This is a genomic window from Xanthomonas sp. NCPPB 3569, from assembly GCF_041475645.2.
Classification (GTDB): Bacteria; Pseudomonadota; Gammaproteobacteria; order Xanthomonadales; family Xanthomonadaceae; genus Xanthomonas; species Xanthomonas phaseoli.
This window is the reverse complement of sequence record NZ_JCAQOA010000002.1, coordinates 1-43,933: the sequence shown is the minus strand read 5'-3', so window position 1 is coordinate 43,933 and position 43,933 is coordinate 1. Positions and strand designations below refer to the sequence as shown.

The window sequence follows — 43,933 nt, the reverse complement described above, 5'->3', positions numbered from 1 at the left end:
GGGGATGTAAGCCGGAACCCCAGAAAATTCCGTCACCCCTCACCCCAATTCCAACCCCGCCACGAGCGCATCCAGATCGATCAAGTTGCCGTTACTTTGGAAGGTGTAGTGCCCGTTCAGCTGGATGTGTCGCCACGCCGCCGCTCGCGCCGAGGTATTCGACTACATCGAGATGTTCTACACCCTCAACTGCCGCCACGGTTCAACTGGCGACCTGTCCCATGTAGAGTTGAACGGCGCTACGCGCAACGAGGGTCTTGAGTGTCTCCGGAACCCTGGGCGTATCACCTTTCGCGCTCCCAAACATGACTTCGGTGAACCAACGACATTCAGAGAGCTCTTTGCAAGACTTGATTCTGAGGTCACTGTCGGAGATCAAAAATGGGTCTATGCGTTTCAAAGCCGAGCGTGGCAGGTTCACCCGACCACTATGCAAGTCACGCCACAGAGCAGACCACGCCCTCTACGCCTTCATCCTCCGAGGCGCCCATCTCACCCAGCCTGCATGGCTTGGTGGCACTCGGCTCTTCGGGAACGAGGCGGGGGCGCTTCCGGCAGCCAACACTACAACCGCACGAAGTTCAGCAGGCGGCCTACCAGCTTGGTATGCGACTCAACGGCAGACCCATCGAAGACGCGAGCGACCGTCAACGCCTTGCCGATGCTACAGAGACGGTGCACGAGACACGACTCGCCTTGCACCGTGGGCGAGGCAATGTCGATAGCGATCTGCGGCTCAGCAACGGACGGAGCGCCACTTATAGCTCCCTGTCTTACTGTCTCGGTGAAAATGACGAAAGTTTACTGGCAGGCAGTGCGCTGGCTGCGGGGGCAGGCAACTGTGATCACAATGCAGCGATTAACGCACGTCGGCATGCAGTCCGCATGGAGAATGGCGGGCAGATGATGACCGTACGCGACTACGACCAGACCCACCTCTACGCGCTCTACCGGCCCCCAGGCTCGGCAGAGGCGGAAGAATCCACTGTAGTCCTCGACTCGTGGGCCGACGGTCCGGCCGTTCTACCAAGGGATTCGCACTGGGCCGAAACGTACGGAACATCCACCAATGTAGTTGAACGCTTCGACAAGCCTGATGCAATCGACGCGCTGGCCAGGACAAACGCATTCAGAGCCGAGATCGAGGACCCGCAAACTGAACTCCATGCAAATGCGCGCGACCTAGAGACAGCTTTTCTAGCCAACCCCGCACCTGGCGATATCTGTTCCTCGATGCCGGTCATCGCCCCCGATCTGGCCCGAAACACGCGTCAAAGGTTGCAAGAGCACTCACCGCGGACGCGTGAGGCTCTAGCCGCCGATGCTGCGCGGCAAGCCTATGCACTGGATGACGCACAGCCAATTTCGCCGCGCACAACTGCTGCGATCCTTGAAGATGCAGAACGCCTGGATGCCTTGGGTCGCCCGCCATTGAGTTGGTGAACTTTCATCTGGTACCAACTGGGCTTGGATGTAGCCTGTCTGGCGTCGATGTCAAATAGCCAGTTCCCGGCTGGGCGCAAACGACCGCTGTAGAGCAGGTGATGCCTCCTGCCTGTTCAACGCAACAGTGGGCAAACGGGGGGAGAAATGACCGCCCCACTCAGGCGAACAGCTGCTTGATCGGTTTCAACTACACACCGTTATCGGCCTGATGGCCTAGTGGCGTCAAGGTGCCGGCATGTCGCAAAACATGTGTTTGGCGACAGGGTCCGGCCCTTGCAATAATGAACTCAAATAAATAAAATGCATGCATCGAATGCATTTTCGAAAAGGCGAATGCTATGGCAATGCTGACAGTACGTAATCTGCCGGATGATGTGCACCGCGCATTGCGCATGCGGGCCGCTCAACATGGGCACAGCACCGAGGCCGAGGTCCGCGAGATTCTGGCGACCGCAGTCAAGCCAGAGACGCGCGTTCGCCTAGGCGAAGCCTTGGCGGCTTTGGGTCGCAAGATTGGCCTGACGAATGAGGACTTCGAGGTCTTCGATCGGGTAAGAGACAAGACGCCGGCCGTCCCGCCGAGGCTTGAATGATCGTTCTCGATACCAACGTCGTTTCCGAGGCGATGAAGCCCGAGCCGCACCCATCCGTGCGGACCTGGTTGAACGATCAAGCCGCTGAAACACTGTACCTGTCCAGCGTGACGCTGGCCGAACTGCTATTTGGCATCGCTGCGCTTCCTGCCGGTAAGCGCAAGGACATGCTGGAACAGGCCCTTGATGGCCTCATGGGCCTGTTTAGGGATCGGGTGTTGCCATTCGACATCGATGCAGCGCGGCGTTATGCCGAATTGGCCGTGACGGCAAAGATCGGAGGGCGAGGATTTCCGACACCCGACGGCTACATCGCAGCGATTGCTGCCTCGCGGGGTTTCATTGTGGCGTCACGCGACACGGCCCCTTACGAAGCGGCCGGCGTAACCGTCATCAATCCGTGGGAAGGGTGAGGAATCCATGACGATGCGCAACCCTACACCCGTGTGGCGTCTCAAGGTCGAACTGCTTGGCGTAGCGCCGGCCGTGTGGCGTCGTTTCGATACCCATTCGGATGCGAAACTCGCGCAATTGCACTACTTCATCCAAGGCGCTATGGGCTGGGAGTTGATGCACCTGTTCTCGTACCAGGATGGGCGCGGGTACGGCGGCGCGATCAACAGCGAACTGCGATTGTGCGATGTCTGCCGCATCGGTGATGCCCTGACGTACACCTACGATTTTGGCGACAACTGGCAGCACAGAGTGACGGTCGAGAAGGCGATGGCACGACCGACAGGTACCTATCCATGCATGGTCGCCGGCAAGTACGCCTGTCCACCGGAAGATTGTGGCGGGTCGTGGGGGTATGCAGACTTGCTCCGTGTTCTTGCTGGTCACCGCAACGCCCGTCGGCGCGAACTCATCGAGTGGCTGGGCGGGCCGTTCGATCCCAAGGTGTTTGACATGGATGAAGCCCAGAAGCGCCTAGCTGAGTACGTCGAGGTGTCGATGCCGAAAAATCATCAACCCACTGCTTGAACTTACCGAGTTGGTCACTCATAGCCGGGACTGGAGCTTGGAGTAACGGAATTTTCGGCGGTTCCGGCTTACCCCCCCACCTTGATCGAAACGCTGGAGCGAGAGGGTTGGCGTGGAACGGGCAGAACGGCCGATGAGCAACAAGAATAAGCTGCTCACCGTCCTCTCGGACGCCGAGCAGGAAGCGCTTTATGGCCTGCCGGACTTCGACGATGCGCAGCGGCTGGAATACTTGGCGTTGTCCGAGGCGGAGTTGACGTTCGCGGCCAGTCGCCCCGGCCTCCATGCGCGGGCCTATTGCGTCTTGCAGATCGGCTACTTCAAGGCCAAGCACGCCTTTTTCCGCTTCAACTGGAGCGAAGTCGAGGATGATTGCGCCTTTGTGCTGAGTCGCTACTTCCACGGCGAGGACTTCGAACGCAAGACGATCACCAAACATGAGCACTACACCCAGCGCGAGCGCATCGCCGAATGGTTCGGCTATCGGCTCTGGGCAGCCGATTTTCTGCCACAACTCGCGCAGCAGGCCGCCCAGATCGCACGCCGCGACGTGACGCCTAGCTTCGTCGCCGCCGAGCTGATCGTCTGGCTCAACGAACGCAAGATCATCCGGCCCGGCTACACGACTGTGCAAGAACTGGTGAGCGCCACGCTGTCGGCCGAACGTCGGCGCTTAGGTGGCCTGCTGGCCGAAGTGCTGGATGATTCGGCCAAAGCCGCGCTATCCCAGCTTTTGGTACGAGACAACACGCTGTCCGAATTGGCGGTGCTCCGGCAAGACGCCAAAGATTTCGGCTGGCGTCAGATGGCCCGTGAACGCGAGAAGCGCACCATTTTGGAGCCGCTGCACGGGATCGCCAAGACGCTGTTGCCCAAGCTGGGCATCTCGCAACAGAACGTGCGTTACTACGCGAGCCTGGCGAACTTCTATACCGTCCACGACCTGCGAAACCTCAAGCCGGACCAGACCCATCTCTACCTGCTGTGCTACGCCTGGCTGCGCTATCGGCAACTCACCGACAACCTGGTCGATGCCATGGCCTATCACATGAAGCGACTAGAGGATGAAAGTCGTGCCGGCGCCAAGCAATCCTTCGTCGCCGAGCAGGTACGGCGTCAGCAGGAAACGCCACGAGTCGGACGCCTGCTGTTGCTCTATGTCGACGATACGGTGGCCGACACCACACCGTTCGGCAACGTGCGGCAGCGGGCGTACAAGATCATACCGAAAGACGCGCTTCAGCTCGTCGGCCATCGTATGAGCATCAAACCAGCGAGCAAGCTGGCCCTGCATTGGCAGGCGGTGGACGGGCTGGCCGAACGCATGCGCCGTCATCTGCGACCGCTGTATGTCGCGCTCGACCTTGCCGGCACCGACCCCAGCAACCCGTGGCTGGCAGCACTGATCTGGGCCAAAAGTGTGTTCGCCAAACAGCAGCGCCTGTCGCAACGTCCGCTCGTCGAATGTCCAACAGCGACGTTGCCGAAACGGTTGCGACCGTACTTGCTGACCTTCGACGCCGACAGCAAGCCGACCGGCCTGCACGCAGACCGCTACGAGTTCTGGCTGTACCGCCAGGTCAGGAAGCGCTTCCAGTCGGGCGAACTCTATCTCGACGACAGCTTGCAACATCGGCACCTCTCTGACGAGTTGGTGTCGCTCGATGATAACGCCGATGTACTGGCTCCGATGGACATCCCGTTCCTGCGCGAACCGATCGAGGCCCAACTCATTGCACTGACGGCAGAACTGCGAACGCAGTGGTTGGCGTTCAACCGTGAGCTGAAGCAGGGCAAGCTGAAGCACCTCGACTACGGCAAGGCCACGCAGACGCTGACGTGGCGCAAGCCCAAGAGCGAGAACCACAAGGCGCATGAGCAGGCACTCTACGAGCAACTGCCATTTTGCGACGTGGCCGACGTGTTCCGCTATGTCAACGGTCAGTGTCAATTCTTGTCGGCGCTCACTCCGTTGCAACCACGCTATGCCAAGAAGGTGGCCGACGCTGACAGCCTGATGGCAGTCATCATTGCCCAGGCAATGAACCACGGCAATCTGGTCATGGCGCGTACCAGCGACATCCCGTACCACGTGCTGGAGAGCACCTACCAGGGGGGGTAAGCCGGAACCGCCGAAAATTCCGTTACTCCAAGCTCCAGTCCCGGCTATGAGTGACCAACTCGGTAAGTTCAAGCAGTGGGTTGATGATTTTTCGGCATCGACACCTCGACGTACTCAGCTAGGCGCTTCTGGGCTTCATCCATGTCAAACACCTTGGGATCGAACGGCCCGCCCAGCCACTCGATGAGTTCGCGCCGACGGGCGTTGCGGTGACCAGCAAGAACACGGAGCAAGTCTGCATACCCCCACGACCCGCCACAATCTTCCGGTGGACAGGCGTACTTGCCGGCGACCATGCATGGATAGGTACCTGTCGGTCGTGCCATCGCCTTCTCGACCGTCACTCTGTGCTGCCAGTTGTCGCCAAAATCGTAGGTGTACGTCAGGGCATCACCGATGCGGCAGACATCGCACAATCGCAGTTCGCTGTTGATCGCGCCGCCGTACCCGCGCCCATCCTGGTACGAGAACAGGTGCATCAACTCCCAGCCCATAGCGCCTTGGATGAAGTAGTGCAATTGCGCGAGTTTCGCATCCGAATGGGTATCGAAACGACGCCACACGGCCGGCGCTACGCCAAGCAGTTCGACCTTGAGACGCCACACGGGTGTAGGGTTGCGCATCGTCATGGATTCCTCACCCTTCCCACGGATTGATGACGGTTACGCCGGCCGCTTCGTAAGGGGCCGTGTCGCGTGACGCCACAATGAAACCCCGCGAGGCAGCAATCGCTGCGATGTAGCCGTCGGGTGTCGGAAATCCTCGCCCTCCGATCTTTGCCGTCACGGCCAATTCGGCATAACGCCGCGCTGCATCGATGTCGAATGGCAACACCCGATCCCTAAACAGGCCCATGAGGCCATCAAGGGCCTGTTCCAGCATGTCCTTGCGCTTACCGGCAGGAAGCGCAGCGATGCCAAATAGCAGTTCGGCCAGCGTCACGCTGGACAGGTACAGTGTTTCAGCGGCTTGATCGTTCAACCAGGTCCGCACGGATGGGTGCGGCTCGGGCTTCATCGCCTCGGAAACGACGTTGGTATCGAGAACGATCATTCAAGCCTCGGCGGGACGGCCGGCGTCTTGTCTCTTACCCGATCGAAGACCTCGAAGTCCTCATTCGTCAGGCCAATCTTGCGACCCAAAGCCGCCAAGGCTTCGCCTAGGCGAACGCGCGTCTCTGGCTTGACTGCGGTCGCCAGAATCTCGCGGACCTCGGCCTCGGTGCTGTGCCCATGTTGAGCGGCCCGCATGCGCAATGCGCGGTGCACATCATCCGGCAGATTACGTACTGTCAGCATTGCCATAGCATTCGCCTTTTCGAAAATGCATTCGATGCATGCATTTTATTTATTTGAGTTCATTATTGCAAGGGCCGGACCCTGTCGCCAAACACATGTTTTGCGACATGCCGGCACCTTGACGCCACTAGGCCATCAGGCCGATAACGGTGTGTAGTTGAAACCGATCAAGCAGCTGTTCGCCTGAGTGGGGCGGTCATTTCTCCCCCCGTTTGCCCACTGTTGCGTTGAACAGGCAGGAGGCATCACCTGCTCTACAGCGGTCGTTTGCGCCCAGCCGGGAACTGGCTATTTGACATCGACGCCAGACAGGCTACATCCAAGCCCAGTTGGTACCAGATGAAAGTTCACCAACTCAATGGCGGGCGACCCAAGGCATCCAGGCGTTCTGCATCTTCAAGGATCGCAGCAGTTGTGCGCGGCGAAATTGGCTGTGCGTCATCCAGTGCATAGGCTTGCCGCGCAGCATCGGCGGCTAGAGCCTCACGCGTCCGCGGTGAGTGCTCTTGCAACCTTTGACGCGTGTTTCGGGCCAGATCGGGGGCGATGACCGGCATCGAGGAACAGATATCGCCAGGTGCGGGGTTGGCTAGAAAAGCTGTCTCTAGGTCGCGCGCATTTGCATGGAGTTCAGTTTGCGGGTCCTCGATCTCGGCTCTGAATGCGTTTGTCCTGGCCAGCGCGTCGATTGCATCAGGCTTGTCGAAGCGTTCAACTACATTGGTGGATGTTCCGTACGTTTCGGCCCAGTGCGAATCCCTTGGTAGAACGGCCGGACCGTCGGCCCACGAGTCGAGGACTACAGTGGATTCTTCCGCCTCTGCCGAGCCTGGGGGCCGGTAGAGCGCGTAGAGGTGGGTCTGGTCGTAGTCGCGTACGGTCATCATCTGCCCGCCATTCTCCATGCGGACTGCATGCCGACGTGCGTTAATCGCTGCATTGTGATCACAGTTGCCTGCCCCCGCAGCCAGCGCACTGCCTGCCAGTAAACTTTCGTCATTTTCACCGAGACAGTAAGACAGGGAGCTATAAGTGGCGCTCCGTCCGTTGCTGAGCCGCAGATCGCTATCGACATTGCCTCGCCCACGGTGCAAGGCGAGTCGTGTCTCGTGCACCGTCTCTGTAGCATCGGCAAGGCGTTGACGGTCGCTCGCGTCTTCGATGGGTCTGCCGTTGAGTCGCATACCAAGCTGGTAGGCCGCCTGCTGAACTTCGTGCGGTTGTAGTGTTGGCTGCCGGAAGCGCCCCCGCCTCGTTCCCGAAGAGCCGAGTGCCACCAAGCCATGCAGGCTGGGTGAGATGGGCGCCTCGGAGGATGAAGGCGTAGAGGGCGTGGTCTGCTCTGTGGCGTGACTTGCATAGTGGTCGGGTGAACCTGCCACGCTCGGCTTTGAAACGCATAGACCCATTTTTGATCTCCGACAGTGACCTCAGAATCAAGTCTTGCAAAGAGCTCTCTGAATGTCGTTGGTTCACCGAAGTCATGTTTGGGAGCGCGAAAGGTGATACGCCCAGGGTTCCGGAGACACTCAAGACCCTCGTTGCGCGTAGCGCCGTTCAACTCTACATGGGACAGGTCGCCAGTTGAACCGTGGCGGCAGTTGAGGGTGTAGAACATCTCGATGTAGTCGAATACCTCGGCGCGAGCGGCGGCGTGGCGACACATCCAGCTGAACGGGCACTACACCTTCCAAAGTAACGGCAACTTGATCGATCTGGATGCGCTCGTGGCGGGGTTGGAATTGGGGTGAGGGGTGACGGAATTTTCTGGGGTTCCGGCTTACATCCCCAATACCGCGATGCCTTCGTCCAGCACCAGGCGGCCGCCCTTGCTCTCCTTGAACGGGAAATAGGCGCCCACTCGCGTGAGCTTGGATTCCTCTACCACATCCTTCGTGTATTTCGAGGCCTTGCAGGCCACCAGGTAACTGCTCACGGGCGTGTTCTCCTGTCGTCGTTTTGGCGCGGATCCGCGCCGCATCAGATTATCACTTTTGAAGAAGTGATGCCGACCCGCGGGGCTTGCCGGATTGAATGCCCTGGGACCAGGTGCAAGCCTGCCGCCTCGCGCAAAGGAAGAACATTGGGATATCTACGAGGCCGCCTGCCCTTAGCGCACTACGCCTCGCCGGCGAGTTTGGATGGATCGTCGTCCGGCACCAGGAGGTCGGGCCACACCTGCCAGCGCAATTCAGGCTTTGCTTGCCAGGGTTCATCGCATTTCGCCACTACGACCATGCCGGCGGTAATAGCCGCAATATCAAGCCTGACAAGCCCACCTTGGCCACCTTCTTCCCGCCAGAGTCCTGGAAGTACACCCGGCACTGGCTCCGGTGAATTCATGTTGCGTTCTCCCTGATTGGACTCGCCCCGGTAGCTCGACTACGGAGCCACGGGTGCGTCAAAGCCATACCGCGCAAAGACCGCCGTCAAACCCTCGAAAAACACCTCTTGGCCGGTCTTACCCTCGGTCATCCGAAGCTCGACCAGACGCGCCCAGTCCTCTCGGCGCAGGCGCACGGTCATAGTGACGACGCCGCTTTCGTTGGTACCACGGCGGCGCTTGCCCTGGACCTTTCCGCCTTCTGCTGGCTGGCTTGGGACCGCCCGAACCGCTGGCCTGGTCGCTGCCACCATCGGCTCATCGAAGCCAGCCGGCATCGCTTCGGCGGCCTGGCTATTGCGGGCGGCACGCTGGCCCAGCTTGCCCAACGGACTCTTGCTGTTCATGGTTTACCTCGTTACGTAATTGCGTGGATACGTCTTTAGCTTGTTAGCCTATTAGGCTGCTACTGGCGTGGCTGTCGGTAGCGCCGCGATTGCCGCGTCTATGTCCTTGCGCAGCTTTTTGATTTCAAACGCCCCCCTGCCCTTGGGGTCGAACTCAACCACGGACAGACCGTTGCCGATGGATCGCCGAAATGGCATCAAGTGGTGTACGACGGTCTCAAGCACCGGCAACCCGCCTTCCTCGATGGCCTGACGCATGGGTTCAACCTCGGCTGCCCGTAGCGGTGCGGCATTGATGACGGCCACGGCCGGCGTGCCGGCGGCGTCCAACATCCGGCGCACGGTTTCCAGCGTGCCGAGGTCCAGGGGTGACGGCTGGAACGGCACAACCGCGAGCGTGGCCAGGCGCAGGACCGGCACCAAGGCCGCCGAGGCATGCGGCGGCGTATCCACCAGCACCACGTCGTAACCATCACTCTCCGCATCTCGGAGGGCCGCGGCGATTTCCGCGCCGGGCACCCCGACCACGGTTATGTCCTGCGCGTCCCGCAGCCCCCCCCACATTTCGGCCGACCGCTGCGGATCCGTGTCGATCAGCGCGACTGACTTGCCAGCGCGTTGGTATTCCACGGCCAGGTGCAGGGCCAGGGTCGTTTTGCCCGCCCCTCCCTTCTGCGCCGCAATCACGATTGTTTGCATGATTGACCTCGTTAGTTAATTACGGAATTAGCCTGTAGCGTCGTTACGTAACGAATACTAGCATGACTTCATTACGTAATGAACGGATGGCGTAAGCACGTTTTTACTTCTTCCCTGCCGGCTCCAATCGCGCCAACAACGCCGCGTTTTGGGCCTCGGCAGCTTCCAAGCGCCCCACCAGACCTGCAGCCTTTTCCCTGGCCGCAGCAGCTTCGCTTCGCGCTCCAGCGACTTCCTGTCGAGCATCTTCCGCATTACGCTCGATTTCCCCAGCCCGCGCCTCTGCAACCGCCAGCCGCTGGCGAAGGTCCGCCGCTTCCGTCCGCGCGGCTTCCTCTGCGGCCTCAAGCGCCGCCACCCTGCCCTTGGCCTTGTCCAGCTCGACCGTGAGTTGATCCGCCAGTTCAGCCGCTTCCTGCCGGGACGCCTCCGTTTCCGATCGGGCCAGTTCCAGCGCCTCGCGCTCCGATGCCAGGCGGACGTTGGCCAGCTCCAAGGCCGCCGCCCAAACCTCCCCGCCCAGCTCGGCCAGACGATCAAGGATTGCTTGCGGCGCAGGCTCCCGCAGCGGGGATTCCTTGGCCGCCCGGCGCGCCTTCCACTCGGCCATGGCGTCCTGGATGGTGGAGAAGCTACCCCCGCCAACCACCTTTCTTACGGCCACCAAGGTCGGGTTCTGTCCGGCGGCATCCAAGTTATCTGCCGCCGCCCAAATCTGCTCGCGCGTAATAGCCATTCGACCCTCCTCGTGTAGTAGTTTGTGTTTTACAACACACTACTACAACATACAACAAATATTTGCGTATCTGCGTAATGACGTAAACACGCAGTCACGCAGCGAAATGCTTGTCCAGCTTCGCGGCGATTTCCCGCGCTACCGCCTGCCAGGCGGTAGCCGACACAGGCCCGCCCTCCATGCTGGCTAGCGTCGCCGGATCCGCGTCAGCCACGGCACGCGAGTGCTTGGCCAGGGCGGCCATCACGAACGCCTGGGCCAGCGCCCCGTACTGGGAGAACTCCATCAGTTCGGTCACAACTTCAACGTTGGTCATCCTGCGCATACTAACTTCCTTACGTTGTTGCCTATTAAATTAATAACGTAAAAACGCAATGAAAGAAGCTTTCGGCCGTGCTTCGTAGCGCGGCGCGCCGAAAAACGTCATCGCGCAATCGAATAACGACGCTATAACGCCATAGCGTCATAGCGTTGTTACGTCACTCCTCGCCGGGTTGCATGATCGTGATTACCGGCTCGCCGGCGTCACCAGGTCCGATGTGCAGCTGCAGTTCGACCAGGCGAGGGCGGATCCCCCGCCCTTCGCGCGGAACGCGATAGACAGGGAACACCGCCCGGCAACCCTTGGCGTTGCGTGCCCCGTACACGCGGGCCATGTAAACCACATCCCAAAGCCTGCCAGCCTCGTCCTGGCAGGCATGCTTGCGGGCGTTGTCGGCCGCAGACCATTCCACGCAATCGGCCCAGACCGACCGGGTAAGCGCGACCGGAACTGTGAACCCAGCTTCCCGGCCGACTTCGGTCACATCGATCAACTCGCCATCCTCCAGCATGTCGGCGCGGGTGTAAGCGTGGATGAGGTCGGGACTGGTGGACATAGGGGCTTCTCCTCTTAACGTATGAAAATAATAACGTCGTTACGTCATTACGTAAACAAACATTGATGGAACAAAGCAATATCACTTTTGCAGTAACGATCCTGCGCCATTTCTTGCGCATCGTCTCCGAACGACGGGCGCGCCCTGCTCCTGGTCGGCGCAGCCGGCGGTGGCTGCCGCGGTGGATCCGCGCAGCGATCGCCGGCGCGGCCGGCATCGAGCTGGCCAGCGCCACGCCTGCAGGCGACGTGCGCGGCCTGGCTGTGGCGGTGGTCGTGGCCAGCAACTGGTCGGCGTCGCCAGCAGCGGCTGCAGCGGTGGATCCGCAGCGACCGCCGGCGCGGCCGACATCGAGCTGGCCAGCGCCAGCGCTGCCCGCTGACCCAGCGCCACGCCTGCAACGAGGTGCGCGGCCTGGCCGCGGCTACACCCGTGCGTCCTGCACCTGGTCGGCGCCGCCGCGGCGGCGGTCGCGCGGATCCGCGCGGCAGTGGGCGCCGGCGTCGAGTTGGCCAGGCGTACCGGCGGCACCAGCGCCACGCCGCAGGCGATGTGCACGGCCAGACCTGCCGATTAGGCAGGCTCCACGTGGAGCAACCGCCTTTGAAGGCTATGGCGCATGGATGCGCCGCTCTTGATTCCCAGCGGTGGAACCGCGCTCGGTAGCCATCCGAGTTCGATAACGCCATGACCTGGCCAACGCCGACCCCCAGCCCTGAAAACCCGCTTTTAGCGGGAGGGAGCCGCCGCGCCAGCTGTATCGGCGCGGTGGGAGGGGCGCAGCCCCTCCGGGAGGTCGAAGTTGCGACCGGAGCGCCGTAGGCGCGGAGAGAGGACAGGGGGGCCGCAGGCCCCCGCAACTGGACAAGGCTTCAAACGCTGTCGGTGGCGCGTAGCGCCGGCGACACCTTACTGGCTCTTAAATCTTCTGGTGATTGTGATTTCAACCAGAGGTTGATTGGATGGAAGCCCAATTAAATGGGACAAATAGCGTTACTTCTCCACAACAACTCCACCGCCATATCCACAGACCTGTGGATAACTGAGGCGCGGGGGTCAGAAACAGGGGGCGGGGGAGGGGAGGGCGATGCGCTGGATGCGAGAAAAAGGGCGAAAAGCGCCGTTTGCCAGTGCTTTTCAAGGCTACGGGCACGGGGTGCCCTGCCATACGGCTATTTCAGTAGGGAGAGGATGTCGGCGATGTGCTGCGTGCCGTTCTTGCTGGCCACCGGTGGGTCGCCAGTGGCCGGCGGCGCTGCGCGCGCGGCTTTGCCAACGCTTCGGCCGCGGCTCGCTTCCTCGCGCCGTTGCTGAGCGTCTACGAACGAGGCAGTCCCCTGGCCACGTGCCTGGTCCGCGTGCATGCGATCGCGCTTAAGTAGCCAGCTCGTCCCGGTCATGTCGCACAACCGTTGCAAATTCAGGCGGCGAACGGCCGCTTCGCTGCGCCATAGATTCCGGCCTTCCACGTCCGTGGAGTGCCGGCGTACCTGCTTGGTCGGGTAGGCCCAGCCCAAGCTCACCATCATGTCGAGCGCACGCCTGGCGCGGCGTAGATCGGCCTCGCCCTGAGCGCCGTAGGCAAGCTGGGCCAGGTCGGCTAGCGTGTACCGCTTCCAGGGGCCGCCGCCTAGGCGCGGCTTGCCAACGAAGCCGGTCCGAACGTCGGCCAGGTAGAGCAGGGCGACCGCCAGCGCAAGCAGTGATTCGGCGCCATCTGCGCGCAGTGCTCGGACGCGCTGCAGGGCACGGTCGATCGGATAGCCGGCCACGATCACGGCATGGCGGATCCGCGTCCAGATTGATCCCTGGCGCTGTTCCAGGCCACGCACTAGCTCGGCACGGGTCGCATCCAGCACACCCGGCCGCCGCTTGCCGCCGCTCGGCCGACGCCACCGGACACGCTTATGCGTCCTGCCGTGGCCGGCTGGCTCGGATTCGTCGTGGCCGATCGAGTCGGCCTTTAGGTCTGCCATGCCCCGCGCCTACTGGCGGCGGGGCAGGGTGTCGGGCGTGTTCGCCTTTTCATCCTTTCCCTCTTGCACGGCGTAGCCGGCGGAGGTAGGATTCGAGTCAGCTAGATCCGAATCTGCTGGTGATTCCGCCAGCACCTGTTGTGAAAAAACCGCCTCGCCAAAGGCGGTTTTTTCGTGTTCGGCCTCCTGAAAGCCTTGGCTTTCGCCTGTTCAGGCGGCACACGCTGTCAAATCACCTCAAGTATCAGTCTTCTTTGAAACCTCGCATATCGTAAATTTCACTAGGCCGCGGCGCTGTCCAATTCACTCGCCGCTGGGCGGCAGCAGTGTCCCTCGGTTAGGGGGTGCCTTGAACGCCAGTTCCAGCACCGTTTCAACGCGGACCAGGCGTTCACGTGTTTCAATGCTTTCTGACGCGAGTTTGTCTACCAAACTGGCGAGCGTGGTGACGCGTTCGTTCATCACGATGACTTCGCGCAGCGCCTTCATCACGTCGGTCAAGGTGGTCATGGTGCGTTCGCCCGCTTGGCGCGGGCACGTGCTGCAGCCTCCGCGACGCTCAGGTCATTGGCGTGCGTATGCAGCCGCGAAAACACGCTATCGAGCGCACGATTGGCCTGCGCGGTGGACGCGCGCAGCTGCTCTAGCAGTGGTCCGAGATCCTCGCTCTCCAGCGCCTGGCGACGGATGTAGTCGCTGATGGTCAGCCCTGCGTGACGGGCGCGCTGTTGGAGCGTGCGCTTTTGAGCCGGGGTCATCACGACGGTGATGCGCTCGGTGCCGTTGGCTTCGCGGGAGAGTGGGGCGGGCATGGTGGGCCTCCTGTGTGGCGCATTCTTATCATAATAAGTGGGCAAACGTAAATGGGCCGCCTACGGTGACCCGCTTGGACCCCAATATGTGGGGTCGCACCAAGATTCAGCCACTAACTGCCGTAGAAAAACAACGCGTCGTCAATCATGTCGCGCAGCTGCTCTGCCCGTGCCACCACCTCGGCGTCCTGGGCGATGGCGCACAACTGTTCCATGAAGGTCATCGCCTCGGCCAGGGTATGAAGGACTGGCATTGGGATCCTGTCGCAGGCCGTTGCCGGGATGCGCTCGTCGTGCTCCAGGTCACGATTCTTCGGGAAAGGTGGCGGCTTCCGGGGCCGCGCCTCCTTCGGCTTCTTCGCGGGCCTTCTTCGTGGTCAGGACGATGGTCCCGGACACAGCGAGGCCCGGACGGATGACAAGGTTGAACCCTTCGCCCGATTTGTGCGGGAAGGCGATGCCCACCTCTGTCCAGTGGGATTGCTCGGATCCATCGCGGCCGGTGTAACGGTCAACCACGTTGGCGATCAGCGGAGTCTTGTTGCTCATGGTCCTCTCCTTGCTCGATGAAAGTTAGGCGTAGCTGCTGACGTGCTGAGGGCGGCCGTCCCACGGGGTGGCACGACGGCTACCGTCGATCTTCACAGTGTTGGAAGCACCCACTCTCCGGCGGATCGGTTCGCCCGTGAAACCGGCCGACATGAGGCGTCTTCTTCCCACTCATGAAACCTGCCTCGGTGTAGCTGGCGGCAATCTCACGCAGCGTGGCCATCGCGCCAGTGACGGCAACCACTTGGAAGAATTCGACGTTCGTTTGTTCGTAACCCCAGCTGGTGTTCAACACGTCGCCGACCTGGAGCGTATGTGGGCGTGTTGCGGCCTGGCGGCGTAGCAGATGGGCGGCATGATGGCTGGCCCGCGACTGCTTGAACTGCTCGATGGCGACGTTCCGGCTCTCGGCGCTCCGGTAGTAGCCAGATACGCGACGGCACGCACGGCCTTGCCAGCGAAAGCCTGCAGGTAGAAGAGGGTCGGCAGGGATTCGTGTAAAAAACAGCCAAAAGTGAGCTAACTCATTGAGTGATGAGTGAGAGGTTTATTACACCCATCCCTGGCAACGCTCAGGTAATCCCGACTGAGCCTCACTGAGGAAATAGCTCCATCAACCATGCCATCTCCTCTTCGTTGAATGCCGGGAAATCATCCGCTGCCCCTGCGAAGGGGTCCGCATCTTGTTCCCACATCACGGTGCTGGACGCTGCCAGGTCGGCGTCCATGGGTGTACCAGGATCCGGGAGGCCGCCCCCGATCCTGGTACGCGGGCGTTTTACACCCCAGCTGAGGGGGGGTAAATGCAGCGCATCGCGCTGTTCGGGAACGCGCACCTCGACAGCTTGCTGTGCGAAGGAGCCGGTGACAGAACTCTCCGATCGGGACCGTTTACGGCTGCTGCTTGCCAGCGCCTGGCCCGCCCGGTCTATTGGGCTGGGCGCATCCAGCTCACGCTCCAGCGCATCGGCGAATGTATGCAAAGACGCCTGGTCCGGCGTTTGAGCCGAAGCACCGGACGGTTCGGCCCTTTTCATCCCTAATGCCTGGAGGATACGGTGCCAACGCTGCGGGGCTGGGGGGAGCGTTCCACTGCGGGCCTCCAGTTCGGTGACGCCCACTCTGCGAAATAGCTGTAACAACCCGTGCCTGCTCATCCCGAACTGCGTCATGGCTTCATCAAATGCTTGCGCTGGGTGGGAGTGGCACTGGAAAAAACCCAGCACGCGAGCCACTTGCGCGTGGTCGGCAACGCGATGGGACGTGCGTTCGGGAAGACGGCGATTGGTTCTTTTGATCAAGGTCGGCGCGTGCGGCAATCCCTTTTTCACTGCCTCCAGCGCAGGACGCCCGCCGAGGCAGGCCAAGGCGACGAGGTGGTCATTGGTCAACGCGGCCAACGCCTGATCAGGGCGAGATAACTGGGCAAAAATGCTCTCCAGCGCCGGCTTGCCGCCATCGTGGCTGGCGATGGCCACCACCTGGTCCGGGGTCAGGCCATGTTGCTCGCACAGCACCGGCAACAGCCGCTGCACCGTCTCCAGCGCCGGCTTACCGCCGCCATTGCTGGCGATGGCCACCACCTGCGCCGGGGTCAGGCCATGTTGCTCGCACAGCACCGGCAACAGCCGCTGCACCATCTCCAGCGCCTGCTTGCCGCCATCGTGGCTGGCGATGGCCACCACCTGGTCCGGGGTCAGGCCATGTTGCTCGCACAGCACCGGCAACAGCCGCTGCACCGTCTCCAGCGCCGGCTTACCGCCGCCATTGCTGGCGATGGCCACCACCTGCGCCGGGGTCAGGCCATGTTGGTCGCACAGCACCGGCAACAGCCGCTGCACCGTCTCCAGCGCCGGCTTGCCGCCATCGTGGCTGGCGATGGCCACCACCTGGTCCGGGGTCAGGCCATGTTTGCTCGCACAGCACCGGCAACAGCCGCTGCACCGTCTCCAGCGCCTGCTTGCCGCCAATATTGCTGGCGATGGCCACCACCTGCGCCGGGGTCAGGGTCAGGGGAGCGCCCGTCAGTGCATTGCGCCATGCATGCACTGCCTCCACCGCGGTCACGCCGCCACGTTTTGCAATCTTGAGAAGTTGGCCTGTGTCCAACTGTAACGGTGGACCTCTCAACTCTCCCGACACCGTGAGCAATGCTTCCAGGGCGCGTGCGCCGGACCACTGTTTGCCGACGCCAACGATGTCTTCATGTGTCGCCTCCGGCAACGCCGCGATCATGGCCTGGTACTTGACAGCGACGGTCCCTAAGGCTGCCGGGTGTTGGCTGAGCGCAACGATGTGCGCACGTGTAAACCCATGGCCGATCAGTGCCTCGTGGTGCTGTGCTACTGTCGAACGAGCCTTCAGTTTGATCTTCTCTTGCTGCTGCTGGCTGTAGCCGAGCGTGTATAGATCGACCTGCCCGGCCGGCGAAGCGTCAGAGGTGTGCGCAGCACGCCGTCGCGGCGCCGGCTTGGCGCGCGGCGGCCGCGCGGCCGTCACAGCGACCTGCACGGTGGCTTGCGGGTCATCGGCTGCACGCAGACCCGATTGCACCTCATCCCCCTCTCCTGAGGCAGCCTCTGTATGAGGAGCGCCGAAGGCAGACATCGAATCAAAAAGCGATGTATCAAGAAGCGACGGATCGAACTGACGGAGCAGATCGCTGAAACTGCCCGCTGAGAACGCAGGCAAGGGTGCAGGGGGAGACGGGAGACGGGTTCGGGACATTGTCCGTCGAGCGGGCAAGCCATCCAGGGGGCTGCCAGCAGGCGGAGCCCCCCCACGATCTGCAGTCGGCTGCGGCTGAACCCTATCCGGCTGGGGTCCGGCCAGAAGTTCGTGGGCAGGACTTGGCGTGCGCGGACGAATGGGATCCATCAGGCATACCTCTTTATAGAAAAGATGGTCGCCCAAGACTAAAAGATCTCTGGTCCCTCCACTCCTTGCCGAATCCGCACGGCAGCACACAACTTCGGGGGATCCTGGCAACCCTCGACGACCGGGGGCGAGGCGCAGACATGAAGGCGGTCCTGGACCCGTCTGGAGGGCCGGCAGGAAGTTGTGAAAAATTTCTTTTCTGACAGCAAGTTAGCTCACTTTTGGCTGTTTTTTACACGAATCCCTGCCGACCCTCGATGTGAACCTGGCGCTGGCCATGTATCGCGATGCGGCGTCGGGGCGCTATGAGCAGTTGGTTGTGTGCTCCAACGATAGCGATATCGCGCCGGCCCTTGCGGCGATCCGCGAGGATTTCCCGACCATCGTGCTAGGCATGGTCACGCCACGTAGGCCGCCGGTCGATGGTGAAGCGGACAGAAGAGTCAGCGTCTCGCTGTCGAGCCGCGCCGACTGGACACGTCACTACATTTTGGATGATGAGCTGGCCGCAGCGCAGCTTCCCGAGCGGGTTCGCAAGCCCGGCAAGCCGATCGACAAGCCTGGCCACTGGTGAGCCTCACTCACCAACGACTAGGCGGCAAGGATGCGCCGAAGCATTCTTTCTGCCTCTGCATCGTCTCCACAGCGATAGACCTCTTTCGCCATCTGACGCATCGAAACGCCGGGGGCAACCTCGGCATCTCCATCGGCCAGATCAACCCCGGAGAGATCCTGGTCGGTAATCCCCCCGCCCATTAGCAGACGCCAGAAGTGGAATTTTCTCGTCCCCTTTCCCGAGGAGGTTCCATGAAGAAGTCCCGCTTTACCGACAGCCAGATCATCGCCGTGCTCAAGCAGGCCCAGGCCGGTGCGCCCGTGCCGGAGCTGTGCCGCGAGCACGGCATCAGCTCGGCCACGTTCTACAAGTGGCGCAGCAAGTTCGGCGGCATGGACGTGTCCATGGTCGCGCGCATGAAGGAGCTGGAGGAGGAGAACCGCCGGCTCAAGAAGATGTACGCCGAGGCGCAGCTCAGTACCGACCTGCTGAAGGAAGCGCTCGCAAAAAAATGGTGAGGCCATCTCAGCGACGCGAGATGGCCCAATCGGCAGTCACGAGCGGGCGCACGAACATCCGCCACGCCTGCCAGGCCTTCGCGGTGAGCGAGACCTGCTTGCGCTACCAGGCCAAGGCCAGCGAGCAGAACGCCCGGATCGCCGACTGGCTGGTCCGCCTGACGACCGCCCATCGCGACGGGGGCTTTGGCCTGTGCTTTCTGCACCTGCGCAACGTGAAGGGCTTTGGCTGGAATCACAAGCGGGTCTACCGGATCTACCGCGAGCTGGAGTTGAACCTGCGGATCAAGCCGAAGAAGCGGCTGGTGCGTGAGCGGCCCGAGCCTCTGGCGGTGCCGGAGGCCATCAACCAGGTCTGGTCGATGGACTTCATGCACGACCAGTTGGCCGACGGCCGCAGCTTCCGGCTGTTCAATGTGCTCGACGACTTCAATCGCGAGGGGCTGGGGATCGAGGTGGATCTGTCGCTGCCGTCAGCCCGTGTGATCCGATCGCTGGAGCAGATCATCGAGTGGCGCGGCAAGCCCGCCGTGATCCGCTGCGACAACGGCCCTGAATACATCAGTGGCGCGTTGCTGTCCTGGGCGCAGCGGCATGGCATCCGGGTCGAGCACATCCAGCCGGGCAAGCCACAGCAGAACGCCTACGTTGAACGCTACAACCGCACCATCCGCTACGCCTGGCTCGCCCAAACCCTGTTCGACACCATCGACCAGGTGCAGGACAAAGCCACCCGCTGGCTATGGACGTACAACCACGAGCGTCCGAATATGGCGCTCGGCGGCATCACGCCTGCCATGAAGTTGGCGATGGCCGCTTAGCTCCACTTCTGGCGACCGCTAAAAGTGGGGGATTACCACACCATCGCAGCCGGTGCAATGCCGACAGGCGGGTGATCAGCCAGTTGGGGAAGGTATGGATCATCCTCAGCGTCAATGCTTCGCCGCCCAGCCAGGATTTCGGTGCCAGGGTGTTGCACTTGGACCTTGAGTAGCCGACGATAATGACCGGCTCGACGAACACGCGCTCAGAGCAGATTGCTGCGATATTTCGTCGAGTACAAGAGAGCGCATGTTAGGGAAACTCTGAACAATCCATCGTGATCTGCCACAATCGATCAACGACCCGAGTAGACGATTTCGATGCAGCTGACCTTCGGCGACGCGGAGTACAACGGCAAGCGCAAGCGGACGCGGCGTGAGGTGTTCTTGGCCGAGATGGACCAGGTCGTGCCGTGGAAGGACCTGCTGGCGCTGATCGAGCCGCACTACCCGAAGTCGGGGCAGCCGGGGCGACAGCCGTATCGGCTGGAGACCATGCTGCGCATCCACTTTTTGCAGCAGTGGTATGCACTGAGCGATCCATCGGCGGAAGAAGCGCTGTACGACACGGTGTCGATGCGCCGTTTCGCCAAGATCGGCGGGCTGGATGAGGTGCCGGACGAGACGACGATTCTCAACTTCCGCCATCTGTTGGAGCAGCACGATTTGGCGCGCAAGCTGTTCAATCGGGTCAACGCGCACCTGTCGCGCAAGGGGCAGAGCTTGCGCGGCGGGACGATCGTGGACGCCACGATCATCGCTGCGCCCAGCTCGACCAAGAACAAGGATGGCGAGCGCGATCCGGAGATGCACCAAACCAAGAAGGGCAACCAGTACTACTTCGGGATGAAGGCGCACATCGGGGTGGACGATGACTCCGGGCTGGTGCACCACGTGGAGTGCACGGCGGCCAACGTGGCCGATATCACACAAGCGCACAAGCTGCTGCACGGCAAGGAGGACACGCTGTGCGCGGACAGCGGCTACACCGGGCTTGAGAAACGCGAGGAGATGAAGCGCAAGCGCAAACTGCGCTACCTGATCGCGGAGAAGCCCTCGAAGCTGAAGCAGATTAAGGAAGGTCTGAACAACGCGATCGGAGGATGTGGTAAGCCATATCGGTCGCGGTGACCGCGCTCAGATCCTCGGTTTTTCGCCGTTTTTGGCGCTTTTTCGGGGTATCGTCCCGATTACGGGCGCACCTACCCCGCGGCGGTAATGAACTCTTTGCGCTTCAGCCACAGATTCGACAGCGCAAACAGCATCAGCATCTGTGCGGTGTTCTTCGCCAAACCGCGATAGCGCACCTTGACGTAGCCAAACTGGCGCTTGATCACCCGAAACGGGTGTTCCACCTTTGCACGCAGGCTGGCTTTTGTGTGCTCCCAGCGCTTGGCCAACTTCAGTTCGCGCTTGTTCTTAATCTGCTTCAGCTTCGAGGGCTTCTCCGCGATCAGGTAGCGCAGTTTGCGCTTGCGCTTCATCTCCTCGCGTTTCTCAAGCCCGGTGTAGCCGCTGTCCGCGCACAGCGTGTCCTCCTTGCCGTGCAGCAGCTTGTGCGCTTGTGTGATATCGGCCACGTTGGCCGCCGTGCACTCCACGTGGTGCACCAGCCCGGAGTCATCGTCCACCCCGATGTGCGCCTTCATCCCGAAGTAGTACTGGTTGCCCTTCTTGGTTTGGTGCATCTCCGGATCGCGCTCGCCATCCTTGTTCTTGGTCGAGCTGGGCGCAGCGATGATCGTGGCGTCCACGATCGTCCCGCCGCGCAAGCTCTGCCCCTTGCGCGACAGGTGCGCGTTGACCCGATTGAACAGCTTGCGCGCCAAATCGTGCTGCTCCAACAGATGGCGGAAGTTGAGAATCGTCGTCTCGTCCGGCACCTCATCCAGCCCGCCGATCTTGGCGAAACGGCGCATCGACACCGTGTCGTACAGCGCTTCTTCCGCCGATGGATCGCTCAGTGCATACCACTGCTGCAAAAAGTGGATGCGCAGCATGGTCTCCAGCCGATACGGCTGTCGCCCCGGCTGCCCCGACTTCGGGTAGTGCGGCTCGATCAGCGCCAGCAGGTCCTTCCACGGCACGACCTGGTCCATCTCGGCCAAGAACACCTCACGCCGCGTCCGCTTGCGCTTGCCGTTGTACTCCGCGTCGCCGAAGGTCAGCTGCATCGAAATCGTCTACTCGGGTCGTTGATCGATTGTGGCAGATCACGATGGATTGTTCAGAGTTTCCTTAACCGAGCCGACCTCGCAGGTCAATTGCACATAAAATACTTGCGATGCTAGCTGACCGGTTATAGCTGGCAATTCACTTGATCCCCAAGCATGTGGCATCCAATTCCTACTGGGTAAAGGGCGTGATAGACCAGTTCTTTTCAGCTACTTCAAGGCTAGCCGAAACGTCCAGGACGCGCTACGCGGAAATGCTCAAAAAAGCGCAGCTGCTGCAGGAACCGCACCCCTTCAGCGCTTCGCTAAGGTATGAATTTCTTCGCAAATTCGCGTTATTTAGATGGAGATTTATGAATAATTTCTTTTGTCGTGAATAGTTAGCTATTTTTTAGATCTTTAGCTGCGAAGTCGCCCCGTCAAAGGTTATTACTATGAATTTTGACCACACCATCAATCATCATGGTAAAAAAATGAAATTCAGAATTTTAGCCGGCATGGTCTTAGTCGCTACTGCAGGCATGACTGCTGAGGCCTCTCCGCGTGATGCGCTCGAATGTGCGAGCAGCTCAAGTGTCAAATTCAGTGATGCACTGACCTGCTACCACGACGCGATTGAACGACAACCGTTGGTCTATAACCATGTATCCAACGAATTGGTCAATGGCGTGGAAAGACGCAACTATCTTCTGACTTCACAGGAGTGGTCCCCCGAAGGGGTTGTACAACCAGCGCTGTGGAAACACGATGTTGCGATCTATATTCCCAAAGACGCGCTAAGGAAGCGCGCACTGCTGATCTCCACCAATGGAACGCGGCACGCTTCCGAGGGAAGTTCACCGGAAGCTGCAAGTGAACTTACTCCGGAAGCGCTTGCAATGATCGCGACGCGTACGCGAACTGTGGTGATTGCGCTAAGCGACATACCGAATCAGTACCTGACCTACAGCGATGATGGCAAGCCTCGCCGTGAGGACGATAGTGTGGCTCATACCTGGGCCCGGTTCCTGCAATCTCCAGAGCAACGCAAGACTATGCCGCTGCACGTACCCATGTCAGCAGCTATAGCCCGTGCAATGAGCCTTGCCGAACGCGAGCTAGGAGATTTGCAGATACACCAATTCGTTCTTGCGGGAGCTTCGAAGCGTGGGTGGGCAAGCTGGCATGCCTTGATTGCTGACCGTCGAGTAGATGCAGTCGTTCCGATTGTCATCGATTTCTTGAATATGGGCGTATTATTTGACCATATACGCCATGTGTACGGTGGGAATTGGCCAGTAGCTTTTTATTCGTACGTAGAAGAGGGAATTACAAAGCAGCTCGATAGCAGTGGTTTTGCCAACCTTTTGCAGCTGCAAGACCCATTTCAATATCTTAACTCGCCGTATCGTGATCGCTTGGCGCGGCCAAAGTACATCATAAATGCAAGCGGGGATGACTTCTTTGTTCCCGATGGGAGTCAATTTTATTACGATAATTTGCCAGGCTCCAAAGCTCTACGCATTGTCCCGAACACATCACATTACGGGATCCGGCCGTCCATAGAGGATTCCTTAGTCACATTTATAAATCGCATGCAAAAGCAGCAAGCGGTTCCTGTAGTGACTGGTCGACTGAATGAAGGGAAGACTCCCATGATCGATTTTTCTTCTTCTGAGAGACCGGAGACACTACGTTTGTGGAGTTCTTCAAACCCGGACTCGAGAGATTTTCGTTATGCATGTGGCGTACGTTTTAAGCCTACGGAGCTCCCTACCTCCTCCACAAGGCTTCGCGTGCCTGTTAGTACACCTGACGCCGGTTGGGCGGCTTATTTTGTGGAGGCGACATTTAAAGACGGGTTCGTAGCTACAAGTCAAGCGTATATCCTAGGAAAGCAGAAGTATTCAATCAAGCCTCCAGCAGATAACGGCGCGGCCTGCAGAACCCTTCCCTAATGGACCTTCAACCCTAATTCTCCTTCAACGTGGCCCGCGACCGGCTGTTTCGGCTGGATCTGCTTCGTCGCAAGGACCTGGGACAGCTGGGCCAGGCGTTTGGTCCGGACTACTTGGCACAGGATCGCGCTTCGCGCTTTTTCGTCTTGGGACGAAATGGCAGCCGCTGGGCCAGTTACCTATCCGGTGCGCGCCGCGAGATTGCTTTATGAGTTCCGCAGCTTCGCCTATGGTCGGGGAGTGCTGGGCGCCGGAGGATATGCTACAGATCTGCACCACCGGCCTGAGCCGCAGTGTCAAGAGCGAAGTGGTGTGCTGGGCCTCGCTGCCGGTCTACGCAGCGAGGCTGATGCTGCAACCAGCCTGGACTAGCATTGCCCGAAGGCCTCGGCCCCTGCCTGCGGGAGCACTACGAGTTGGCCACGCAAAGGCCCCGTCTGAGTGCCAACACGCACTGGCGGCAAGCGAGCCGGCGCACGTCAGGACATAACCGCACCAGTGCCCTCAGCCTGACCATCTTTAACATCGACTAGGCAAGACCTATTACGTGTACCGGCTCAATCCTGTCGACAATGCGTTTTCCTGGCAACAAGGCAGGTGGGAGCCGCTGCGCACCGAACATGAATTCATCGCCGTGCTACGCGGCGCCGGTCAAGACGACGCTACAGCCCCTGCAGGGGCCGGTGGTTTACCTCGACACCGACAGGCGTCTGGCCTACGCGATCCGTTCAGTCTGGAGCAAGCCCGGCACTGCGCCGCACCTGGTCGCCGCTATCTGCTAAGTGCCTCGTTCGCCCAGTTCCAGCAGGCGCTCGCGTACTGGGGCGCACCGTCTTCAATCGCGGCTATGCCGATGTGAACGGCACGATCGGCTGGGCCACCGCCGGCATGCGCGACGCCGCGCACATCGCGATGAGTCGCTGTCGGTGCCAGGCGATGGCCGTTACGAGTGGAGCGGCTTCTGGAAAGGCGAGGCACTGCCTGGATGTACGACGTGAATCGCTGGCGCTGGCGTCTGCCGATGACGGATTTGACCAGATCTTCGGCGCTCATCTGAGAGAAGTCCTAGACTGGACATTGCGATTCCGGGGAACTCAAAAAAACGGCCCTCAATCGTGGTTGCGGGGCGGCGTGGATTCGAGGTTTTCACGCGAGATTTGTCCGATGAACACCAGCGGTTGTTGAAACATCTGCGCGAAGCCGCCCAAGTCAACGACGGCCCGGGAGCTTTCCGCTGGGATAGGTGGTGATCTGAACCTGTTCGGCGAGATCCTATGGGTAAAGCATGCATCGCGGGCAGATAGGCCGGTTCTGCACGTTCGAACAGTTGGCGGGAAGATCCGCCAACGAGAAGAAGCAATCGTCCTTGCACTTCAATCACTTAGGGAAGGTATGAACAACGCGATCGGAGGATGTGGTAAGCCATATCGGTCGCGGTGACCGCGCTCAGATCCTCGGTTTTTCGCCGTTTTTGGCGCTTTTTCGGGGTATCGTCCCGATTACGGGCGCACCTACCCCGCGGCGGTAATGAACTCTTTGCGCTTCAGCCACAGATTCGACAGCGCAAACAGCATCAGCATCTGTGCGGTGTTCTTCGCCAAACCGCGATAGCGCACCTGACGTAGCCAAACTGGCGCTTGATCACCCGAAACGGGTGTTCCACCTTTGCACGCAGGCTGGCTTTTGTGTGCTCCCAGCGCTTGGCCAACTTCAGTTCGCGCTTGTTCTTAATCTGCTTCAGCTTCGAGGGCTTCTCCGCGATCAGGTAGCGCAGTTTGCGCTTGCGCTTCATCTCCTCGCGTTTCTCAAGCCCGGTGTAGCCGCTGTCCGCGCACAGCGTGTCCTCCTTGCCGTGCAGCAGCTTGTGCGCTTGTGTGATATCGGCCACGTTGGCCGCCGTGCACTCCACGTGGTGCACCAGCCCGGAGTCATCGTCCACCCCGATGTGCGCCTTCATCCCGAAGTAGTACTGGTTGCCCTTCTTGGTTTGGTGCATCTCCGGATCGCGCTCGCCATCCTTGTTCTTGGTCGAGCTGGGCGCAGCGATGATCGTGGCGTCCACGATCGTCCCGCCGCGCAAGCTCTGCCCCTTGCGCGACAGGTGCGCGTTGACCCGATTGAACAGCTTGCGCGCCAAATCGTGCTGCTCCAACAGATGGCGGAAGTTGAGAATCGTCGTCTCGTCCGGCACCTCATCCAGCCCGCCGATCTTGGCGAAACGGCGCATCGACACCGTGTCGTACAGCGCTTCTTCCGCCGATGGATCGCTCAGTGCATACCACTGCTGCAAAAAGTGGATGCGCAGCATGGTCTCCAGCCGATACGGCTGTCGCCCCGGCTGCCCCGACTTCGGGTAGTGCGGCTCGATCAGCGCCAGCAGGTCCTTCCACGGCACGACCTGGTCCATCTCGGCCAAGAACACCTCACGCCGCGTCCGCTTGCGCTTGCCGTTGTACTCCGCGTCGCCGAAGGTCAGCTGCATCGAAATCGTCTACTCGGGTCGTTGATCGATTGTGGCAGATCACGATGGATTGTTCAGAGTTTCCTTAGCTCACTTTTGGCTGTTTTTTACACGAATCCCTGCCGACCCTCTACACCGTCCTGGACGGGAGCCTACGCGACCGGCCGGCCTACCGCCAGGCGCAAAATACCGGTCACAGCATCACAGAAACCCGCTTTGCGGGCCTGAACGAGCGGGCCGACACCCTCATTCAATCGCTCATCGACCGGGTGACAAATGGCTGACGTATCCATGCTCAAGAAACTGAAAGGCCGGCGCGACGAGCTGGGCGCACCGCCGACGCTGGACGAGGCCAGTACGAACCTGACCGCGCCGGAGGTTGCGCCGGTAACCAGGCCGGTCGCCGCCGCCAACCCACCACCGCAAGCGCGGACGGCCAAGAAGATCGACGGCCGGAGCGCCCGCAAGACGAACCGCACGGTGCAGTTCGCCACGCGGGTCACGCCTGAATGGGATGCTCGCATCCGCGCCCTGGCGCAGCGTGAAGGTGTGCTGTTGGTCGAGATATTGGAAAAGGCCCTTGCTCATTACGAACAATCTAGTAGTTAGTTTGCTGCTAGGTAGCAGCTAAACAATAGACCCGACACCTGCATTTTTCGTTAATGTCGGATTTGGATGTTTTCGAGGAGCGTAAACAGTGGTAATCCCCCCGCCCATTAGCTGACGGCAGAAGTGGAATTTTCTCGTCCCCTTTCCCGAGGAGGTTCCATGAAGAAGTCCCGCTTCACCGACAACCAGATCATCGCCGTGCTCAAGCAGGCCGAGGCCGGTGCGCCCGTGCCGGAGCTGTGCCGCGAGCACGGCATCAGCTCGGCCACGTTCTACAAGTGGCGTAGCAAGTTCGGCGGCATGGACGTGTCCATGGTCGCGCGCATGAAGGAGCTGGAGGAGGAGAACCGCCGGCTCAAGAAGATGTACGCCGAGGCGCAGCTCAGTACCGACCTGCTGAAGGAAGCGCTCGCAAAAAAATGGTGAGGCCATCTCAGCGACGCGAGATGGCCCAATCGGCAGTCACGAGCGGGCGCACGAACATCCGCCACGCCTGCCAGACCTTCGCGGTGAGTGAGACCTGCTATCGGTACCAGGCCAAGGTCAGCGAGGAGAACGCCCGGATCGCCGACTGGCTGATCCGGTTGACGACCGCCCATCGCGACGGGGGCTTTGGCCTGTGCTACCTGTACCTGCGCAACGTGAAGGGCTTTGGTTGGAACCACAAGCGGATCTACCGTATCTACCGCGAGTTGGAGTTGAACCTGCGGATCAAGCCGAAGAAGCGGCTGGTGCGTGAGCGGCCGGAGCCACTGGCGGTGCCGGAGACGATCAACCAAGTCTGGTCGATGGACTTCATGCACGACCAGCTGGCCGACGGCCGCAGCTTCAGGCTGTTCAACGTGCGCGACGACTTCAATCGCGAGGGACTGGGGATCGAGGTCGACCTGTCGCTGCCGTCAGCCCGGGTGATCCGCTCGTTGGAGCAGATCATCCAGTGGCGCGGCAAGCCCGCCGTGATCCGCTGCGACAACGGTCCTGAGTACATCAGTGGCGCGTTGCTGTCCTGGGCGCAGCGGCATGGCATCCGGGTCGAGCACATCCAGCCGGGCAAGCCACAACAGAACGCCTACGTTGAACGCTACAACCGCACGGTCCGCTACGCGTGGCTGGCCACAACGCTGTTCGACACCATCGAGCAGGTGCAGGACAAGGCCACCCGCTGGCTATGGACGTATAACCATGAGCGCCCGAACATGGCGCTCGGCGGCATCACGCCAGCGATGAAACTGGCGATGGCTGCATAACTCCACTTCTGGAGTCCGCTAAAAGCGGGGGGATTACCATGTTGCGCACGCAGATTGGGCATTGCGCACCCGCCAACTCACGCTGAGACAGCGCCCGGTAGCCACGGCAACGAAAAACGCCCGGGCGTCAGTTGCTTTCGGTAAAGGTGATGGAAGGCGAGGCACCACCAGACGCGGTGCATTTGCCTAGCGTGAGGTTGTTCTGTTGCCCCGAATAACCGGCGTTGGGACCCAGGCACCTCGGAGCATTCGAGGTTCCATCTTTGACGGCCACGTTCACGGTGACATGCGAGCCCGAATTGAACAACACCAGCGGGTGGTCACTGCCGTTGCCGAATATATTGAACTCGGAGCGCCGCCAAATCCTGTTGATGTTCAGAGTGTTGGCGCTTTGACTGACGCTGTAGGCCCTGCCGTCGATCGAGAACGTCACGGTGTCCACGCCGCCCGCGGTCGCCGAAGCGCTCATCTTGATGCTGCCGATCTGCGAGATTGGAACCAGCGGCACAATCACCCCATTGCTGTTGCTATAACACGCGTTGTAATCGCTGGTGGAGTAGGAATTCCAACCAGACGGGCAGCCCTTTGCCTCAAATTCCTCGGCATTGCCGGCATAGAACCAGTTCTCGATAAAGATGACCGGCGTCCGGCCGTTGATCGGGTCGCTGTCGTAGTCGGTGGAGTAGAAGAACTGCTGCCAGGTCCAGCACGAGGAATATCCGAACTGTGCGCAGGTCACAGCGTTCCTATCGAGATTGGTGTTGATCTGTAGCGAATAGTCGGCCACGCCAGTGGCCACGCCAGTCACGGTCGGGAATGTTCCCAACGTCGATTGGATAAGCTGGCGTGTGCCTGCAACGTAGTCGACACCGTTACCGGCGGTCAGCGCCGCATCGGTGCGCGCGGTGATGGCGCCATCCTTGTGGACAGTGATGGCCGGCGGCCTCGAGAGCAGCTTTGGCGAGGGCACGCAGGCGGTTGCCTGCCAGCCATTGTTGGGGAACGACGAACGGAAGCATCCCTCCATCGTGGGAGCTTCCTGCCGGATCGTCGTTTCCCAGGACGAGATCGCCGCAGTGCGGCCCGCCGATGCGGTCGCCGCAGTTTGCCCGCTTTCCGCTGCATTGGCCGTGCTTGCGATGATGCAAGTGGCAAGCAAGAGCTTGGCTCCGATATTCATCATTTGCGTCCCTGGTGATGGGTGGAGCGCTGGATCATGCTCGTCAGCGACGCAGCACGACGGCCAAGCCGGAAGCGATCTGCGCGTTGGCGAAGGCGCCGATAAGGCGGTATGTACAAGTCGGCTCCCATCACAAGCGTGCCGCGATGCAGTGCAATCTGCGACCCGCTGGGTCCGGACTGCGGCACCGATATCGGTGCGATGCGGCTATCGACGGCGATAAAGGGGGGTAAGCCGGAACCGCCGAAATTTCCGTCACCCCAGCTCCAGTCCGGCCACGCGTGCATCCACGTTGAGCATCCTGGCAAGGCAGGATGCTCAACGTGGATGCACGCGTGGCGGGGCGGCTTACATCTCCTCTTTGTCGCGGTGACGAATGATCTTGAAGCGCGAAAGTCTGCTACCATTCACTTTCGGTAGGTAGGTATATATATACTTATAGAGTCACAGGAACGGGGATGCACCCCGCAGGCCGATGGTCAGCCGCTGCGCTGCCCATCGGCATGTATATACATAGATAGGAGCACCCATGGTCTTCGCGTGTGTCAACACCAAGGGCGGCGTCGGCAAGACCACGACCGCCGTGCATCTGGCAGTGATGCTCGCCCGTCAGGGCAAGACGCTGCTGATCGACGGCGACCCGCAGGCCTCGGCCGCGAGCTGGGCAGCATGGCGTCGTGAGACGCAGTACGACCCGTCACCCACCACCACCTGCCTCGCTGGCAAGGCGATCCTCAGCGAAGGCAAGCAACTGGCCACCGGCTTTGAGCATGTCGTCGTTGATGCGGGTGGCCGTGATTCTGTGGGCCTGCGCTCCGCGCTGCTGTTGGCCCAGCGTGCCGTGATCCCGGTCGGTGCATCCAATCTGGACGCAGCGGCCATGACCGACTTGCTCGAAGTTGTCGAGCTGGCCCGCGACTATAACCCTGAGCTGGACGTGCGCGTGCTCCTGACCCGCATCGATCCGCGCACCAAGGATGCGGCCGAGATGTTGGAATTCCTAGCCGAGCAGAAGCTGACTGTATTACCTACAAAAGTCTGCGAGCGGGTGGTTTTTCGCCGTGCCATCGGTGAGGGTGCGACCGTTCAGGAGCTAGGCCGCGATCAAGCAGCCATTGCCGAGATGGAAGCCTTCTTCAAGGAGGTGATGCAATGAGCATGAAGGGCAAGCCCAACACGGCCCAGTTCAAGCCGCCCAAAGACCCGACCGCCTTCCTCGAAGGCGGGGAGGCCGACAAGGCAGAGAAGCCGCTGGTCGCCCCTGCGGCCGTGGCCACGCCACCGGCCGCCACACCGCCCGCTGCCGAGGAAGCGCAGCGCTACGGCCGCGCTCGGGTGCAAAAAATCTTCAACTTCCCCGAGGAGCTGGCTGATCGCCTGCGCCGCGAAGCACTCAAGCGCTCCGAAGAGAAGGGCGTCCGCGTCACGGAGAAGGACATCGTGATCGAGGCGCTGGAAGCCTTCCTCAACGGCATATAGGTATATACATACCTATGTGTTCGCATGGATAACGAAGTTCAATATGTAACCCGGAACGGGGATTACCGTGGAACCGGTGGAAGCCTTTATCTGGCAACGTCATGTTTTTACGAGAAAAATTGGATTTTGCGAGTCATTTTTACACGCATGTCGGCTGCCCCCCCCTTCTCAGTCGAGTTATCCGTACTCGCGTTTTGGTTACATGTTTTTTATCATGTAACTGCACATGCAACCAGTGGAGAGCACCATGTCATCAATTCACGAATCAAAGGTAGCCCGGCACCGCGAGCGGATGCGCGCTGCGGGGCTACGGCCTGTCCAGTTTTGGGTGCCCGACACACGCTCTCCCGAGTTCGCGGCGCAAGTGCGCAAGCAGTGCCAACACCTGAAGGGCGACCCGGCAGAAACCGAGGTTTTGCGCTTCACCGAAGAGGCCGCAACGCACGTTGTGGGCTGGGAGTGATGCAGCGGGGCGACCTTGTGACGGTTTCATTGCAGGGCGACTATGGCAAACCACGGCCCGCCTTGGTCGTTCAATCCGACTTGCTCACCGACCTGGAAAGCGTCGTGCTGTGCCCGGTGACAAGCGACCTGCGCAATGCCGCGTTCCGCGTCAACGTGGAACCGAACCCGGCCAACGGGCTGCGCGCGCTCTCGCAGGTCATGGTGGACAAGCTCTCAACGCTGCCTCGCACCAAGATCAGCGAACCGTTTGGCCGCCTCGATGAGGAGCGGATGAAAGCGATAGACAGGGCGCTCCTGCTGGTCGTTGGCGTTATCTGACCAGGTGCGCGACCGCCTGCCATGTGGTCGGAAAAATCTGGGATTCCGGCTTACCGGGTGCCGTCGCGGAATTTTCGGCGGTTCCGGCTTGGTTTAAGTGAGTTGGCTGTTCCATTGCTCCCCGAACCCCGTTATCGGCTCTTTTGTGCGCGTAGCGCACGGCGACCGCTCTTAAACGCAGACCACCCGAAGCCGGCAGCCGTTCCAGGGTCATGCCCTGCCTCGAAGTCCGGTTAATCACTCCCTGCTGACCCGCTGTTGTTCTTTGCGGGAGGGGCGCAGCCCCTCTATCGAGCTTCTAACGTTGTCGTCGTCGCGTAGCGGCGGCGACGCCGATTTGCTGTTGATTTTCTACTGACTGTGCTTTCAACCAAAGGTTGACTGGATGGCCTGCCAAATAAATAGGACAAATAACGCCATTTCTCCACAGGCTTATCCCCCGCTACGGTGGATAACTTGGCGTGCGGCATGGCGTTGAGGGGTTCGGATTGGTGATCGAGGTCGCCGCAGGCGATGCGGCTCGCCTTTTCGCGGCAGATTGGCCGGCGTGGACGCCTGTTTTTGCGGCATCGGGCAGGGACGAGCCTGCCGGCGATGGCTAGTTGAACAGTGCGAGGATGTCGGAGATGTGCTGCACGGCGCTCTGTGCGCCGCCTGGCGGATCGCCCGTGGCACGGTGCGCCGCAGGACGGGCAGCGCCCGTGCGCGGCGCGGTACGCGGCTCCCGGGCAGGCTGACGGCGTGCGTGCGCCTGCGTGAAGGACGCAACGCCTGTGCCGCGTGCCTGGTCGGCATGCTTGCGATCGCGCTTGAGCAACCTGCTCGTCCCCACCATGTCGCACAGCCGCTGGAAGTTGAGCCGGCGCACGCCCGCCTCGCTGCACCACAGGTCGCCGCCCTCGGCGTCTTTGGTGTGTCGCCACACCTGTTTGGTCGGGAATGCCCAGCCAAGGCTCACCATCATGTCGAGCGAGCGCCGTGCGCGCCGCTGCTCGGCGTCGCTCTGTCCGCCATAGGCGAGTTGGGCGAGGTCGGGCAGCGTGTAGCGCTGCCAGGGGCCACCGCCCTGGCGTGGCTTGCCCACAAAGCCGGTGCGCACGTCAGCCAGGTAGAGCAGCGCCACGGCCATGGCCAGCAACGAGTCGGCCCCGTCCTTGCGCAGTCCGCGCACCCGCGTCAGCGCCTTGTCCAGGGCATAACCGGCCACGATGACGTTGTGGCGAATCCGCTTCCACGCCCCTTTTCGTTCTTCCAGGGCGCGCACCAACCCGGCTCGGGTGGCATCCAACACGCCCGGCCGGCGCTTCTTGCCGGCCAGCGGCTTGGGCTGACGCCAGTGCACACGCTTGTGCGGCCGACCGCTGTGAGCGGTCGGTTCGGGGCCTTGAGCGTGTAGGCCTGTGTCTACTGCTGGCATGTCCCGCGCCGATGAACGGCAGCGGGGCAAGGTGGTCGGCGTTTCGGCCTTTGCATCCTTTTCCCTCTTGCACGGCTTCGCCGGCGGGATTAGGATGGAGCTATCGACTAGCCCATTGACTGGTTTTGTCCCGCCAGCCCAGTGATGAAAAAGCCGCCCTGCCAGGGGCGGTTTTTTCGTTTTCGGCATCCGCCTATTACACCGGCGGGGTGCCTCGTTGTTTTGGTACGTCTGGTGCTGAATCTACCTTGTTGCAGGCGCAAGCGTACTCGCAGGAAAGGAAAGGTGGTGGACGGTACGCGGCTATCAAAACCGGATAGGAAAGAGCGATAACCGGCAGGCCTTGCGGCCTCCGCGCACCGCCCACCATAGAACTGGCAAGCCAAACAAAAGCGCCAGCATCGAACGATGGGCGCTTGCGCGCTCTTTCCACCTTTATCGGTTTGATAGGCCGAATCGCTGATTGTGCAGCGATAGCTCAATCCTCTCGCCAACCGGCGCGCGTGTCAAGAATGGGCAGACCTGCATCGAAGCTGCGCCTCCATTGTGTTCCCATACACAGGCCCACACCGGCAACCTCTTTAAACCGTCGCCATCTCTACTGCCGCCGCCGCTTTGGCTTGCAGGTTGAGGAGCGTGGCGATGACGGCGTGCAAGTCGACGTACTGGGTGTGACGTTGGAAGGCAGCTGCCGGCGATTCCGGGTCACTTGGATCGGTCTGCAAATGCTCTTGGAACTGCTCGGCCAGCAAACCAGCCATGAAAGCGACGTGCGCGTGGTTGGCCTGCAACACGCTGCGGCCAATGGCCTCGAAGTTGTGCAGGCTGTCAGATAGCCACATGACATCGCGCGCCGCACGACTGGCGGGGGCGGCATCCGCGCTGTAAGCACAGTATTGCCGGATGGCCAATGCAGTGTTGCCTGTAAACCGTACTAGGTTGGCAAGTTCATCGGTGTAGTTGATGCCCATGGTTTTTGGCTTTATTGTTTGGTTTCGATTGAACCCAAAGCGCAGGGACCCGCCAAGACTCCGGAAGCGCTCACTCTATTGCGCTTCTCCATGCTCTGCTGACATATTAAATATGCAGCCCCTTTAGTGCGCCGACCCACATCATCCACGGACGGCCTAACCGGGGGCTTTTTTGTGCCTGAGTGAGAGGGTCGGTCACGCCGAGCAAACGGCGTTCATGGAGGCGGTGGCGCAAGGCCGTCCGCGTGCAGATCATCGAGTCCGTCTGACCCTCTGGTGGTAACGCGCTCCCTCACTTGATGCACCACACCCCGCCACTCACGCGCTAACACTCCCTTGACGGAATTTTCGGCGATTCCGGCTTAGAAATCCCTTGACGATGAGCGTGCGACCTAGCCAGCCGCTCATTGTCGCCAACAAAACTCTCAGGCTCTGTGCTGGGAGTTTTGTTGGCGACAGCTCTCTGTCATTTGGGGACGAAAACATCGCTGTTGGTCAGCATGTGGTCCCACGAATACTGGGAACCGGTCCGCACCAAGTGCCAGACTGTGGTGATGGTCGGCACGCCGCCAGACGCATCACAGGTACCGGTCCAGGCAGTCATGCTGCCGTAGTTACCCCACTGCACCGAAAAAGTGATGGCGGGCAGTTTGCTCAATGCCGTCGACCCAGCAACCGGATTGGCAAACCAGCCGACCAGTGGATACACCGAACCAGTGGTACCGGAAGGCGAGATGTACGTACCCGAGAGCTGCCCGGAGGTCTGTACGGCGGTGATCGTGAGTGTGGAACCCAGCTGGTTTTTCCATTCGCCTACCGGGTTGTTGCAGGTTGGCGCTGCCTGGGCGAGCGAGATGCAACTTCCGAGCAGCACAACGCAGGCAGCACATTGACGCATGGACATGGACATCATCAGTTCTCCTCGTAATCAAGCCGACGAAAGGCGGCGGTTTCAAGCCAACGACTAGGTAGCACGAACCGGATCCGCATTGCTGGGATGGCTGTCTCCATCCCTTACTCCTTGACGACAGTCCTGAAACGAACCTGTCCAGACCTCGGTCACCAGCTGTTAGCTCTTGCAGCCCGTCCGGTGCACTGCGCGTAGTGCGCGAAACCCTTCTCGCAGCAGCGAAGCCCAGATGACCCGGTGCGTAGCTGCAGCGCCAAATCAGAAACTCCCGCATCCCGCCTATCGGCGCATATCGACAATCAAAGCGTCATCCCGCATCGCTCAGAGACGCTATGAACGACTACGGTTCTTATCGCTACCTGCCTGCCGATGGTTGGTACGCCACCTATCCACAAGCTGCCGGGGCCGATGAGCCACGCATCTTCCAGCGCGTGGCCCTATGGCGGGTGGCCCCGCATGGAACGATCGTTGGCCTGATCTCTTCGCCCGACAATAGCCAAGATGAGAGCGAATCGCAGCTTCTGAGCGCACCGCGCGGTCTAGGCGTCCACTACATCCACATTGATGATCTGACCGCAGAGGAACGCCAGGAGATCCGCAACCGACGTTTCAGTTGATCGCTTTTGCGAGGTCTGCGACCTGATCTTGCCACCAACGGCCCATCCACTACCTCGTCTCTTTCGAGGTTTGGCACGCTGCAACTGTCTTGCGGTGAGTGTACGAGGTCACTGGGTTGTGTGATGCGACCCGTCCACCGCGCCGCCAGCGCAGCGCAGGTGGCGTTCAACGGTGAGCTTTCGGCATGGACAGCTTGGCGTACTCGGCAAGACGTTCTCTGGCCTCACTAATATCGAACGCGCTGGGGTCGAATGGGCCACCTAACCACTCGGTGAGTTCACGTCGGCGAGTACTGCTGCGCCCAGCAAGTACCCTGAGCATCTCCGCATAGCCCCATGGGCCGCCGCAGTCCTCCGGTGGACAAGCGTTCTTGCCGGTAATCAAGTGCGGGTAACTCTCTGTTGGTTTTTCCATCATCTTCTCGACTGTCACTCGATGTTGCCAGTCATCGCCAAAGTCATAGGTGTAGATCAGCGTCTCTCCAATGCCAGAGACATCGCACAAGCGGCGCTTACTGGGAATCTCGCTGCCATTGCCATGCCCGAATGAGAACAGGTGCATCAATTCCCAGCCCATCGCGCCCTGGATGAAGTAGTGCAACTGCGACAATTCCACATCAGCGTAGGTGTCGAGCCGACGCCACACTGTGGGGGTGATGCCAAGCAACTGGATTTTGAGCCTCCATACAGGCGGGTGGCTGACCATCGAAACGGACACCTTAGGGGAGCGTAATGCGTTCATGGGGGGCCTCTGGATCATGGTCGGCGTTGTCGGTCTGCCCGGTTGCTGCTTGCAGGGCGTCAAACTCGCTATCGGTCTGGGCGCGTAGCAGCGAGGCGGTCAACTTGTCCAGCAACGGCGTGCGCCCGCTGAAGACCCGTTCCACCGATGCGATCAGGGCGTTATAGAAGCCCTCCCCGGCTGCGTTGCTGGCGGGTGTGGCTGCCGGAAGCCGTGCAAACAGGTTCTTGGTCGTGAGCGTGGTCAGCTCCACCAGCATCTGATTGCCGAAGTGCACGTTGCGCACCTCGTTGCGCAGCGAGCGCAGTTCCTTCAAGACCAGCATTTCCTCGGCTTTGGCGTGTTCGGGGTCGTATCGCTCGGCCAGCGCGGCTTCCACCACCGCGCGCAACGGGATGCAGCGCTCAGCGGCTTCACGCTTGGCGAGCTGCATGAACCGGGTTTCGACTTGGGTATGCAGGATGGTCTTACCGGCAGATTTCTTCATGGGAGCATGTAGTCCATGTCGTCGTCGGCTGCATCCATGCCATCGGCTTTGGCGGCGGGACTGACGGTGAGTTCATGGGTGTCGATGTCGGCATCGAGCGTGGACGCGGCTTCGACGGCCACCTCCGGTGCGGGCGTTGGCTCTGGGTCCAGCTCGCGCGCGTCTTGGACGGCGGGTTGCAAGGCGGCCGCCACCGCGACTGGCACCACAGCGGGAGGCAGCTTGCCCCACGGATTGCCGGCCACTGGCGGCCCGTAGGGGTATGGCCTGGCTGCGGTGTTGGCGACGGGAGCGTACTTGTGGGTCGGGTCCAGCACCTTGCCGCGCGCATCGGTCGGCGGCACCAGGTCGCGGAACTTGGCGTCGCTGTAATATTTGATCTTGACCGCCATGATCGGCGGCAGGCCTGCTACCACGATGATCTTCTTGGTCGGGTCCATTTCCCGCACCTCGCCTGGCGTCATCAAGGCGCGAGCTGATTCCTGGTTGGACACCATCACGTGTCCCAGCCAGCCAGACAACCGCCCTCCGGTGTAATTGGTCTGCTGGTGAATCTCGGTCGTCATCCCGAGTGAATCGCTGATGCGCTTGGCCGTTTCGTCGGTGTTGGGCGCATACCACACGTGGATATGCGCACCATCCATGACGGTATTACTCGGCCCGTAATACTTCACTATTTGGTTATAGCTCTGGTTGATCATCATGCACTTGATGCCATAGCCGGCGACGTAGCCCAGCCCTTCCTCAAAGAACTCCAACTTGCCCAGCGATGGGAACTCATCGACCAGCAGGAGTAGCCGGTGCTTGTTGCCCTCTGGGTGCAATTCCTCGGTGAGCCGGCGGGTGATCTGTTGCAGCATCAGCCGGAACAGCGGCCGCAAACGCGACTTGTCGCTCGGCGGGCTGATCAGATACAGCGACAACGGATATTTGGCGCGCATCAGGTCGGTGATGCGGAAGTCGCTTTCACACGTTGCGGCCTGCACGATGGGGTCGTAGTACAGGTTGAAGAAGCTGCGCGCGGTGGAATGCACACCGCTGCGCTCGTTGGCGCTCTTGTTGAGCATGGCCCTGGCCCCGATCGCAACGACCGGGTGCACCGTGCCGTTGCGGTGCTTGGTGTCGAGCATGTATTGCAGCGTGGCTTCCATCGTCCGTTCCGGGTTGTCCAGGAACATGGCGATGCCGGCCAAGGTCTTGTCCGGCTCGGCGTATAGGACGTGCAGCACCACCGCTAGCAGCCACGAGTCGGCCTCCTTGCTCCAATGGTCGGGTTTGCCCTTGCCATCCGGGTCCACCAGCATGTCGGTGACGTTCTGGGCATCCTTGACCTCGTTGTCACCGGGGCGGATCTCGGCCAGCGGATTGAACCGGCAGGTGTCGCGCTGGGTTGGGTTGAATTTCAGGACGTAGCCGATCCGGCTCCGGTAACCCGATGTCAGTTCCCAATTCTCGCCCTTGATGTCGTTGACCACTACGCTGGCCTGCCAGTTCAGCAGCGTGGGCACGACGATGCCCACGCCCTTGCCCGACCGGCTTGGGGCGGTGACTTCCAGATGCTCAGGACCGTCATGGGTCAGGTAACGGCCGTCCTCGGTCAGCCCCAGCACCACGCCGGCCTGCCCCAGCAGCCCCGATTTTTCGATTTCTTTGGCCTCTGCCCAGCGCGCCGAGCCGTGCGTCAGCACGTCCTCCTGGGCGCGGGTTCGGTAGATGACCACCGCCACCATGACCACGAAACCCAGCACCGCAGATGCGCCAACGATGTAGATGGCGCGCGTGAAGATGTCCGGCGCGTAGGCGTTGTAGTCCCACAGCCACGGGAAGTACGACCAGGGCGCATAGATCCCGTGCCCCTGGATCTGGAACCAGGGCGCGCCGAGCTGGGGCTGGTAGGCCAGCGCGTAGGCGACGTACTGGCCCGCTGCCCACACCCCCAGAAAGATGCAGACCACGCAAGCGACCATGGGACCGCCCCGCAGTCCGCCAGCATGGCGCGTTTTTTCGCGTTGTTTGCTTTGTGGTGCCATCGGTTTAACTCCGTGTGAGTCCTAACGATTTGCCCTTGTCCAGCACATCCATTGCCGCGAAGCGGATGCGCACCGACTGGAAGGCTTGGTTCATGCTCTGGCCCTTCGCCAGCTGCACCGCGACGGTGTTGCCTCGCTGGCTTTGCAGGCCGTCCTTCGCCGGCACCACCGCAAACGCTCCGTTCTGCACAATCACCGCATGGGGGCCGCTGGGCAGGTTCTCGATGGCTTCCACGGTGCCCTGAAAGCGGCGGGCCACATCGAGATTTACCGGCTGGCCGTGCTTGGACGCTAGCCGTTTCTGTGCATCGGCCAGCTCCATGCCGCGCATGTCTTCGTCAAAGCCGGCCTTGAGGCGCACGCCCGCAGGAGTGCGCTCGGCCATCCGCAGTGCGACCAGGCGGTCCGTGCGCGCTTCCAGCGCTTCCAGGAATTGCGCTTGCGTGCGGGTGCGGCTGGTGGCGCCCTTCATCTGCTCAAGGCGACCAGCGGCCAGCTGGTCGTCCAGGAACGTGCGGGCCATGACCTGGCTCTGCTGAGGCAGTGGCCCCTTTCCAAGCACGTCCAGGCGCACAAAGGCGCGCTTGGGGTCGCTGAGTGTGGGATCAGCGTTGACACGCTCCACCAGGTCGGCCGGCACCTGAAAGGTGCCGTCCTCCAACTTGGTCACATGGCCTCGGTGCGCCAAGGCGTCCATACGCCGCACGTGCGCCTCGATGTAGGACTCTGGCGTTGCGTTGCCGGGCAGACGTTTCGGGTCCCATTCCTTGACCTCTTCCAGGTGTGCCTCAGGGGAATAGATCTCATCCTTCAACCGCCGCAGCACGTTTTTGTCTGCCGCCGTGGCGACCGGCGGCGTGTAGCTGTCGAGGGTCACGGTGTCACCGATTTGCCCGCGCTCGACCAGGTGCCGCTCCGATGGGGCACTGAGCGTTGCGTAATGCACTTGGCCGTCGAAGCCGGCGACGACGACGTATTCGGCACCCGATCGCTTGTCGGCCTGCCCACGGTCGAGAATGACGCCCTGGACCGGTCCAGATGTCTCTAGGCTCTTTTCGTCAGCCAGTAGCCCGCTCTGGCTCCGCTCGGCTCGAAGATACGGCTTCAACAGTCCTGCCACCTGGTGTTTCTGCACCATCGCGCGCTCCATATCGCGCAGCTCGTCGGCAAAGCCGGTCTTCAGGCGCACCCCACCAGGAGTGCGCTTGGCCAGCTGCAACTCAACCAACGGTCGGCACGCGCTTCCAGTGCGTCTAGGAGCTGCACCTGGGTACGTGTGCGGATCGTGGTGTTCTTCAGCTGCTCAAGGCGACCAGCGGCCAGCTGCTCGTCCAGGAACGTGCGTCCAATGACCTGGCTCTGACGGTTGAGTGCGCCTTGGGCCTTAATGTCCAGACGCACGAACGAGTTTTTGTCACGGGCGTTGGCTGGATCACCATTGAGCCGCGCCAAGAGGTCTGCCGGCACACGGAACGTGCCATCAGGGAGCTTGGTGACGTGTCCCCGGCTCGCCAGTGCTTCCATGCGATTGACGTGTGCATCAACGTAGGACTCCGGCGTTGCATTCGCCGGCAATCGCTTCTGGTCCCACGCTTTCACCTCGGCTAGATGCGCGTCCGGGACATAAACGCCATTCTTCAAGCGCCTTAGCACGTTCTTGTCCGCCGAGGTCGCGGCTGGCGGCGTGTAGGTGCCCAGCTCCACGGTGTCGCCGATGCGTCCGCGCTCAGGCATGTGCCGTTCCGAATGCATGCTAAGCGTCGCGTAATGCACCTGGCCGTCGAATCCGCCAACGATGACGTATTCAGTCCCTGACAATTTGTCTGCCAATCCGCGATCTAGGATGACGCCCTGCACAGGTGCAGCTTTCAGACTGTCCTTGTCGGCCAGCAGTCCACGCCGGCTACGCTCGGCGTCAATGTGCGGCTTGAGTTCTGTTGCTAGCCTGCGCTCTTGCGCCATCGCACGCATCGCCTCCGGCGCGTTCGCGTGGATCTTCCAGCGACCGGGCATCTGTTCGGTGGCTAAGCCGTGGTCACGCAGGATCGCCAGCCGTTGAAGCCGCAATTGCCGCTGTGCATTGTGGAACGGATCTGCATGCACCTTACCGGCATGGATTAGGCCGCTTTCGCGGCTCTGCTGTTCCCGAAGCATGGACGCATCCAGACCCGTCCAACGCTCCTGCGTGACCTCCCTCGCAGCAGAGCGATAGATGTCGATATCACTCCGATACCCCAGCTCACGGGTTGCCAGCTCACGCGCCCGCTCGCGCATGCCGTTGCTGATGTAGTCGCGGCTAATCACCAGGTCGCCGCCCTTGTCATCCACACCACGCACGATGATATGCACGTGCGGGTTGTCGGTGTCATGGTGGGCAACCGCCATCCAGTCCAGTTTTGTCCCTACATCCCGCTCCATCTGTTGCAGCAGGTCGCGCGTGTAGCTTTCTAGATTCAGGTTCGCGCCATCTTCCGGCGAGACGATGAATCGGAATGAATGCCGGTCAGGCTCTGCCCGGTCCACGAACTGCGATGTCTGCTCGCGCGTGAGTTCGCACGTGTCGGTAAAAGGGCGCGCCGGCCCACCATCCTTATCTACGCCGTGGCGTTGCGCATAGTCCACATGCCGCTGCATGGCGGCCTTTGCTCCGATCCGTGGCGCTGCAACCACACGGGCCTTGATGGTGACGCGCTGCTGTCGGCTTCCGGTATTGATCCTGACGCCAGCGCCGCGCCCTGCATGGTGCGTGGTCGCGCCGGAAATGCGCCCGGTACGTGCCGCCCGCTTGGCAGCGCTTTTGACACGGCTGATGACTTCGTTGACCTGGGAATTGTTACGCGCCTGGCGGCCCTTGGACACACGAACGCGCAGCGGCTTGTCGGTGCTACTTGCACCCTGGCTGCCCTTCCCAGCGCTCTGGTCTGGCCCCGATGAGTTGCGCTTTTCAATGCTGGCCACGGTAGTTCCCCAGCCCTAAAAGTCCATGTTGTAAACTACAACATATTTAGCTGACAATGTTGTAAGAAAAAGCGAATAAAAATAGTCAGTTAAAACCTACTTACCACACACATTTATCTTATCCTTCTTTTCCGCTTCTCCGTTTTTGTCCTCCGCCCCCTCACCACCCTCGACCTGGCCACCCTACCCCAGAACCTCACCACCCGGCCTAGCGCTGCTCTAGCGCGTTGCCGAGTAGCCTGCACTGGGTGCACCCACCTGGGCGACCAAGCGGCACACAGCACCGCACAAGCGGTCAGCGTGACCCCTGCTTTGCAGCCTTCGGGCCGGTTCCTGCAAACCCGGTTGGCGCGGCAGCTGGTGACACCACGGAAACAGCATTGGATTGGGCTTTGGTGGACCGCCGGCCGCTCACTCTCGCGCCTGCGGGCAAGTTGACCGTGACCCCGGCCGCTTGCGACACCCAGCCCACATATCCGTTACGCAATCCGCGCGACTCATTGCCCGTGTTGTACATGGACAGCGCACCCAGCAATGCCGACTTTTCGGCGCGATACTTTGCCCATGTTTGCGCATAGTTCTGGCTGAGGATGGTGGTGCCGACACGGATGTTCGTGCACGGGTCCAGCAGGTCAATCGGGGTTAACCTGAACTTGCCTAGATGTTGCGAGTTGATCTGCATCAGTCCGATATCGGTACGGCGTCCCGCGCGCACCTGTTCGACCGCAATGCGTTGCGCGTCCTCCAGCCTGGTCGGGTAGAAGCTACGGGCCTGGTTGTTGATGGCATAGGGGTTGCCGCCGCTTTCATGCTTAATGATGGCTTGCACGGTCTGCGGATGCACGCCGATAGAACAGGCGAGAATTAGCGACATCAGGTCACTCATGATCGGCTCCATCTGGCTGCGCCTGAGTCCATATCGGCGTGACGCGTCCGGCAATCAGGACCACCGGCACAAACCCGTAATAGCGACCGTCGTAGCTGTTCGCTAAGCCGTCACCGATGGGAAAAATGTGTCCTGCCGGCACGCGATTGCAACCTTGCAGCGCGTGGGGTAGCGGCACACCTGTGTGATCCGTTGCAGATACAGCACCTACGCGTGTAAACGTGGCCGGGTGCCCCGGTGTCGTCGGGGTCGCAATTGTGACTTCGACATTGACGCACACGGTGTCACCGGCGACGGCAGCAACGCGCTTGATGTAGAGACTTCCGGGCTTCATCCAACCGCGTTCAAAGCCGTAACGGGGGATGTAAGCCGGAACCCCAGAAAATTCCCTCACCCCTCACCCCAATTCCAACCCCGCCACGAGCGCATCCAGATCGATCAAGTTGCCGTTACTTTGGAAGGTGTAGTGCCCGTTCAGCAGGATGTGTCGCCACGCCGCCGGTGACATCTTCGTGATCAGCAGCACGGCTTTGGCGTTGCCGCTGGCCTGGTACTTCGTCAACAGGCGCGACAGGATCGCCGAGTTGTAGTAGATGATGGCGTTGGCCATCAGCCGTGCGCATTGGTTGCTGATTTCGATTTCGATGTCTGTGTGCCCGGTCAGCTCCTTCTTGCCGCCGACCTGGGCGATGGTCGAGCGTAGCTGGTGGTAGGACTCAATGCGATTCTGCGAGCGGTGCACGCTGCGTTCCCGTTGCGGGTCGCGCAGGTAGCGCAATGTGTAGATGCTGCGCACCAGCTTATCGAACTCGAAGATGGCGCGCCGCGTCGGGTTCGGCGCGGTGTACGTGCATAGCTTGCGGATCAGGGTGCCCTGAGTCATTTCCTTCAGGCCCAGCGTGGCGACGATCCGGTCGATGTTGCTCTTTTCGCTGACGATGAGTTGCCGATCGATTTGGCCGACCGGTCGGATCAGGCACGTCTCGTACAACGCCGGTTCGTCGGCGCAATACAGATCCTGCAATTGGGCGTCCAAATCGGTGAAGCGCGGCTCGAAGCGCAGTCCGAACCAGTGCAGGATGGCGAAGTTGGCCTTGTTGACGCTGTGCATATCGCCGGTAATCGCCGTTGGCACGATATCCGACGTGTTGCGATACCAGATGTCAAACACGTGGTGCCCTTCGTATTCGTGAGCACCGATTAGGTATCCGTTGAGCGGAACATGGTTGCACAGCAGCGTATAGGCGACGACACCCTTGCCGCGGCCGAAGTATTTGCGCGAGTAGCGCGCTTTCACGGTCGGACGCTCGACGCCGAATTTCTGGCCATCGACCGCACCGTACAGCGCGCCTAGGTCGAACGAGTAATGCGGGAAGATCGGCAGCACGGCGATGGCGTTGCTGATGCAGTCGTTGGCCGCGTGCAGCGATGCTTGCCGTAGGTATTGCTGGTA

43 protein-coding genes and 9 pseudogenes are annotated in these 43,933 nt (G+C 60.9%); 19 read left to right on the top strand and 33 right to left on the bottom strand.

Annotated features, from left to right (window positions below):
- Positions 1-139: 139 nt before the first annotated feature.
- The 6 genes and pseudogenes from ACCQ03_RS22235 to ACCQ03_RS22210 all read left to right on the top strand — a co-directional run.
- Positions 140-261: pseudogene (locus tag ACCQ03_RS22235) on the top strand (IS3 family transposase); the annotation flags it as partial.
- Between the two features lie 120 nt (positions 262-381).
- Positions 382-1,443, top strand: a complete 1,062-nt coding sequence (xopE, locus tag ACCQ03_RS22230) for a XopE/AvrPphe family type III secretion system effector (RefSeq protein WP_150145898.1) — start codon at positions 382-384, stop codon at positions 1,441-1,443.
- Positions 1,444-1,784: 341 nt separating this feature from the next.
- Positions 1,785-2,039 (top strand): FitA-like ribbon-helix-helix domain-containing protein, encoded by a 255-nt coding sequence (locus ACCQ03_RS22225; RefSeq protein WP_057663112.1) that lies wholly within the window; start codon positions 1,785-1,787, stop codon positions 2,037-2,039.
- Positions 2,036-2,452, top strand: a complete 417-nt coding sequence (locus ACCQ03_RS22220; RefSeq protein WP_022557732.1) for a type II toxin-antitoxin system VapC family toxin — start codon at positions 2,036-2,038, stop codon at positions 2,450-2,452. The genes ACCQ03_RS22225 and ACCQ03_RS22220 overlap by 4 nt, the downstream gene beginning before the upstream one ends.
- A gap of 7 nt (positions 2,453-2,459) precedes the next feature.
- Positions 2,460-3,020, top strand: coding sequence for a plasmid pRiA4b ORF-3 family protein (locus ACCQ03_RS22215; protein ID WP_370512629.1), 561 nt, complete (start codon positions 2,460-2,462; stop codon positions 3,018-3,020).
- Between the two features lie 133 nt (positions 3,021-3,153).
- Positions 3,154-5,133, top strand: a pseudogene (locus ACCQ03_RS22210) (DUF4158 domain-containing protein); the annotation flags it as partial.
- A gap of 77 nt (positions 5,134-5,210) precedes the next feature.
- On the opposite strand, the gene ACCQ03_RS22205 reads toward ACCQ03_RS22210, so the two are convergent.
- The 18 genes and pseudogenes from ACCQ03_RS22205 to ACCQ03_RS22120 all read right to left on the bottom strand — a co-directional run.
- A complete protein-coding gene (locus tag ACCQ03_RS22205) occupies positions 5,211-5,771 on the bottom strand; it encodes a plasmid pRiA4b ORF-3 family protein (protein WP_370512629.1) in 561 nt (186 codons plus the stop codon).
- A gap of 7 nt (positions 5,772-5,778) precedes the next feature.
- Entirely contained in the window at positions 5,779-6,195 is a 417-nt protein-coding gene (locus ACCQ03_RS22200) for a type II toxin-antitoxin system VapC family toxin (RefSeq protein WP_022557732.1), read from the bottom strand.
- Positions 6,192-6,446 (bottom strand): FitA-like ribbon-helix-helix domain-containing protein, encoded by a 255-nt coding sequence (locus tag ACCQ03_RS22195; RefSeq protein WP_057663112.1) that lies wholly within the window; start codon positions 6,444-6,446, stop codon positions 6,192-6,194. The genes ACCQ03_RS22200 and ACCQ03_RS22195 overlap by 4 nt, the downstream gene beginning before the upstream one ends.
- Positions 6,447-6,787: 341 nt before the next feature.
- Positions 6,788-7,849 carry a XopE/AvrPphe family type III secretion system effector gene (gene xopE, locus ACCQ03_RS22190; protein WP_150145898.1) on the bottom strand — a complete coding sequence of 354 codons (1,062 nt, stop codon included), beginning with the start codon at positions 7,847-7,849 and terminating at the stop codon, positions 6,788-6,790.
- A gap of 120 nt (positions 7,850-7,969) precedes the next feature.
- A pseudogene (locus tag ACCQ03_RS22185) lies at positions 7,970-8,091 on the bottom strand (IS3 family transposase); the annotation flags it as partial.
- 129 nt (positions 8,092-8,220) lie between these two features.
- Positions 8,221-8,376 carry a hypothetical protein gene (locus tag ACCQ03_RS22180; RefSeq protein WP_209227362.1) on the bottom strand — a complete coding sequence of 52 codons (156 nt, stop codon included), beginning with the start codon at positions 8,374-8,376 and terminating at the stop codon, positions 8,221-8,223.
- A gap of 182 nt (positions 8,377-8,558) precedes the next feature.
- Positions 8,559-8,783, bottom strand: a complete 225-nt coding sequence (locus tag ACCQ03_RS22175) for a hypothetical protein (RefSeq protein ID WP_150147921.1) — start codon at positions 8,781-8,783, stop codon at positions 8,559-8,561.
- Positions 8,784-8,822: 39 nt separating this feature from the next.
- Positions 8,823-9,170 carry a hypothetical protein gene (locus ACCQ03_RS22170; RefSeq protein ID WP_017115645.1) on the bottom strand — a complete coding sequence of 116 codons (348 nt, stop codon included), beginning with the start codon at positions 9,168-9,170 and terminating at the stop codon, positions 8,823-8,825.
- A gap of 51 nt (positions 9,171-9,221) precedes the next feature.
- Complete coding sequence (locus ACCQ03_RS22165; protein ID WP_150147927.1) at positions 9,222-9,869, bottom strand: AAA family ATPase; 648 nt, start codon at positions 9,867-9,869, stop codon at positions 9,222-9,224.
- A gap of 103 nt (positions 9,870-9,972) precedes the next feature.
- Positions 9,973-10,605: a DNA-binding protein gene (locus ACCQ03_RS22160; RefSeq protein ID WP_150147930.1), complete on the bottom strand. Its 633-nt coding sequence runs from the start codon at positions 10,603-10,605 to the stop codon at positions 9,973-9,975.
- A gap of 94 nt (positions 10,606-10,699) precedes the next feature.
- Positions 10,700-10,930, bottom strand: a complete 231-nt coding sequence (locus ACCQ03_RS22155; protein ID WP_209227360.1) for a hypothetical protein — start codon at positions 10,928-10,930, stop codon at positions 10,700-10,702.
- Positions 10,931-11,084: 154 nt separating this feature from the next.
- Positions 11,085-11,483 (bottom strand): DUF6573 family protein, encoded by a 399-nt coding sequence (locus tag ACCQ03_RS22150; protein ID WP_150147937.1) that lies wholly within the window; start codon positions 11,481-11,483, stop codon positions 11,085-11,087.
- A gap of 1,172 nt (positions 11,484-12,655) precedes the next feature.
- The gene (locus ACCQ03_RS22145; protein WP_150147972.1) at positions 12,656-13,342 is read right to left on the bottom strand and encodes a hypothetical protein; all 687 of its coding nucleotides are present in this window, start codon (positions 13,340-13,342) and stop codon (positions 12,656-12,658) included.
- 420 nt (positions 13,343-13,762) lie between these two features.
- Complete coding sequence (locus ACCQ03_RS22140; protein ID WP_150147940.1) at positions 13,763-13,969, bottom strand: hypothetical protein; 207 nt, start codon at positions 13,967-13,969, stop codon at positions 13,763-13,765.
- On the bottom strand, positions 13,966-14,271 hold the full coding sequence (locus ACCQ03_RS22135; protein WP_150147943.1) for a plasmid mobilization protein: 306 nt from the start codon (positions 14,269-14,271) through the stop codon (positions 13,966-13,968). The genes ACCQ03_RS22140 and ACCQ03_RS22135 overlap by 4 nt, the downstream gene beginning before the upstream one ends.
- Before the next feature lie 113 nt (positions 14,272-14,384).
- Positions 14,385-14,525, bottom strand: coding sequence for a hypothetical protein (locus tag ACCQ03_RS22130; protein WP_209227358.1), 141 nt, complete (start codon positions 14,523-14,525; stop codon positions 14,385-14,387).
- A gap of 49 nt (positions 14,526-14,574) precedes the next feature.
- Entirely contained in the window at positions 14,575-14,820 is a 246-nt protein-coding gene (locus tag ACCQ03_RS22125) for a hypothetical protein (RefSeq protein ID WP_150147946.1), read from the bottom strand.
- A 1,334-nt stretch (positions 14,821-16,154) separates the two neighbouring features.
- Positions 16,155-17,697 (bottom strand): annotated as a pseudogene (locus ACCQ03_RS22120) (type III secretion system effector avirulence protein AvrBs3); the annotation flags it as partial.
- Positions 17,698-17,956: 259 nt separating this feature from the next.
- Between ACCQ03_RS22120 and ACCQ03_RS22115 the strand changes: the two are divergent.
- Positions 17,957-18,271, top strand: a complete 315-nt coding sequence (locus ACCQ03_RS22115) for a PIN domain-containing protein (protein WP_150147951.1) — start codon at positions 17,957-17,959, stop codon at positions 18,269-18,271.
- Between the two features lie 17 nt (positions 18,272-18,288).
- Here the strand turns inward: ACCQ03_RS22115 and ACCQ03_RS22110 are convergent.
- A pseudogene (locus ACCQ03_RS22110) lies at positions 18,289-18,501 on the bottom strand (transposase); the annotation flags it as partial.
- Between the two features lie 3 nt (positions 18,502-18,504).
- On the opposite strand from ACCQ03_RS22110, the gene ACCQ03_RS22105 reads away from it, so the two are divergent.
- Positions 18,505-19,592, top strand: a protein-coding gene (locus ACCQ03_RS22105) for an IS3 family transposase (protein WP_209227356.1) whose coding sequence is annotated in 2 segments (ribosomal slippage) — positions 18,505-18,757 and positions 18,757-19,592 — 1,089 coding nt in all. Because the reading frame shifts where the segments join, the coding sequence is not laid out codon by codon here.
- A 321-nt stretch (positions 19,593-19,913) separates the two neighbouring features.
- Positions 19,914-20,669, top strand: a pseudogene (locus tag ACCQ03_RS22100) (IS5 family transposase); the annotation flags it as partial.
- A gap of 125 nt (positions 20,670-20,794) precedes the next feature.
- Here ACCQ03_RS22100 and ACCQ03_RS22095 read toward each other — a convergent pair.
- Positions 20,795-21,766 carry an IS5 family transposase gene (locus ACCQ03_RS22095; protein ID WP_150147813.1) on the bottom strand — a complete coding sequence of 324 codons (972 nt, stop codon included), beginning with the start codon at positions 21,764-21,766 and terminating at the stop codon, positions 20,795-20,797.
- 473 nt (positions 21,767-22,239) lie between these two features.
- Here ACCQ03_RS22095 and ACCQ03_RS22090 point away from each other — a divergent pair, with 473 nt between their 5' ends.
- Entirely contained in the window at positions 22,240-23,703 is a 1,464-nt protein-coding gene (locus ACCQ03_RS22090; protein WP_209227885.1) for a PhoPQ-activated pathogenicity-related family protein, read from the top strand.
- Between the two features lie 29 nt (positions 23,704-23,732).
- Entirely contained in the window at positions 23,733-23,915 is a 183-nt protein-coding gene (locus ACCQ03_RS22085; protein WP_342343564.1) for a penicillin acylase family protein, read from the top strand.
- A gap of 559 nt (positions 23,916-24,474) precedes the next feature.
- On the opposite strand, the gene ACCQ03_RS22080 is transcribed toward ACCQ03_RS22085, so the two are convergent.
- Together ACCQ03_RS22080 and ACCQ03_RS22075 are read right to left on the bottom strand one after the other, a co-directional pair.
- Positions 24,475-24,756: a hypothetical protein gene (locus tag ACCQ03_RS22080; protein ID WP_244664242.1), complete on the bottom strand. Its 282-nt coding sequence runs from the start codon at positions 24,754-24,756 to the stop codon at positions 24,475-24,477.
- 458 nt (positions 24,757-25,214) lie between these two features.
- A protein-coding gene (locus tag ACCQ03_RS22075) for an IS5 family transposase (RefSeq protein ID WP_412566710.1) occupies positions 25,215-26,185 on the bottom strand; the annotation gives its coding sequence in 2 pieces (ribosomal slippage) (positions 25,215-25,324 and positions 25,324-26,185; 972 coding nt in all).
- Between the two features lie 110 nt (positions 26,186-26,295).
- On the opposite strand from ACCQ03_RS22075, the pseudogene ACCQ03_RS22070 reads away from it, so the two are divergent.
- The 3 genes and pseudogenes from ACCQ03_RS22070 to ACCQ03_RS22060 all read left to right on the top strand — a co-directional run.
- Positions 26,296-26,448 (top strand): annotated as a pseudogene (locus ACCQ03_RS22070) (ParA family protein); the annotation flags it as partial.
- Positions 26,441-26,773 carry a hypothetical protein gene (locus ACCQ03_RS22065; RefSeq protein ID WP_007966095.1) on the top strand — a complete coding sequence of 111 codons (333 nt, stop codon included), beginning with the start codon at positions 26,441-26,443 and terminating at the stop codon, positions 26,771-26,773. The pseudogene ACCQ03_RS22070 and the gene ACCQ03_RS22065, both read left to right, overlap by 8 nt.
- A gap of 159 nt (positions 26,774-26,932) precedes the next feature.
- Positions 26,933-28,020, top strand: a protein-coding gene (locus ACCQ03_RS22060) for an IS3 family transposase (RefSeq protein ID WP_150147815.1) whose coding sequence is annotated in 2 segments (ribosomal slippage) — positions 26,933-27,185 and positions 27,185-28,020 — 1,089 coding nt in all. Because the reading frame shifts where the segments join, the coding sequence is not laid out codon by codon here.
- Between the two features lie 127 nt (positions 28,021-28,147).
- Here ACCQ03_RS22060 and ACCQ03_RS22055 read toward each other — a convergent pair.
- Positions 28,148-29,203, bottom strand: coding sequence for a hypothetical protein (locus tag ACCQ03_RS22055; protein WP_150147819.1), 1,056 nt, complete (start codon positions 29,201-29,203; stop codon positions 28,148-28,150).
- A 526-nt stretch (positions 29,204-29,729) separates the two neighbouring features.
- Between ACCQ03_RS22055 and ACCQ03_RS22050 the strand changes: the two genes are divergently transcribed.
- The 4 genes from ACCQ03_RS22050 to ACCQ03_RS22035 all read left to right on the top strand — a co-directional run bounded on the left by ACCQ03_RS22050 (position 29,730) and on the right by ACCQ03_RS22035 (position 31,462).
- On the top strand, positions 29,730-30,356 hold the full coding sequence (locus ACCQ03_RS22050) for a nucleotide-binding protein (RefSeq protein WP_150147822.1): 627 nt from the start codon (positions 29,730-29,732) through the stop codon (positions 30,354-30,356).
- Positions 30,353-30,679 (top strand): hypothetical protein, encoded by a 327-nt coding sequence (locus tag ACCQ03_RS22045; RefSeq protein ID WP_007974207.1) that lies wholly within the window; start codon positions 30,353-30,355, stop codon positions 30,677-30,679. The genes ACCQ03_RS22050 and ACCQ03_RS22045 overlap by 4 nt, the downstream gene beginning before the upstream one ends.
- A gap of 247 nt (positions 30,680-30,926) precedes the next feature.
- Complete coding sequence (locus ACCQ03_RS22040) at positions 30,927-31,142, top strand: antitoxin MazE family protein (RefSeq protein ID WP_150147824.1); 216 nt, start codon at positions 30,927-30,929, stop codon at positions 31,140-31,142.
- Positions 31,142-31,462, top strand: coding sequence for a type II toxin-antitoxin system PemK/MazF family toxin (locus ACCQ03_RS22035; protein WP_150147827.1), 321 nt, complete (start codon positions 31,142-31,144; stop codon positions 31,460-31,462). Before ACCQ03_RS22040 ends, ACCQ03_RS22035 begins: the two co-directional genes overlap by 1 nt.
- A 598-nt stretch (positions 31,463-32,060) precedes the next feature.
- On the opposite strand, the gene ACCQ03_RS22030 is transcribed toward ACCQ03_RS22035, so the two are convergent.
- From ACCQ03_RS22030 to ACCQ03_RS22020, 3 genes are all read right to left on the bottom strand, one after another.
- A complete protein-coding gene (locus ACCQ03_RS22030) occupies positions 32,061-32,879 on the bottom strand; it encodes a hypothetical protein (RefSeq protein ID WP_150147830.1) in 819 nt (272 codons plus the stop codon).
- Between the two features lie 581 nt (positions 32,880-33,460).
- Positions 33,461-33,850 (bottom strand): hypothetical protein, encoded by a 390-nt coding sequence (locus ACCQ03_RS22025; protein WP_039587855.1) that lies wholly within the window; start codon positions 33,848-33,850, stop codon positions 33,461-33,463.
- Positions 33,851-34,316: 466 nt separating this feature from the next.
- Positions 34,317-34,763 (bottom strand): avidin/streptavidin family protein, encoded by a 447-nt coding sequence (locus ACCQ03_RS22020; RefSeq protein ID WP_022557741.1) that lies wholly within the window; start codon positions 34,761-34,763, stop codon positions 34,317-34,319.
- A gap of 329 nt (positions 34,764-35,092) precedes the next feature.
- Between ACCQ03_RS22020 and ACCQ03_RS22015 the strand changes: the two genes are divergently transcribed.
- Complete coding sequence (locus ACCQ03_RS22015) at positions 35,093-35,377, top strand: hypothetical protein (RefSeq protein ID WP_150147833.1); 285 nt, start codon at positions 35,093-35,095, stop codon at positions 35,375-35,377.
- 166 nt (positions 35,378-35,543) lie between these two features.
- On the opposite strand, the gene ACCQ03_RS22010 is transcribed toward ACCQ03_RS22015, so the two are convergent.
- The 7 genes and pseudogenes from ACCQ03_RS22010 to ACCQ03_RS21980 form a co-directional block, all read right to left on the bottom strand.
- Positions 35,544-36,083: a plasmid pRiA4b ORF-3 family protein gene (locus ACCQ03_RS22010; RefSeq protein ID WP_057684874.1), complete on the bottom strand. Its 540-nt coding sequence runs from the start codon at positions 36,081-36,083 to the stop codon at positions 35,544-35,546.
- A 13-nt stretch (positions 36,084-36,096) separates the two neighbouring features.
- A complete protein-coding gene (locus ACCQ03_RS22005; protein ID WP_209225317.1) occupies positions 36,097-36,606 on the bottom strand; it encodes a hypothetical protein in 510 nt (169 codons plus the stop codon).
- On the bottom strand, positions 36,603-38,573 hold the full coding sequence (gene traG, locus ACCQ03_RS22000; protein WP_244664225.1) for an IncP-type conjugal transfer protein TraG: 1,971 nt from the start codon (positions 38,571-38,573) through the stop codon (positions 36,603-36,605). The genes ACCQ03_RS22005 and traG overlap by 4 nt, the downstream gene beginning before the upstream one ends.
- Positions 38,574-38,640: 67 nt before the next feature.
- Positions 38,641-41,270, bottom strand: a pseudogene (locus ACCQ03_RS21995) (DUF3363 domain-containing protein).
- Between the two features lie 619 nt (positions 41,271-41,889).
- Entirely contained in the window at positions 41,890-42,480 is a 591-nt protein-coding gene (locus ACCQ03_RS21990; protein WP_150147842.1) for a lytic transglycosylase domain-containing protein, read from the bottom strand.
- Positions 42,473-42,814, bottom strand: coding sequence for a signal peptidase I (gene lepB, locus ACCQ03_RS21985; RefSeq protein WP_209225315.1), 342 nt, complete (start codon positions 42,812-42,814; stop codon positions 42,473-42,475). Before lepB ends, ACCQ03_RS21990 begins: the two co-directional genes overlap by 8 nt.
- Before the next feature lie 63 nt (positions 42,815-42,877).
- Positions 42,878-43,933, bottom strand: a pseudogene (locus tag ACCQ03_RS21980) (Tn3 family transposase); the annotation flags it as partial.

What these genes read in the sequence shown, in the direction of transcription:
- xopE (WP_150145898.1), top strand. Translation starts at nt 382, where the DNA reads ATGGGTCTATGCGTTTCAAAGCCGAGCGTGGCAGGTTCACCCGACCAC.
- ACCQ03_RS22225 (WP_057663112.1), top strand. Translation starts at nt 1,785, where the DNA reads ATGGCAATGCTGACAGTACGTAATCTGCCGGATGATGTGCACCGCGCA.
- ACCQ03_RS22220 (WP_022557732.1), top strand. Translation starts at nt 2,036, where the DNA reads ATGATCGTTCTCGATACCAACGTCGTTTCCGAGGCGATGAAGCCCGAG.
- ACCQ03_RS22215 (WP_370512629.1), top strand. Translation starts at nt 2,460, where the DNA reads ATGACGATGCGCAACCCTACACCCGTGTGGCGTCTCAAGGTCGAACTG.
- ACCQ03_RS22205 (WP_370512629.1), bottom strand. Translation starts at nt 5,771, where the DNA reads ATGACGATGCGCAACCCTACACCCGTGTGGCGTCTCAAGGTCGAACTG.
- ACCQ03_RS22200 (WP_022557732.1), bottom strand. Translation starts at nt 6,195, where the DNA reads ATGATCGTTCTCGATACCAACGTCGTTTCCGAGGCGATGAAGCCCGAG.
- ACCQ03_RS22195 (WP_057663112.1), bottom strand. Translation starts at nt 6,446, where the DNA reads ATGGCAATGCTGACAGTACGTAATCTGCCGGATGATGTGCACCGCGCA.
- xopE (WP_150145898.1), bottom strand. Translation starts at nt 7,849, where the DNA reads ATGGGTCTATGCGTTTCAAAGCCGAGCGTGGCAGGTTCACCCGACCAC.
- ACCQ03_RS22175 (WP_150147921.1), bottom strand. Translation starts at nt 8,783, where the DNA reads ATGAATTCACCGGAGCCAGTGCCGGGTGTACTTCCAGGACTCTGGCGG.
- ACCQ03_RS22170 (WP_017115645.1), bottom strand. Translation starts at nt 9,170, where the DNA reads ATGAACAGCAAGAGTCCGTTGGGCAAGCTGGGCCAGCGTGCCGCCCGC.
- ACCQ03_RS22165 (WP_150147927.1), bottom strand. Translation starts at nt 9,869, where the DNA reads ATGCAAACAATCGTGATTGCGGCGCAGAAGGGAGGGGCGGGCAAAACG.
- ACCQ03_RS22160 (WP_150147930.1), bottom strand. Translation starts at nt 10,605, where the DNA reads ATGGCTATTACGCGCGAGCAGATTTGGGCGGCGGCAGATAACTTGGAT.
- ACCQ03_RS22155 (WP_209227360.1), bottom strand. Translation starts at nt 10,930, where the DNA reads ATGCGCAGGATGACCAACGTTGAAGTTGTGACCGAACTGATGGAGTTC.
- ACCQ03_RS22150 (WP_150147937.1), bottom strand. Translation starts at nt 11,483, where the DNA reads ATGTCCACCAGTCCCGACCTCATCCACGCTTACACCCGCGCCGACATG.
- ACCQ03_RS22140 (WP_150147940.1), bottom strand. Translation starts at nt 13,969, where the DNA reads ATGACCACCTTGACCGACGTGATGAAGGCGCTGCGCGAAGTCATCGTG.
- ACCQ03_RS22135 (WP_150147943.1), bottom strand. Translation starts at nt 14,271, where the DNA reads ATGCCCGCCCCACTCTCCCGCGAAGCCAACGGCACCGAGCGCATCACC.
- ACCQ03_RS22130 (WP_209227358.1), bottom strand. Translation starts at nt 14,525, where the DNA reads ATGCCAGTCCTTCATACCCTGGCCGAGGCGATGACCTTCATGGAACAG.
- ACCQ03_RS22125 (WP_150147946.1), bottom strand. Translation starts at nt 14,820, where the DNA reads ATGAGCAACAAGACTCCGCTGATCGCCAACGTGGTTGACCGTTACACC.
- ACCQ03_RS22095 (WP_150147813.1), bottom strand. Translation starts at nt 21,766, where the DNA reads ATGCAGCTGACCTTCGGCGACGCGGAGTACAACGGCAAGCGCAAGCGG.
- ACCQ03_RS22090 (WP_209227885.1), top strand. Translation starts at nt 22,240, where the DNA reads ATGAAATTCAGAATTTTAGCCGGCATGGTCTTAGTCGCTACTGCAGGC.
- ACCQ03_RS22080 (WP_244664242.1), bottom strand. Translation starts at nt 24,756, where the DNA reads ATGAGCGCCGAAGATCTGGTCAAATCCGTCATCGGCAGACGCCAGCGC.
- ACCQ03_RS22065 (WP_007966095.1), top strand. Translation starts at nt 26,441, where the DNA reads ATGGCTGACGTATCCATGCTCAAGAAACTGAAAGGCCGGCGCGACGAG.
- ACCQ03_RS22055 (WP_150147819.1), bottom strand. Translation starts at nt 29,203, where the DNA reads ATGATGAATATCGGAGCCAAGCTCTTGCTTGCCACTTGCATCATCGCA.
- ACCQ03_RS22050 (WP_150147822.1), top strand. Translation starts at nt 29,730, where the DNA reads ATGGTCTTCGCGTGTGTCAACACCAAGGGCGGCGTCGGCAAGACCACG.
- ACCQ03_RS22045 (WP_007974207.1), top strand. Translation starts at nt 30,353, where the DNA reads ATGAGCATGAAGGGCAAGCCCAACACGGCCCAGTTCAAGCCGCCCAAA.
- ACCQ03_RS22040 (WP_150147824.1), top strand. Translation starts at nt 30,927, where the DNA reads ATGTCATCAATTCACGAATCAAAGGTAGCCCGGCACCGCGAGCGGATG.
- ACCQ03_RS22035 (WP_150147827.1), top strand. Translation starts at nt 31,142, where the DNA reads ATGCAGCGGGGCGACCTTGTGACGGTTTCATTGCAGGGCGACTATGGC.
- ACCQ03_RS22030 (WP_150147830.1), bottom strand. Translation starts at nt 32,879, where the DNA reads ATGCCAGCAGTAGACACAGGCCTACACGCTCAAGGCCCCGAACCGACC.
- ACCQ03_RS22025 (WP_039587855.1), bottom strand. Translation starts at nt 33,850, where the DNA reads ATGGGCATCAACTACACCGATGAACTTGCCAACCTAGTACGGTTTACA.
- ACCQ03_RS22020 (WP_022557741.1), bottom strand. Translation starts at nt 34,763, where the DNA reads ATGATGTCCATGTCCATGCGTCAATGTGCTGCCTGCGTTGTGCTGCTC.
- ACCQ03_RS22015 (WP_150147833.1), top strand. Translation starts at nt 35,093, where the DNA reads ATGAACGACTACGGTTCTTATCGCTACCTGCCTGCCGATGGTTGGTAC.
- ACCQ03_RS22010 (WP_057684874.1), bottom strand. Translation starts at nt 36,083, where the DNA reads ATGGTCAGCCACCCGCCTGTATGGAGGCTCAAAATCCAGTTGCTTGGC.
- ACCQ03_RS22005 (WP_209225317.1), bottom strand. Translation starts at nt 36,606, where the DNA reads ATGAAGAAATCTGCCGGTAAGACCATCCTGCATACCCAAGTCGAAACC.
- traG (WP_244664225.1), bottom strand. Translation starts at nt 38,573, where the DNA reads ATGGTCGCTTGCGTGGTCTGCATCTTTCTGGGGGTGTGGGCAGCGGGC.
- ACCQ03_RS21990 (WP_150147842.1), bottom strand. Translation starts at nt 42,480, where the DNA reads ATGAGTGACCTGATGTCGCTAATTCTCGCCTGTTCTATCGGCGTGCAT.
- lepB (WP_209225315.1), bottom strand. Translation starts at nt 42,814, where the DNA reads ATGAAGCCCGGAAGTCTCTACATCAAGCGCGTTGCTGCCGTCGCCGGT.